Source organism: Roseateles sp. 22389 (assembly GCF_052044995.1).
In the GTDB taxonomy this organism is placed as follows: domain Bacteria; phylum Pseudomonadota; class Gammaproteobacteria; order Burkholderiales; family Burkholderiaceae_C; genus Roseateles.
This window is the reverse complement of sequence record NZ_JBQEOF010000007.1, coordinates 110935-167334: the sequence shown is the minus strand read 5'-3', so window position 1 is coordinate 167334 and position 56400 is coordinate 110935. Positions and strand designations below refer to the sequence as shown.

Sequence of the window (56400 nt, the reverse complement as noted above, 5' to 3'; positions counted from 1 at the left end):
GCAGGAGGCGGGCCGCACGATGGCCGACATCGTGGCCTCGGTGCAGCGCGTGGGCGCGCTGATCAACGACATCGCCGATGCCGCCGGCGAACAGCGCCGCGACTTCGGCCGCATCGACGCCGCGGTCACGCAGCTCGACGAGATGACGCAGCGCAACGCCGCGCTGGTGGTCGAGTCGGCCTCCGCGGCGACCACGCTCGACGACCACGCCAGCCAGCTCAACCGCGTCGTCGGCGCCTTCGACCTGGGCCGGAGTCAGGGCTATCCCGCGTGACGCCGCAACGACATCCCGGGTCGTCGCCGGCCGCACCGGAACGCACGCCAAACGCTCGACAAACGATCTCTTAACCTGAAGCTGTCCCGAAGCTGTCGGGATCCCTTCATGGACCGGTCGCTGCGCAGAAACGCGTACGACACGGACCGGCGCGACCGGAACCATGGGCACATCTCGGACCTCCCCGGTGTGCTTCATGACCCTCAATCGATCGCTCGCGAGAGGCTTGTTCCTCGCCGCGGTGGCCCTGTTCTTCGGACTGGGCGCGCTGCGTTATCCCATCGGCCGCATGGACCATGCCGGTCCCGGGCTGTTCCCACTGATGATCAGCGTCCTGCTGGGCCTGGTGGCGCTGGCCACCATCGTGCGCGGCGTCGTCGCGGGCGGCCCCGGGCTGGACTTCAAGGTCCGCAACATCGGCCTGATCCTGGCGGCGCTGTGCGCGTTCTCGCTGGTCTCGCGCTTCCTCAACATGTCGGCCGGCATCGTGGTCATGGTGTTCATCGCCACGGCCGCGGGCAGCAACTACTCGTGGAAGCGCAACGTGGTGATCTCGATCGGCCTGCTGGCGATCGCCTTCATCTTCCAGAAGTTCCTCGGCCTCAACCTGCCGCTGCTGTAAGGACCCGGCCATGGACATCCTGCACAACCTCGCCTTCGGCTTCGAGCACGCGCTGACCTGGCAGAACCTGATGTTCTGCGCGATCGGCTGCGTGGTGGGCACCCTGGTCGGCCTGCTGCCGGGCCTGGGCCCGCTGGCCACCATCAGCGTGCTGCTGCCGCTGACCTATTCGATCCCGGTCAACGGCGCGCTGATCATGCTGGCCGGCATCTACTACGGCGCGCAGTACGGCGACAGCGTCAGCGCGATCACGATGAAGATCCCGCACGCCAGCTCCATCGTGGCCTGCATCGACGGCTACCAGATGACCTTGAAGGGCAAGACCGGTCTGGCGCTCTTCACCGCGGGCATCTCGAGCTTCATCGGCGGCACCGTCGCCATCGTCGTGCTGGCCTGCCTGGCGCCGACGCTGGGCGAGGTGGCCTTCCTCTTCGGCCCGGCCGACTACTGCGCGCTGATGCTGCTGGGCTTCCTGTGCGTGAGCTTCGTGACCACGGGCAGCCTGCTCAACGGCCTGGCGATGTGCCTGATCGGCGTGCTGTTCGGCCAGATCGGCACCGACGTCAACTCCGGCATGGAGCGCTACACCTTCGACATGCCCTTCCTGGCCGAGGGCGTGGGCCTGGTCAGCATCGCGCTGGGCTGCTTCGGCATCGCGGAGATCTCCAAGAACCTGGACGCGAAGAACGAGCGCACGCCCTTCAACGGCAAGATCCACCTGATGCCGACCTGGGCCGAGTTCAAGCGCATCATCCCCAGCGCGCTGCGCGGCAGCGTGGTGGGCTCGGTGCTGGGCATCCTGCCCGGCGGCGGCCCGACGATCGCGCAGTTCGCCGCCTACGCGGTGGACAAGAAGGTCAGCAAGTACCGCCACGAGATCGGCGACGGCGCCATCGAGGGCGTGGCCGGCCAGGCCGCGGCGGACGAGTCGGCCGCGCGCACCAGCTTCATCCCGCTGATGAGCATCGGCATCCCGGAGAACCCGGTGATGGCGCTGATGATGGCCGCGTTCATCATCAAGGGCATCCAGCCGGGGCCCAACATGATCGGCGGGCACCCCGACATCTTCTGGGGCCTGGTCGCCTCGATGTGGGTGGGCAACGTGTTCCTGGTCGTGCTGAACGTGCCGCTGGTGCGCTACTGGCTGTCGGTCTTCAAGATCCCGTACAACGTGCTGTTCCCGTCGATCCTGTTCTTCTGCTGCATCGGCACCTTCAGCGTCAACAACAACCTGGACGACATCTTCGTCACCGCGGCCTTCGGCCTGGCGGGCTACATCTTCATGCGGCTGGACATGGACCCCGCACCGTTGATGCTGGGCTTCATCCTGGGCCCGATGCTGGAGGAGAACTTCCGGCGCGCGATGCTGATCAGCCGCGGCAAGTTCGACGTCTTCGTGCAGCGCCCGATCAGCGCGACGCTGCTGGGCATCATCGCGATCTTCATCGCCTGGCAGTTCATCGCCTTCCTCCTGGCCAATCGCAAGGGCGCGAAGAAGCCCGAGGGCGGCAATGACCACGACCAGGATCCGGACGCCGGCAAGGTCGCCCCGCAAGGCGCGTGACCCTCACCCCCCGCCCTCTCCCGCAGTGCGGGAGAGGGAGCCATGTGAGACCGACTCGCTCCCGCAACTCCCTCTCCCGCACTGCGGGAGAGGGTGGGGGTGAGGGCCGGGGTCTCTCGCAGGCCCATCACCCCTTCTTGATCGACACCCCACCATCCACCAGCATCGCCGTGCCCGTCATGAATGACGACGCCGGCGATGCCAGGAACAGCGCCGCGCGGGCGATCTCTTCGGGAGAGGCGATCCGCCCCAGCGCATGCAGCTGCGCCACGGCGGCCATCTGCTCCGCCGTGCCGTTCATCGCATGCGCGAGCGGCGTGTCCGTGCCGCCGGGCAGCAGCGCATTGACGCGGATGCCGTCCGCCGCCGCCTCGACCGCCAGCGCCTGCGTCAGCCCGATCAGGCCGGACTTGCTCGCCGCGTAGCAGGCGGTGCCCGGGAAACCGGCGGTGTGGCCGACGAAGGTCGAGGTGAAGATCAGCGCGCCGCCGCCGCGCTCCCGCAGCGCCGGCAGCTGATGCTTCGCGCCGACGAATGCACCGGTGAGGTTGACGTCGACGGCCTCTCGCCAGGCTTCCAGCGAGACCTCCGGCGTCGGCCCGAGCGCGCCGAGCGTGCCGGCATTGTTGAAGGCGATGTCCAGTCCGCCGAAGCGCGAGCGCGCCAGCGCGACCAACGCCTGCGCGAAGGACTCGTCGCGGACGTCGCCGGCCAGGGCGGTGGCATGGCCGCCGGCCGCCTCGATCTCGTCGACCAGCGTGTCGAGCGCCGCGGCCCGCCGGGCGCCGACAACGACGGCCGCGCCGGCGCTCGCGAACAGCAGCGCGGTCGCGCGGCCGATGCCGCTGCTGGCGCCGGTGACCAGCGCGACCTGGCCGGTCAGTTGGAAGGGATGGGGATGAGAGGCGGGATGGGCATGCATCGCGGAAGCTCCGGTCGTGGTGATGAGACCGGAGTCTTCCGCCGCGCCAGCGCGATGTCTGGCCGGATGCGGACCTGGAATTCGATGCGCTCAGCGACTGCCGAGCATCCCCTTGCGCTCGATGAACGCGACCACCTCGTCGAGCCCGCTCAGCGTCTTGAGGTTGGTCATCACGAAGGGCCGCGTCGGGCGCATGCGTTTCGTGTCCGCTTCCATGACCTCGAGGTTGGCGCCGACATGCGGCGCGAGGTCGGTCTTGTTGATCACGAACAGGTCGCTCTTCGTGATGCCGGGGCCGCCCTTGCGCGGGATCTTCTCGCCGGCGGCGACATCGATGACGTAGATCGTCAGGTCGCTCAGCTCCGGGCTGAAGGTGGCGGCGAGGTTGTCGCCGCCGGACTCGATGAAGACGACGTCCGCGTCCGGGAACTGCGCCAGCATGCGGTCGATCGCCTCGAGGTTGATCGACGCGTCCTCGCGGATCGCCGTGTGCGGGCAGCCGCCGGTCTCCACGCCCATGATCCGCTCGGCGGGCAGCGCGCCGCTGACGGTCAGCAGGCGCTGGTCCTCCTTGGTGTAGATGTCGTTGGTGATGGCGACCAGGTCCCAGCGCTCGCGCATGGCCTTGCACAGCATCTCCAGCAGCGTCGTCTTGCCGGAGCCGACCGGACCGCCGATGCCCACCCGCAGCGGCGGCAGCGTCTTGGTGCGACCGGGAACGTGATGCAGCGGCGAGGCGTGGGGCGTGGTGGTGCTCATGATCGGAACAGTCGGGAGTACTGGGTTTCGTGGCGCGCCGCGAGGATGGACAGCATCGGCGCGAAGAGCTGGCGCCGCGCGGGCGGGGTCGCGACGGCCTCGGCCACCGCGGCGGGAATCTCGGCCGCCAGGCGCGCCAGCACGCGCTGGCCGGCGGTCTGGCCCAGCGGCACGGCCTTCAGCGCGGCCTGCACCTGGTTCTCGGCCCAGCCGAAGGCCTGCGCGTGCAGCGCCTGGTCGACGGGCACGTCGATCGTCGACAGCGCGAGCGCCATGACGAAGGCATGGTGGGCGGGCCGCCCCTCGCCGCAGTCGACCAGCAGCGCCAGCTGCGCCGCCGTGGCCATCGGCTGGCCGCGCAGCCAGACGAGCAGGGACTGCCCCATCTGCTCGCTCTGCAGCCGGGCCTCGGCGCCGTCGCGCGTGGTGCGCAGCCAGCGGGCCAGCGCACGCAGCGCTGGTTCGTCGCCGGCCCGCCAGGCGACGATGCCTTCGGCGATCGCCGCCAGGTCGCCGCGCGCGAGCAACCGCAGCTGCTGGCTCAACCAGGCGCCGGCGCTCGCGTCGTCATGCACGTGGCCGTGCTCGACCGCCGCCTCCAGCCCCTCGGAGTAGGAGAACGCCCCGATCGGCAACGCCGGCGACGCGAGCCAGACCAGCCGCAACAGCGGCGGGACCGGATCAGTGCTCGTGTCCACAACCCGGGCCATGCACGTGCGGCGTCGTGGCCGACTGGATGGCGATGGTCTTCTTCGGCGCGGCCGCGGGCGCTGGGGCATGGCTGTGCTCATGCGCATGGCCGTGCTCGTGTGCATGGTCGTGCCCGTGCCCGTGCCCGTGCTCGTGCCCATGGCCGTGGTCATGTCCATGGCCGTGGGAGTGCCCGTGGCCACCGGCCGCATAGGCGCCGCCTTCAGGCTCGAAGCCCTCCTCCACCGCGTTCACGATCAGGTGCATCGCGCGCAGCATGTCGGCCAGCACATGGTCCGGCTCGATCTTGAGGTGATCGGGCTGGAGCTCGATCTGCACATGGCGGTTGCCCAGGTGATACGCCGCGCGGACCAGGTCGAACGGCGAGCCGTGCGACGCGCAGGCGGTGATGCGCAGCAGCGGCTGCGGCGCGGCGATCACGCGCACCAGCGAGCCGTCCTCGGCCACCAGCACGTCGCCGCCGCGCACCGCGGTGCCGCGCGGCAGGAAGACGCCGAGCTCGCGGCCCTGGTTGTCGGTGGCCTGGAAGCGGCTCTTCTGGCGCGTGTCCCAGTCGAGCGTCACGCTAGCCGCGCGCTTGAGCAGCACCGGCGCCAGGCCCGCGCCGCGCGCGAGCAGTTTGGAGACTTGGATCATTCAGAACAGGAAGTAGCGCTGCGCCATCGGAAGCACCGAGGCGGGCTCGCAGTGCAGCAGCAGGCCGTCGGCGCGCACCGCGTAGGTCTGGGGATCGACCTCCATCCGCGGGGCGTAGGCATTGTGGACCATGTCCTTCTTGCCCACGCCGCGGATGCCCTTCACCGCCACCGCCGTCTTGGCGAGTCCATAGCGCGCGGCCACGCCGCCCGCGATCGCGGCCTGCGACACGAAGCTCAGCGAGGCCCGCGCCAGCGAGCCGCCAAAGCTGCCGAACATCGGCCGGTAGTGCACCGGCTGCGGCGTCGGGATCGAGGCGTTGGGATCGCCCATCGCGGCCAGCGCGATCACGCCGCCCTTGAGGATCAGCGAGGGCTTGACGCCGAAGAAGGCCGGCTTCCAGATCACCAGGTCGGCCCACTTGCCGACCTCGATGCTGCCGACCTCGTGACTGATGCCGTGCGCGATCGCCGGATTGATCGCGAGCTTGGCGACATAGCGCTTCACGCGGCCGTTGTCGTGGCGCTCCGAATCGCCGGGCAGCTGCCCGCGTTGCTGCTTCATCTTGTGCGCGGTCTGCCAGCAGCGCAGGATCACCTCGCCTACGCGGCCCATCGCCTGCGAGTCGGAGCTGAACATGCTGATCGCGCCGAGGTCGTGCAGGATGTCCTCAGCCGCGATGGTCTCCTTGCGGATGCGGCTCTCGGCGAAGGCCAGGTCCTCGGCGATCGCCGGGTCCAGGTGATGGCACACCATCAGCATGTCGACGTGCTCGTCGAGCGTGTTGATCGTGTAGGGCCGCGTCGGGTTGGTGGAGCTGGGCAGCACGTTGGCCTCGCCCACCACCTTCAGGATGTCGGGCGCATGGCCGCCGCCGGCGCCTTCGGTGTGGAAGGTGTGGATGGTGCGGCCCTTGAAGGCCGCGACCGTGTCCTCGACAAAGCCGCTCTCGTTGAGCGTGTCGGTGTGGATCGCGACCTGCGTGTCGGTGGCCTCGGCCACGTCCAGGCAGTTGGAGATCGCCGCCGGCGTGGTGCCCCAGTCCTCGTGCAACTTCAGGCCGATCGCGCCGGCCTCGATCTGCTCGACCAGCGCTTCCGGCCGGCTCGCGTTGCCCTTGCCGAGGAAGCCCAGGTTCATCGGGAAGGCATCGGCCGCCTGCAGCATGCGCTCGATGTGCCACGGCCCTGGCGTGCAGGTGGTGGCGAAGGTGCCGGTCGCCGGACCGGTGCCGCCGCCCAGCATCGTCGTCACGCCGCTGGCCAGCGCCTCCTCGATCTGCTGCGGGCAGATGAAGTGGATGTGGGAGTCGATCGCGCCGGCAGTGACGATCGCTCCCTCGCAGGCGATGACCTCGGTGCCGGGACCGATGACGATGTCCACGCCCGGCTGCGTGTCCGGATTGCCGGCCTTGCCGATGGCGACGATGCGGTGGTCCTTCAGGCCGATGTCGGCTTTCACGATGCCCCAGTGGTCCAGGATCAGCGCATTGGTCAGCACCGTGTCGACGGCGCCCTGCGCGCGGGTGCGCTGCGACTGCGCCATGCCGTCGCGGATGGTCTTGCCGCCGCCGAACTTCACTTCCTCGCCGTAGCCGCCGGCGCGCAACGTCAGGTCGTCCTCGACCTCGATGACGAGCGCCGTGTCGGCGAGCCGGACGCGGTCGCCCACGGTCGGGCCGAACATCTCGGCATAGGCGCGTTTGCCGATGCGGGCCATCACAGCGCTCCCTGGATCAGGCCGCGGAATCCCCAGATCTCGCGCAGGCCGGCGATGTCGACCAGCTCGACGGTGCGTTGCTGGCCGGGCTCGAAGCGCACGGCGGTGCCGGACGCGATGTTCAGGCGCATGCCGCGCGCGGCCTCGCGGTCGAAGCTCAAGGCGGCGTTGGTCTCGGCGAAGTGGTAATGGGAGCCGACCTGGATGGGGCGGTCCGCCGCGTTGACCACGGTCAGCACCAGCGTGCGGCGGCCGGGATTGAGCTCGAGCTCGCCGGCGTCGGTCAGCAGTTCGCCGGGGATCATGCGATCACCAGCCGGGTCAGCAGGCCCAGGCCCAGCAGCGCGATCGCGCCACCGGCCGCGCGCGACCAGACCGGCGCCAGCGCGCGCAGCTTCAGGCCCAGCGCCAGGCCGCCCGCATGCAGCAGCGCCGTCGCGAGCACCATGCCCACGAGCGCCGCGCCGCCGCCGAGCTCGGCGCCATGCGCCAAGCCATGGAAGACGGCGAACGCACCGACCAGCGCGGCCGATGCCGTGGCGCCCAGCCGCCAGCGCGCCGCGGCGACCAGCCCCAGCACCAGCACCGAGGCGGCGACCATCGGCTCCACGCCCGGCACCGCGAGGCCCTGCGTCCCCAGCCCCAGGCCCGCCAGCGCGCCGACCAGCAGCAGCCCGGCGAAGGCGAACGGCGCGGCCAGCATGCGCCGGCCGGTCTGCGTGAGCGCGCTCCACAGCCCCACGGCCAGCATCGCGGCGAGGTGGTCCAGGCCGGTGAACGGGTGCATGAACCCGGCCGTCAGGCCATGGTCATGGGCGGCGTCGCCGGCATGGGCGGCGGCCACGGCGGGCAGCGCGGCAACGGCCGTCGCGACGAGGAGGCGTCGGATCATGGGAGGTCCTCAGGGAATCGGTTGGTGGACGGTGACGAGCTTGGTGCCGTCGGGGAAGGTGGCCTCGACCTGGATGTCGGGAATCATCTCGGCCACGCCGTCCATGACGTCGTCGCGGGTGAGCAGCTCGCGGCCGGCCTTCATCATCTGCGCGACGGTCCGGCCCTCGCGGGCGCCCTCCATCACGGCGGCGCTGAGGTAGGCCACGGCTTCGGGATAGTTGAGCTTCAGGCCCTTGGCCTTGCGCCGCTCGGCGAGCAAGGCGGCGGTGAAGATCAGCAGCTTGTCTTTCTCTCGGGGCGTGAGTTCCATGGCCTTCAGCGGGTGGGCGACGACGCGCCATTCTTGGATGCCGGTCCACCGCTAGCAAGCCCCATGCCGGTGCGGGCACGGTTCATGCATTTCCCGCCCTGCCCCGCCCCATGGACACGCCGCCCGCCCCCCAGGACGCCCCGCAGCACATCATCAAGCTGCGGCGGGACTACAACGCCTGGGTCGCCCGCGAGACGCTGGAGGACTACGCTCTGCGCTACACGCCGCAGCGCTTCCGGCGCTGGACGAGCTGGCGCGTGGCCAACACCGCCTTCGGCGCGGCCTCCTTCCTGATCCTGGAGGCGGTCGGCGCGACGCTGCTGCTGCAGTACGGCTGGACCAACGCGGCGCTGGCCATCCTGGCCACCGGCCTGATCATCTTCCTGGCCGGCCTGCCGATCAGCGTCTACGCGGCGCGGCATGGCGTCGACATGGACCTGCTGACGCGGGGCGCCGGCTTCGGCTACATCGGCTCGACGCTGACCTCGCTGATCTACGCGAGCTTCACCTTCATCTTCTTCGCGCTGGAGGCGGCGGTGATGGCCTACGCGCTGGAGCTGGCGCTGGACATCCCGCCGCAGTGGGGCTACCTGCTGTGCGCGCTGGCCGTGATCCCGCTGGTCACCCACGGCATCTCCGCCATCAGCCGGCTGCAGCTGTGGACGCAGCCGCTGTGGTTGGCACTGCTGGTGCTGCCCTTCGCCTGGGTGGGATGGCTTCATCCTGGTGCATTCGACGGCATCACGACCCAGATTGGGTCGCAATCGGGGACCGCGGCCTTCGACGCGCACGCCTTCGGTGCAGCGCTGACCGTCGGCGTGGCGCTGATCACGCAGATGGGCGAGCAGGCCGACTACCTGCGCTTCATGCCGCGCCAGACCGCCGCTAACCGGTTGGGCTGGTGGGCGGCGGTGCTGGCCGGCGGCCCGGGCTGGATCGTGCTGGGCGTGCTGAAGATGCTGGGCGGCGCGATGCTGGCCTACCTCGCGGTCAGCCACGCGGTGCCGGCGGAACGCGCGGTCGACCCCAACCAGATGTACCTCGCCGCCTACGAGTACGTCTTCCCCCAGTACGGCTGGGCGGTCGCGGCGACGGCGCTGTTCGTCGTCGTCTCGCAGCTCAAGATCAACGTCACCAATGCCTACGCGGGCTCGCTGGCGTGGAGCAACTTCTTCTCGCGGCTGACCCACAGCCATCCAGGACGCGTCGTCTGGGTCGTGTTCAACACGCTGATCGCGTTCATGCTGATGTCGATGAACGTCTTCGAGGCGCTGGGCCATGTGCTGGGCCTGTACGCCAACGTCGCGATCGCGTGGATCATGGCCGTCGTCGCGGACCTGGTGATCAACAAGCCGCTGGGGCTGTCGCCGCCGGGCATCGAGTTCAAGCGCGCCCATCTCTACGACGTGAACCCGGTCGGCGTGGGCGCGATGGCGCTGGCCTCGGTGCTCTCGGTGGCGGCGCACCTCGGGCTGATGGGCACGCTGGCGCAGGCCTGGTCGGCGGCGATCGCGATGGTGACGGCGCTCGCGAGCGCACCGCTGATCGCCTGGGCGACCAGGGGCCGCTACTACCTCGCCCGCCCGGCGGCGGAGATCCAGGCGGCCGGCACCGAGGCCGTGCGCCGCTGCGTGATCTGCGAGCGCGACTACGAGGGCCCCGACATGGCCCACTGCCCGGCGTACCGCGGCGCGATCTGCTCGCTGTGCTGCACGCTGGATGCCCGCTGCGGCGATCTGTGCAAGCCGCACGCCAGCCTCTCGGCGCAGTGGTCGAGCGCGCTGCGCCGGGTGCTGCCGCGCCGCGGCTGGGCCTACATCGACACCGGGCTGGGCCACTACCTGCTGCTGATGCTGGTCATCACGCCGCTGCTGGCGACGCTCTTCGGCCTGCTCTATCACCAGCAGCTGCAGCAGCTGCCACAGGTGCCGCTGATCGATGCCGCGGCGCAGGACGCCTTGCGCGCGAGCGTGCGCACTGGCCTGCTGAAGGCCTTCTTCGCGCTGCTGCTGGTGGCCGGCACGGTGGCCTGGTGGCTGGTGCTCGCGCACCAGAGCCGCGAGGTCGCGCAGGAGGAATCCAAGCGCCAGACGCAGGCGCTGATGCGCGAGATCGATTCGCACCGCCGCACCGACGAGGCGCTGCAGGGCGCGCGGCTGCAGGCCGAGCGCGCGCAGGCCGCGGCCGAGGCGGCCAACCAGGCCAAGAGCCGCTACATCAGCACCATCAGCCATGAGCTGCGCACGCCGCTGAACAGCATCCTGGGCTACGCCCAGCTGATGGCGGCGGACGCGGCCCTGCCGCCGCAGCGGCGCCAGGCGGTGCAGGTCATCAAGCGCGGCGGCGAGCACCTGATGCAGCTGATCGACGGCACGCTGGACATCGCCCGCATCGAGGCCGGCCGGCTGAGCCTGGAGCCGGGGCCGGTCCGCTTCGACGAGCTGCTGCGCGAGCTGGCCGACATGTTCGAGCCGCAGGCCGCGGCCAAGGGGCTGCGCTTCCGCTTCGAGCCGCAGGGCGCGCTGCCCGGCTGGGTGCGCGCCGACGAGCAGCGGCTGCGGCAGATCCTCATCAACCTGCTGGGCAACGCGATCAAGTTCACCGCCGCGGGCGAGGTCACGCTGCGGGTGCGGCACGGCCGCGAGATGGCGACGCTGGAGATCGCCGACACCGGCCCCGGCATGGACGCCGCGGAGCTGGCGCGCATCTTCGAGCCCTTCGCTCGCGGAACCCGCGGCACCGGTGGCGCGCCGGGCGCGGGACTGGGGCTGACCATCGCGAAGATGCTGACCGAGCTGATGGGCGGCGAGATGTCGGCCACCAGCACGCCGGGCCAGGGCTCGACCTTCCGGGTGCGGCTGTTCCTGCCGGAGCTGCACGGCCGCATCTGGGACACGCCGCGCATGCGACGCGTCGCGAAGGAACGCATCGGCCTGGACGGCGCGTCGCCACGGGTGCTGGTGGTCGACAACGAATCGGACGACCGCCAGTTGCTGATCGAACTGCTGGAGCCGCTGGGCTTCACCGTGCGCGAGGCTTGCAGCGGTCACGACGCGCTGGACCTGGTCGCCGCCGGCTGGGTGCCCGACGCGGTGCTGATGGACCTGGCGATGCCGGGCATCGACGGCTGGGAGACGATCCGGCGGCTGCGGCGCATGCTGGGCGACCTGGGCGTGCAGGCGCCCGCCGTGGCGGTGGTCTCGGCCAACGCGTTTGAACGCGGCCAGGACAACGATGCCGGCATCGCGGCGCGCGACTTCATCCTCAAGCCGGTGCGCCATGAGCTGCTGCTGGACTGGCTGACCGAACGGCTGTCGCTGGCCTGGCGGGCGGCGCCGGACCGGAGCGTGGCGCCGTCCGCGCTGGCCGGGGCCGCCGCGTCCACCGCGACATCGACGGCCACATCGACCGCCACACCGGTCGAGGTACCGCCGCCGGCCCGCCTGGCCGGGCTGCGCGAGGCGCTGCAGCTGGGCTACTACCGCGGCGTGCTGCAGCAGCTCGACGCGATCGAGGCGGCCGATCCGGCCTGGCGTGGCTTCTGCGACGCGCAGCGGACGCTGGCGCGCCAATTCCAGTTCGAGGCGATGCTGCGCGGCCTGCCGCGCGGCGAGGACCTCCCGAGACCGACCGAGTTGGGTGACCCGAGATGAACTCCGTGCTTCCTTCCGCCGTCACGACGTTGCTCGACCAGCAGCAGGGCGATCGCGTCCTGATGGTCGACGACGTGCCCGACAACCTGTCGCTGCTGCATGACGCGCTGGACGAGCACGGCTACACGGTGCTGGCGGCGACGAACGGCGAGGCGGCGCTCGCCTGCGCCCGGCAGGGGCGGCCGGACATCGTGCTGCTGGACGCGATGATGCCGGGCATGGACGGTTTCGAGGTGGCGCGGCGGCTGAAGGCCGATCCGTCGACGGCGCACATCCCGATCGTCTTCATGACGGGGCTGACGGAGACCGAGCACCTCGTCGCCGCGTTGCAGGCGGGCGGCGTCGACTACGTGACCAAGCCGCTGGATCCGCGCGCGGTGCTGGCGCGCATGCAGGTGCACCTGCAGGGCGCGCGCCAGGCCCGTCAGACGCGCCAGGCGCTGGACGCCTTCGGCTACGCGAGCATCGCGGTGCGGGCGTCGTCGGGCCGGCTGCTGTGGCAGACGCCGCTGGCCCGCGAGCTGCTGCAGCTCTACTTCGGCACGGTGGCGCCGCAGACGCCCGCGCCGGTGCTGGCGTGGCTGCGCAAGACGCTCGACGAGATGGCGCGCCAATCACCGGGCGACGGTGCGCCGCCGCAGGAGCCGCCGCGCCTGTGCGCCGAGCTCGGCGCGCGGCGGCTGAGCTTCCGGCTGCACCACTGCATCGGCGGCGAGGAGCCGAACGGCGCGGGTCCGGAAACCGCGGCCGGCATCAGCGCCGCTTCAGGCACTGCGGGCGGCGACTGGCTGATCGTCATGCGCGAGGTCTCGGACGCCGCGGTGATCCGCTCGCTGGGCCTGGCCTTCAGCCTCACCGCGCGCGAAGCCGAGGTGCTGTACTGGGTCGTCAAGGGCAAGATCAACCGCGACATCGGTGAGATCCTCGGCGCCAGCCCGGCGACGGTGAAGAAGCACCTGGAGCGCATCCACGCCAAGCTCGGCGTGGAGACCCGCACCGCGGCGGCCGCGATGGCGCTGACACGGGTCAGGGAGATGCATCCGCAGTGGGAGGTGTGAGGCGCCCGCGGCGCTCACGCGCGGCCGGTCGCCCGCTCCTCCTGAAGCCGCCGGACCGGGTCCAGCTGGACCGCGCAGGCGGGCACCATGGCTTCGAGCAGGTCGGCATCGATGGCCTCGAGGATGTCGATGCCGTACTGGCGATGGGCCCGGCGTCCCGCAGAGCTCTTGGAGAGTTGGAAGATGCGTTGAATCGCCGCCCCGAGGCGGGCCGCGAACTCGGCGTTTCCGCACGCCTGCGAGAACAGCGCCGCCTTGGCAACCTGCACGGCCCAGCGCGCCTGGGTTTCGACGTGCGATCCCTTGCTGTCCCGGAGCCCCGCGAGGTTGTGGATGCGCGACTCCAGCACGTCGAAAGGGCTCATCACCCGCAGGAGCTGTCCCTCGGCGATCTCAAAGCTCAGACATCCGGCAATGACCCGCCGAGTGAAAACACCGCATTTCTCCAATCCGCCCGTGGCGAACAGCAGATGGAGGATGTCGACATTGCCTTCCTTCCTGGCAGGGGCCGGGATCCTGACCTGGGCGACCAGAGAGGTCCGTGCCGTCTTTCGGGGCAACTCCACGCGGGCACCCAGCCGCCTGGCCAGTTCGTGGGCATCCGAGACATCCCCGATCACGTCAGCGTCAGCGGTGATCGCCGCGCCGTGCGTCGATATCCCGTAGCGCTTCATCCAGAAGCCCAGCGCCTGACCTCCCACCAGGATGACGCCAGCCGGCAGGCTGGTGAGCACCCGATCGAGCAAGCGCCCCTCGAGAGCAGCTTCTTCGTCGGGCAGTCGCGGTTGCGTCGTCATGGTCAGTAGGGTGAGTCCAGGGCCCTCGCATTCTTGGCCCGCTCCTCGGTGAACCAGATCGACTCCGAGGGCTGGGACGCTCCGGACTTGATCGCCTCGATGTCCCGTGCCTGCTCGATCCGTTTGGCGGCCCGCAGGTCGTCCTCGATACGCGCCATGGCCTGCGTGCCGTGATCGCCCCGCAACAGCTCCAGCAGCAATTGCGAGCGGACGCCGGAGTTCTCCAGCGCCTGGCCGATGCGCGCCCAGAACTCGACCTGCTGCGCGGCGGAACGGGCCACGTACTCGCCGGTCTCCTGGGCATCTCGGAACAGCTGATTGCTGATCCGGATCGAATTCGAACTCATCGCACCTCCGTAGCAGTTTGCACTCAGAAGATGCACTCTGCCACACTTTGGGAGTCCACGGAGCAAAAGCAACGAAGGCCCCGGAAGGGGCCTTCGTCCTTCATCGATCAGGCGATCCTGGATCGCCTCTGTCTTCAGGGCAGGCGTAGGCGGTCGCCCTCGCGGATCACGGCCGTCTGCTCGCGACCGCGGCCGATCACGTAGTACACGGTCAGGACCTTGGACTCGCCGTAGGCCGGGTCGCCGCCCGCCAGGTCGTTGCCGGCCTGCACGTCGAGGCGGCCGCCGCGGCTGATGTTGCGCAGGCGCTCGGTCACGTCGACATAGCGGCCGCCGCTGCCGTAGGTGGCCCGCACGATCGTCAGGCGCTGGCTCGGCGGACCGTAGTCGCCACCACCGGCGTCCGGCCGGCCGTCCCAGCCGCCGTTCCAGCCGCCCTGGCCCCAGTCGCCACGGCCCCAGCCGGTGAACTGGGCGCCGTCGATCCAGGCGCCCTCGCGGTAGTCGAAGGTGCGCACCTGGCCGCTGCGGTCGCGGGCATAGATGCGCAGCATCTTCGTGCGGCCGACCGCCGGGTCATCGCGGAACAGGTCGTTGGTCACCCGCACCTTCGCGTCGCGGCGCGCCAGTTCGCGCAGGCGGCTGGTGACGTCGATGCTGGCTTCGGGCACGCCGTAGCGCGCGCCCAGGATGGCGTAGGCACCGTCGTCATGGCCGCCGGGACCGTCCCAGCCGCCGCTGCCGCCGCCCTGGCCCCATTCGCCGCCGCGCCAGCCGGTGAAGTCGTTGCCGTCGATGACGTTGCCCTCTCGGAACTCGAACACGCGGGTGCCGCCATCGCGGTTGCGCGCGTAGATGCGCAGCACCTTCGAGCGCCCCACGTCCGGGTCGTCGCCGAAGAGCCCGTTGGTCACCCGCACGCGGTCATCGCTGCGGGCCAGTTCCTTCAGCCGGCCGGTGACGTCGATGTTGTGCTGGGGCGTCCCGTAGCGCGCATTCAGGATCTGCCAATCGCCGTCGTCGCGCGCCCAGGCGGAGCCGCCCGTCAGCATCGTCGCCAGCAGCATCAGCGCCGCCAGCAGCCATCGCGCCATCGCGCGGTCCGGCCGCCGGGCCGGCAGGGGGGTCGAACTCATCGCCATCGCATTCATCGTTCTGCTCCTGTTTCTTTCCTGTTGTCCGGAGTCGGGGACCGACCCCTGCTCCTGCGGCCCTCGGCCGCGCTCCGGGGAGGGGCCGGATGTTGCCTCAACGGCAGGGCTTTCCCGGTGGTGCACGCACGTTTCTTCGAGGTGTTACGAGCGGTCACCGCCCCGCGCCGCGTCGCGCATACGCCCCGCTTACGCCCCGCATACGCCATGTGCCGTATATGCCCCGCGCGCGCGCCTTCCTAGCATCCGGTCACTTCCCGAAGTCCTGTGAAGTCCGCCGACGTCCTCTTCATCCACCGGAGCTCCCCATGTCCTCGCATCCGAAAGCCCCCCGCCGCTTCACGCTCAAGACCCTGGCCGTCGCCGGCGCGCTGGCCGGCCTGAACCTCGCTGCCCTGCCCGCCTTCGCCGCCGACACCATCAAGGTCGGCGTGCTGCACAGCCTGTCCGGCACGATGGCGATCTCCGAGACCGTGCTCAAGGACACCGTCCTGATGGCCATCGACGAGATCAACGCCAAGGGCGGCGTGCTCGGCAAGAAGCTCGAGCCGGTGGTCGTCGACCCCGCGTCCAACTGGCCGCTCTTCGCCGAGAAGACCCGCCAGCTGCTCACGCAGGACAAGGTCGCGGTGATCTTCGGCTGCTGGACCTCGGTGTCGCGCAAGTCGGTGCTGCCGGTGGTCGAGGAGCTCAACGGCCTGCTCTTCTACCCGGTGCAGTACGAGGGCGAGGAGCTCAGCAAGAACGTCTTCTACACCGGCGCCGCGCCCAATCAGCAGGCGATCCCGGCGGTCGACTACCTGATGTCCAAGGACGGCGGCGGCGCCAAGCGCTGGGTGCTGCTGGGCACCGACTACGTCTACCCGCGCACCACCAACAAGATCCTGCGCGCCTATCTGAAGAGCAAGGGCGTCAAGGACAGCGACATCGACGAGAAGTACACGCCCTTCGGCCACAGCGACTACCAGACCATCGTGGCCGACATCAAGAAGTTCTCGGCCGGCGGGAAGACGGCGGTGGTGTCGACGATCAACGGCGACTCCAACGTGCCCTTCTACAAGGAGCTCGGCAACGCGGGGCTGAAGGCCAAGGACGTGCCGGTGGTGGCCTTCTCGGTGGGCGAGGAGGAACTGCGCGGCGTGGACACCAAGCCGCTGGTGGGACATCTGGCGGCGTGGAACTACTTCATGTCGATCAAGAACCCGACCAACGATGCCTTCATCAAGAAGTGGGCGGCGTATGCGAAGGCGAAGAACATCCCCGGCCACAAGGACAAGCCGCTGACCAACGATCCGATGGAGGCGACCTACATCGGCATCAACATGTGGAAGCAGGCGGTGGAGAAGGCCAAGTCGACCGACGTCGACAAGGTGATCGCCGCGATGGGCGGGCAGACCTTCACGGCGCCGTCGGGTATCACGTCCAAGATGGATGAGAAGAACCACCATCTGCACAAGTCGGTGTTCATCGGCGAGATCCGCGCGGATGGCCAGTTCAACGTGGTGTGGAAGACGCCCGCGCCGGTCAAGGCCAAGCCGTGGAGCCCGTACATCGCGGGGAACGAAGGCAAGCCGGATGAGCCGGTGAAGAAGTGAACGAAAAGACCCTCACCCCGGCCCTCTCCCGCGAGCGGGAGAGGGAGTAGGAAGGCCGCGGTACTTCCGCGGCCGCTGGCCCTCACCCCCGCCCTCTCCCGCAAGCGGGAGAGGGAGTTCCTTGCGAGAGATCGCGAGGAGGGCGCCGGCCGGTATTGCCCCCTCTCCCGCTTGCGGGAGAGGGAGGGGTGAGGGCCAGCGTCCTTTGCAGTCCACGGATCGGAGCGCCCGATGAACCTGTTCCTTCGCTGGCTGGCCGCATGCCTGCCAGCGGCCTTCCTGGCGTTCGCCCCGGCGGCCCATGCGCTGACGCAACCCCAGGCGCTGGCCGTCGCGCAGGGCGAGACCGACGACCGCATCGCCGCGATCGCCCGTCTGGTCGCGACGCCGGACGACCGCACCGCCCCGCTGCTGCAGGCGCTGGCGGATGAACGCCTCAAGCTCGGACCCGACCAGCGCGTGCTGATCGCCTCCGAGGCCGGCGTCGTCGATGCCACGACCGGCGCGGCGGTGACATTGGCCGCCGAGGCCGCGTCCTCCCTCGAGGACGTGATGCTCAACAACCGCCTGCGCGGCGCGCTCGACGGCGCGCTGGCTGCGCTGCGGCTGTCGAGCGCGGACCGCTCCGAGCGCCTCGCCGCCGCGAAGGCCCTGCTCGACGCTGGCGGCGATGAATCACGCGTCGCCCTGCTCGACGTCGCGATCGCCAAGGAACGCGACGACGCCGTCCGCGACGCGCTGACACTGGCCCGTGCCGCCGCGCTCGCCGCCAGCCCCGACGACGGCAAGCGCCTGGACGCCGCGAAGCAGCTCGGCGAATCCCGCAGCCCCGAAACCCGCCTGCTGCTGAACCAGCGGCTCGCCGAGGAGCAGCATCCCGAGGTGAAGCGGGCGCTGCAGCGCTCGCTGCGCGCCGTCGAGGACCGGCTGGCCTGGGGCGAGCGCCTGGGCGCCCTGTTCACCGGCATCAGCCTGGCCAGCATCCTGCTGCTGGTCGCGCTCGGCCTGGCCATCACCTACGGCCTGATGGGCGTGATCAACATGGCGCATGGGGAGCTGATGATGATCGGCGCCTACGCGACCTACCTGGTGCAGGTGGCCTTCCGCCAATGGGCACCGGCCTGGTTCGACGCCTACCTGCTCGTCGCGATGCCCGCCGCCTTCCTCGCCTCGGCGCTGGTCGGCGCCGCGCTGGAACGCACCGTGATCCGCTGGCTCTACGGCCGCCCCCTCGAGACGCTGTTGGCCACCTGGGGCCTGAGCCTGGTGTTGATGCAGGCGGTGCGCTCGCTCTTCGGCGCGCAGAACGTCGCGGTCGAAAGCCCGTCCTGGATGGGCGGCTCGCTCGCGCTGATGCCCGGCCTGGCCCTGCCGACCAACCGGCTCGTGATCATCGGCTTCGCGCTGGTGGTGCTGGGCGGCATGTCGCTGCTGATCGCGCGCACGCGGCTCGGGCTCTTCGTCCGCGCCGTCACCCAGAACCGGCCGATCGCCTCCTGCATGGGCGTGCCCACCGCGCGCGTGGACACCTATGCCTTCGCGCTCGGCTCGGGCCTGGCGGGCCTGGCCGGCTGCGCGCTGAGCCAGGTCGGCAACGTGGGCCCGGACCTGGGCCAGAGCTACATCGTCGACGCCTTCATGGTGGTCGTGCTCGGCGGCGTCGGCCAGCTGGCGGGCACCGTGCTCGCGGCGCTCGGACTGGGCCTGGCCAACAAGGCGCTCGAAGGTGTCGTCGGCGCGGTGCTGGCCAAGATCGCCGTGCTGCTCTTCATCATCGTCTTCATCCAGAAGCGCCCCCAAGGCCTGTTCGCGGTCAAGGGCCGCGCCCAGGAGACCTGAATGCGCGCCGATCCCGCCGCCCTCGCCATGAGCCTGCCCTCCTCCACCAACCCCGCCGCGCACGACCCGGCGACGGCCCTGCCCGTCGCCGAGGCGCCCCCGGTCGCGGCATCAGGCGCCACGCCCGGGGCCATTCCGCCCTCGGGTGCATCGACCGGACCCGCGTCGCCCTTGCAGCTGCCGCAGCGCCCCGCGCTGCTCGGCCGCGCCGGCTGGCTGGCCGTGCTGGCCGCCATGACCGTGGCCTGCGCGCTGCTGCCGGCGCTCAACCTGCTGGTCCCCACCGACCATCCGCTGCATGTGGACGGCTACTGGATCAGCCTGCTCGGCAAGTTCTGCTGCTATGCGATGTGCGCGCTGGCGATGGACCTGATCTGGGGCTTCGCCGGCATCCTGTCGCTGGGACACGGCCTGTACTTCGCGCTGGGCGGCTATGCGATGGGCATGTACCTGATGCGCCAGATCGGCACCGAAGGCCAGTACCGCAGCGCGCTGCCCGACTTCATGGTCTTCCTCGACTGGAAGGAGCTGCCCTGGCACTGGGCGCTCAGCGACAGCTTCCTCGCGACGATGCTGCTGGTCCTGCTGGTGCCGGGCGGCATCGCCTTCGTCTTCGGCTTCTTCGCCTTCCGCTCGCGCATCAAGGGCGTGTACTTCTCGATCATCACGCAGGCGATGACCTACGCGGCGATGCTGCTCTTCTTCCGCAACGAGACCGGCTTCGGCGGCAACAACGGCTTCACCGACTTCAAGCGGTTGCTCGGCCTGTCCATCACGACGCCAGGCATGCGGATGACGCTGTTCGTGCTGAGCGCCGTCGCGCTGATCGGCTGCTACCTCGGCCTGCGCTGGCTGACGCGCGCCAAGTTCGGCCGCGTGCTCAGCGCGGTGCGCGACGCCGAGTCGCGGCTGATGTTCTGCGGCTACTCGCCGCTGCCCTACAAGCTGGCCGCCTGGGTGCTGTCGGCGCTGATCTGCGGCCTGGCCGGCGCGCTGTACGTGCCGCAGGTCGGCATCATCAATCCCGGCGAGATGAGCGTCGCCAACTCGATCGAGATCGCCGTGTGGGCGGCGGTCGGCGGCCGCGGCACGCTCGCCGGCCCGATCGCCGGCGCCTTCGCGGTCAATGGCGCGAAGAGCTGGCTGACGCAGTTCGCGCCGGAGTACTGGCTCTACCTGCTGGGCGCGCTCTTCGTCGCGGTCACGCTCTTCATGCCCGATGGCATCGCGGGTCTGCTCAAGCGCAAGTTCGGCGCGACGTCCGCCGCCAAGACCGGGGAGGCCACCGCATGAGCCCCGACCTGCTCGAGCAAGGCGGCGAGCGCCTGCGCGCCGCCAGCGGCCCCGGCTACGGCCGCGTGGTGCGGCCCGGCGAACTGGACCTGGCGCATGGCCGCATCCTGTACCTGGAGGACGTGCACGTCAGCTTCGACGGCTTCCGCGCGATCAACGGCCTGTCGCTGGACATCGCCCCCGGCGAGCTGCGCTGCATCATCGGCCCCAACGGCGCGGGCAAGACCACGATGATGGACATCATCACCGGCAAGACGCGGCCGGACCGCGGCACCGTCTTCTTCGGCGGCACCATCGACCTGCTGCGCCACAGCGAGGCCGAGATCGCGCAACTGGGCATCGGTCGCAAGTTCCAGCGGCCGACGGTCTTCGAGGCGCTCAGCGTGTACGAGAACCTGGAGCTCGCGCTGCAGGGATCGCGGGCGCTGCGCGCCTCGCTGTGGGGCGTGCTCAGCGGCGCGCAGAAGGACCGGCTCGCCGAGGTGCTGACGCTGATCCGCCTGCAGGACCAGATGACGCGCGCCGCCGGGCTGCTGAGCCACGGCCAGAAGCAATGGCTGGAGATCGGCATGCTGCTGGTGCAGGACCCCAAGCTGCTGCTGCTGGACGAGCCGGTGGCCGGCATGACCGACCAGGAAACCGAGCGCACCGCCGAGCTGATCCTGACGCTGAAGGGGCGGCACAGCCTCATCGTCGTGGAGCACGACATGGGCTTCGTCGACCGCATCGCGGAGAAGGTGACGGTGCTGGCGGAGGGGTCGGTGCTCGCCGAGGGCACGCTGGCGCAGGTGCAGGCGGATGAACGCGTGATCGAGGTGTACCTTGGACGTTGAGCTTCAAGACCGGACCGCGGCGGTGGCCGCCAGCGACGCGGCGCCCGCGCCGATGCTCGAGGCGCGCGGCCTCCACCAGTACTACGGCGGCTCGCACATCCTGCGCGATGTGTCGGTGAGCGCGACACCGGGGCGCATCACGGTGCTGCTCGGCCGCAACGGCGTGGGCAAGACCAGCCTGCTCAAGAGCTTGATGGGCCTGGTGCCGATCCGTGCCGGCAGCGTGTCGCTGGCCGGCCGGGACATCTCGCACGCCACGCCCTACCAGCGCGCCCGCGCGGGCATCGGCTACGTGCCGCAGGGGCGGGAGATCTTCGCCCGGCTGACCGTCGAGGAGAACCTGCGCATGGGCCTGGCGAGCAAGCCCGGCGGCACGCCGGTGCCGGAACACCTGTACGCGCTGTTCCCGGTGCTCAAGCAGATGCTCAAGCGCCGCGGCGGCGACCTGTCGGGCGGTCAGCAGCAGCAGCTCGCGATCGCGCGGGCGCTGGCGGCATCGCCGCGGCTGCTGATCCTGGACGAGCCCACCGAGGGCATCCAGCCGAGCATCATCAAGGACATCGGGCGGGTGATCCGGCGGCTCGCCGACGAAGGCCTGGACGGCCATCCGGTCGCGATCCTGCTGTGCGAGCAGTACTACGACTTCGCCGCCGAACTGGCCGACGAGTTCCTTGTGCTGGAGCGCGGCAGCGTGATCGCGCGCGGGAGCAACGCGGACATGCACACGCCGGAGATCCGGGGGCTGGTGGCGATCTGACGCTGGCCCGGTGGACGCGGGCCGCGTGGCGCGACGCTCAGTCGATCTGGGCGTCGAAAGTCAGCGTGAAGACGTCGGCGTACTTGCTGCCCGGGCGCCTGGCCATGTCGGCGACGCTCTGCTCTCCCGCTTCCACGTGGATCTTCGACTTCGCATTCACCGCGTACCCGAGGACCGGCCTCAAGGCGCGTGGCTGGTCGGTGGTGATCTCCAACCGGGACACCGGCTGGCCGCTGTCGGTGACGATCCCCGGCATGCTCAGCGCCACCGAGTACGGCGCGCGGTTGCCCGCGCCATCGTCCAACCGGCACCGCTGGCCGTCGGTGGAGGCGCAGCTCAGGCTGAGCTTCACCGGCGCGCTGAGGCTGATCACGAAGGGCAGGTCGCGGCTGAGCCTGGGCGGGGTCGCGCCGCCCGCCAACCATTCCGTCCAGCCGCGCGGCGGCTCCAGCACGGCCCGTTTCGCGGCATCGGGCATGGTGAGCTGGAACTCATGCTCGACGGTCAGCTCGAACGTCAGGTTGACGTAGACCTCATTGATGATGGCCTGCGCGCCGAAATCGAAGTGCCCGCCCCGGCCATTCACCAGCGTCAGCTTTCCCCGGTAGACGCCGTTGCGCATGCCCAGTGGATTGGGCGTGACCAGCGCGTAGCTCACCGAGTGACGACCGCCCTCCAGCCAGAAGTCACCGGTCGGAATGGTCCGGGTCGGCTTCTTCACGCAGGGCTGGGTCGCGGCCGCGGGCGGCGTCCACCACCTGAAGTAGAACTGGTAGGTGCTGAAGTAGGCCATGCCCGTGGAACTGCAGGGCCCGGCGCCGTTCACCCACGAGCCGCCCGCCCAGAGGTTGCTGTGGTCGTTGGGCGCGATGTTCCGGATGTTGTATCGCCCGGCGTAAGACACGATCCGGAACTTGACCTCGGCGACATGACCCGTCGCTTGATGGGTCACAGGCACCGTGATGAAGTCGCTGGGGAAGCGGAAATGCACCGAATCGACGTCGGCCGCATTGGGCTGGAGCGGCCGGAAACTCACGTCGCCCAGCGGGAGGTCGATGCTGAAGTCGCCAGGTCCGCATTGCGACGGGACGATCACGCAGAACCCGCTCTGGGGCGTGGTGTTGACGAAGGTCGACCGCGTCGGATCGAGGATCGAGGGCTTGAACGCGGCGGTGATCTTCACGTCCGCCGCGTGGGAGCACGGCAAGACCAGGAGCGCCAGGACGGCGGCGATGGCGGACAGGAATCTGTTCATGGTCGGTCAGTCCGTCTGTGCGTCGAAGGTCAGTGTGAAGACGTCGGCGTACTTGCTGCCGGGGTGCTTGATCATTTCGGCGACGCTCTGCTCCCCGGCCTCCACGTGGATCCTGGATTTGGCGTTGGCGGTGAATCCCTGGGCGGGGCTCAGGGACCGTATCTGGTCGGTGGTCATCTCCAGCCTCGACACGGGCTGCGCCGCGTTGGTGACGATCCCCGGAATGCTCAGCGCCACCGAATAGGGCACGCGACTGCCCTGTCCGTTGTCCAGTCGGCACCGGCGACCATCGGTCGACGCGCACCCCAAACTGACCGTCACCGGAGCGCTGAGGCTGAGGACGAAGCCCAGGTCACGCCCCAGCTTGGTCGGCGCCGCGGCGCCCGCCAGCCATTCGCCCCAACCCCGCGGTGGCTCCAGTACCGCCCGCCTGGCGGCGTCGGACATGTCGAGCTGGAAGTGATGGGCGACGGTCAGCTCGAACTCGAGCTCAATGCTGGAACGGGACGGGATCGCCTTGTCTCCGAAGTCGAAGTCGCCGTGCGGCGACACGCTGAAGACCTGGCTACCTCGATAGACACCGTTCTTCATCCCGAAGGGATTGGGCGTCACCAACTCATACGCGACGGAGTGGTTGGTGAGCCGGAAGCGCTCCCTGGTAGGAATGGCCCGTGACGGCTTCTTGACGCAAGGCGTGGTGTGGGTCACAGGCGGCGTCCCCCACGCGAAGTGGTAGAAGTCCCAGCCGATCCCGGCGACGCCCGAATAGGTGCATGGCGCCGCGGGATAGACCCACCGGACGCCGTCCTGCCAGAGGGCCGCATGGGCCCCATAGGCATCGCTGGCGCCGCTGGCCAGGCCATCGATCTGGTACATCGCGGAGAAGACGCTGACCCGGAACCGCACGATGGCCGGTTCTCCGGACACCGCATGCCGGACCGTCACATCGACGAACTCGCTGGGGACCCGGAAGTGGATGGACTCACGATTCGGCGCACCGGGCAGCAATTCGCCAAAGTGGACCGTTCCCAGCGGAAGGGCAATCGTGAACTTGCCGTTCGGACACTCCCCGGGATAGTTGACGCAGTAACCGGAGATCGGCGTCGTGTTGATGAACGCGGTCTTGCCGGGATTGAAGACGGAGGGCTTGAACTCCGCCGTGATGCGCACGTCCGCGGCAAGGGCCAAGCCACTCGCGACCAGCAGCCACGCGCATGTCGCCATTCGACCCGCGGCGCAGCGCGCGAGCGCGCGCTTCAACCGGCAGCGGATGCATCCGCGGCTCATAGCGGGCTCCGGCCGCGGAGCGCGGCGGCGCGCGTCGGCGCCAGCTCCTCGGGGGGACGCTCCGCCTCGACCAGACACGAGACATCGCCCAGCAGCAGGACATCGCCCTCGCGCTGGGCGCGGTCGGGCACCAACTCCGCGAGGCATTCGCCCAGGTCGGCATGCTTGACGACGAGCTGCGGATTGCGCTCGCTCATCTCGAGCGCGAAGAGGCCGTCGGCCTCGGTCACCGCATGGCCGGCATGGTTGGTGACGCGCCCGCCACGGATCGGCTGCTGTTGATGGTCGACCAGGCGGCCGATGACCGTCACGGTCTTCAGCACCCGCACGGTCTGATGACCAACGCCGCCCTTGTTCAGGTGATACGGCAGCAGCGAGGGCTGCACGACCGCGGAGGGCGCCGCGACCGCGTCGAACTCCAGGTGCAGCTTGCCGGCCCGATAGGCCGTCACCGGGACGAAGTTCCGTCCGGCGTGGAGCTGCAGGCCGGCACCGTGCACGTCCTGCGCCCACAGGCTGGCTTCCGGCAGGTCGGTGTCGACGTCGATGATCATGCCGGCGTCGGCCCAGGCGGCCTGCTGGTCGCCGGAGACCGCCACGCCGCCAGCGCCGATGGCCACCGCGCTGTTCAGGTTGGCGCCGCCGCTCCACGCTCCGTTCAAGGAGGAGCGCTGCGCGAAGAGGTCGCCCTCGACGAGCTCGTGACGCAACAGCGCCGTGCCGTTCAAGCCGAGGCCATGGCGGTCCATCGAGGCGGTGAGGCCGACCTGCCTCAGCGCGGGATGGTCCAGGCTCTGGCGGACGCCGAGGCTGGCATGGTGATCCCGTCCGCCCTGCGCGTCGCTGCGGGTGCCGGCGCTCATGCTGTAGCTGCGCCGGCTATCGCCCAGGGCCATGGTCAAGGTGAGGTTCAGGCCGCGGTCCCGCCGGCCGAGGCTGCCCAGCGGTCGATCGAAGGCCGAGAACCGGAGGTGGGCGTCCGAACCGAAGAGCTTGCGCTGATGGGTCAGCCCCAGGTCGATGCCGGTGCCCCGCGTCCGGCCCTGGGTGTGTGTCAGGTAGCCGCTGAGCTGGGTGCGGGTCGACCACTGGTGGGACCAGGCGATCGAGCTGCTGGCCAGCCGCTCTCGCGAGTTCGCCGCGAGGAGACGGGACGACGCCTCGCGCGCCTCGTTGTGGCTGACGGCCAGGCTGCCGCCGCGGTACAGGAGCATCGATTGAAGGTCGAAGCCGAAGCCACGCTCGCTGGAGTGGAATCCGCTGATGAACAGCTTGGCGGCGTCGGTGACCGCCCAGTCCGCCGAGGCGCCCGCCGTCCGGCGATCGCCCGTCTGCTGGATCGACGCACCCAGCACCAGTTGCGGATGCGCCAGGTAATTCACCGCCCCGCCGGCGGTCAGATCGTCGGCGTGCCGGCCGGACTTGCCGAACACGGCGCGCTCCTGCCCGCCGAACAGCGCATAGCGCCAGCGTCGTCCCGTGTCGCCCCAGGTGGTCGGCTTGTAGATCAGCTCGGTGCGCGTCGAGGACAGCTGGCCGTCCTCGACCAGCCGCACTTCCACTTCGTAGACCCCGGCGGGCAGCGAGGTCGTGTTGATCGTCTGCAGGCCCGCCTCCACCGGCTGGGTGTAGAGCAGCAGTCCGTCGCGGAAGACTTCGACCACGCCCTGGCGGTTGGCGGTGACATGCAGCGGCGTCATGCTCGGCGAGGCCTGCGCGATCTCCAGCGCTTCCGAAGTGCCGACCATCACGCCGGCGGTCGTGTCGGGGAAGGCGTCAGGCGCGCGCGGCGCGCGCAGGCGGCCCTGGTAGTCCGGGACGAAGAACCCGGCCCGGATGAAATGACCGTGCGTTTCCCGCTGCAGGTACAGCCGCGAGACCAGGTGACGGCGCTCGCCGTCCGCCAGGGCGCTCTGCGAGCCCAGCACGGTGCCGATGCCGGTCCATTGACCGACGCTGCCGATCGCATCGACGGTGTAGCGCGCCGCGAGGCTCTGGCGTTCGCCGCCGGCCACGTTCAACGCATTGCGCAGCAGCAGACCGCGACTGCCGCCGTCGGGCAGGCGGTGGTATCGATCGACCGTCCCGGCACGCTCGGCCTGGGCGGTCACGATCGACAAGGTGGAGGTCTGCAGGTTGTAGTGGAGCGCGACGACATCGCCGCAATCGCCGCCACAGGCGCCCAGCGCGCGCGGTTCCCGCAGGAACTGGAGCCATCGCGCCGCGTCCTGGGGGCTGTCGCCGGACTCCCGCATCCATTCGATCAACTGGACCCGTCCGGCCTCCGTCAGCACGCCCATGGCGTCCGACAGGAACTGGCCGTCGATTTCCACCCGCATCGCCAGCGGCACATCGAAGAAGTGGTCCTTGAAGTCGCTGGGCAGGCTCCTGCTCTGGGCGGTCAGCGGCAGCTCCTGGAAGTTCGGGGCTGCCGCCGGACCTTCCCCGGCCAGGGCCATGGACACCGCGAACGGCCAGATCAGTCTTTTGGATTGCTTCATGACAAGGCGGGGAAAGAAAAGGGCGCCGGAGCGCCCTCGTGCCATCAGATGACGGAGTCGAACACCATGGCCACCTGGCCGGTGTAGATGCCCGGTGCGGGGGTGGCGGTGGTCGGGGTCAGGACCAGCGGGACGCGTTGGCCGGTGGCGGCGGGCGCCTTGGCCAGCACCTCGATCGACTGGCCCGCGCCGACGGCCAGCTTCTGGCCGTTCACGGTCACGTCGAGCGCCACCTTGTTGGCGCCGGTGCCCGTCATCTCGGCCGTGTTCAGCAGGAAGGCCCTGATCGCGCCGATCGTGCTCTTCATCTCCAGCGAGCGGCTCATGGACTGCAGGCCGCCGTTGCTGTAGCCGAAGTTCTGGACTTCCGACGCGTTCCAGCCCGCGGACGGGGTGACGTAGAAGGCCGCGGTCGGGATCTCGGCGACGACCGAGATCGTCAGGTCCTTGGTTTCCGCCATCGCGGCGGTGGAAGCTGCGGCGAAAACGCCGGCGGCGATGGCGGTCTTGAGGAATCGAATGGACTTGAACATATTGAATTGGAAAGGATTGGATATCGGTTGATTCAAATGACTACTTGATCGTGATCGCGCTCTGTTTGTTTCCCTCCACCAAGTTGAAAATGACGACGGGTCCGGCCTGCTTGTCGAACTCGATGTCGCCTCCGGGCCGGACATGCCGCACCATCGGCGCGGCGCATTCCTTTTGAACGGCATCGCATTGCATCAATCCGTCCAGCACGATGGTGCTGTTGCCGAAATTGCGCACGGAGAATCGCTCGGCGGTCTGTTCGATGCGGGTATCGAAGCGGCTTTCAGCGGGCCGCACGATCGTGATCGCGCCATATCCGGTCAGCACGCTGACACCGGCCCGCAAACCCTCCTGGTATTTCTGGCGCTCGCCCTCCTCCAGCGCGAACTCGTCGCCGGCATCGGGCAGCACCGGAATGAAGCGCACGCGGTAGTGACGCTCGACATCGCGTTCCCCTCGGAACAGCAGTCGTGTCGCCTGCACGCCGCCCGCAGGGACGATCAACCGCATCGGGCTGGCGATCAGCCCCACGCCCCCGCCGGCGCTGAGGCCCTGGGTATCGAGGGGCCGCTCTTCGGTTTCACCGGATTCGCCGTAAACGATCTCGCTGACGGAAACCTTGACGAATGCGGTCGAATCCCCGGTGTTTCGAATCTGCTTCAGTATCGTGCTGCGGTCCGAGCCGAGATAGTCGAACATCGATCCGATATTGATCACCGGCGCCGCGGCGGCATGAATCACCACGAATGCGCCCGCCATGGCGACGCATCTGAGAAAGCCTCGGAGAAAGGGCATGTGAAACTCCATACGGGGAATGCAGGGGCGCCACGCAAGGGCGCGGAATCTTGTTTTCTGCCAACGGGCGCATCAGTTCCGGTCACGCGAAATGCAGTTCCCGCCCGATGCCCGGGGAATATCGATTCGGTCAATTCGCGGCCCACCCGGCGCTCCCGCGCGGGGGTGGACGGCGATCAGGCGCCAGGGATTCGCGGAACCCCACAAGCGCGAAGCCGGCCCATCCCTCCCGGGATGGCCGGCTGTCGAAGGTCCAGGGCCCGCCTGGACGTTCCGGGGCGGTCGATGGACCGGGCCCGGGGGGCGTGGCTCAGTCCGCCTGGATCTTGGCCGAGCCGATCACCTTGCCCCAGCGCTGGAATTCGGCGTCGCTGTGCGCCTGCAACTGCTGCGGATTCATGTAGTCCGCCGTCGCGCCCAGCTCGGCGGCCTTCTTCTTGAACTCGGGCGTGGCCATGATCTTCTGGATCTCCGCAGTCAGCTTGTCGACGACCGCCTGCGGCGTCTTCGCCGGCGCGAACACGGCGAACCACGAACCGGCGTCCAGCTGGGGCAGCCCGGCCTGCGTCGCGGTCGGCACGTCGGGCAGCGAGCTCAGGCGCTCCTTGCCGGTCACGGCCACCGCGCGCAGCTTGCCCGACGCGATGAAGGGCATGAACGGCGGCGGCGTGCCGAAGGTGAGGTCGACCTGGCCGCCCAGCAGGTCCTGCAGCGCCGGGCCGGTGCCCTTGTAGGGGACGTGGATCATCTGGATGCCGGCCTGCTGTTCCAGCATCACGCCGGTCACGTGCTGCAGCGAGCCATTGCCCGACGAGGCGAAGGACAGCTTGCCGGGGTTCTTCTTCGCGTGGGCGATCAGCTCGGCCACGTTCTTCACCGGCACGCCCTCGCGCACGACGATCAACTGCGGCGCGGTCAGCACGTTGGCCACGGGACGCAGGTCCTTCAGGTCCCAGGCGGCCTTCTGGATGTGCGGCGTGATCACGTGATAGCCGGAGTACTGCATCAGGATCGTGTAGCCGTCCGGCTCCGCGCGCTTGGTCGCGACGGCCGCGAGCGCGCCGCTCGCACCCGAGCGGTTGTCGACGACCACCGTCTGGCCCAGCGCCTTGCCCAGCGGCTCGGCGAGCATGCGCGCGGCGATGTCGGTCGTGCCGCCCGGCGCGGCGCCGACCAGCATCGTGATCGGCTTGTTGGGATACGGCGCCTGGGCCTGCGCGGCTTGCATCGGTGCGAGCAGCGCGGCCGCGCTGGCCGCAGAGGCGGCGGCGATGGCAACCGCGGTGACGCGGCGGCGGGTCGGGTTCATGGCTTGTCTCCAGAAAGGGCCGCTCGTGGCGGCGTTGTCGTTGGGATCGAAAGAAGCTCGGGAACGCGCGGGCGGGCGCCCGGGGGCCGCCGTGTCGTCAGGCGTCGCGGGCCAGCGCGCGCTCGCGGATCGCCTCGAAGTCGCGCGGCCGCGGATGCAGGTCGAGCCGGCGCCCGGCGCTGACGATCTGGCTCGGCACCGCGTGGCCGATCAGCGCCGGCAGGCGCCTGGCCGCGGCGATCAGGCGCGGCAGGTCCACGCCGGTGTCGCAGCCCATGCACTGCAGCGCATGCACGATCTCCTCGGTGCAGACGTTGCCCGTCGCCCCCGGCGCGTAGGGACAGCCGCCCAGCCCGCCCAGCGACGCGTCGAAGCGGTCCGCGCCCGCGTCCATCGCGGCGATCACGTTGGCCAGGCCCATGCCGCGCGTGTTGTGGAAGTGCAGCGTCAACTCGGTGGCGGGCCAGCGCTCGCGGAAGGCCCGCACCAGCGCGACGACCTGCGTCGGGTAGGCCATGCCGGTGGTGTCGCACAGCGTCACGCCGCGCGCGCCGAGCTGCTCGATGAAATGACCGCACCAGCCCAGCACCGTCTGGACCGGCACGTCGCCCTCCATCGGGCAACCGAAGGCGCAGGACAGCGACACGTTCACCGCCGTCCCGGCCCGATGCGCCATCGCGGCGACCTCGGCCAGCCCGGCGAAGGACTGCGCGCGCGTCATGCGCAGGTTGGCCAGGTTGTGGCTCTCGCTGGCGGACATCACCAGGTTGAGCTCGTCGGCGCGCGCCTCGATCGCGCGCTCGGCGCCGCGGACGTTGGGCACCAGCACCGTGTAGACCACGCCCGGCCGCCGGGTGATGCCGCGCATCACCTCGGACGCGTCGGCGAGCACCGGGATGGCCTTGGGCGAGACGAAGGCGGTGACCTCGATCTTGGCCAGGCCCGCCTCGGACAGCGCGTCCACCAGCGCGATCTTGTCGGCCGTGGGCACGAAGACGGTCTCGGCCTGCAGGCCGTCGCGGGTGCCGACGTCCTGCATGAAGACGCGGCGCCCGGCGCCGGTCCAGACATCGGACGGTGAGCGCGACACCCCCATGCCGGTGGAGGCGGAAGCGTTGGAAGCGGTCATGGGGGCGCCCTCAGGAAACGATCTTGCGCTCGCGCAACGCGGCGATCTGCTCGGCGGTGAGGCCGATCTCGCGCAGCACCTCGTCGGTGTCGCCGCCCAGGCGCGGCGCGGCGCGGCGCACCGCGCCGGGCGTGCCCATCAGCTTGGGCACGATGCCCGGCACGTCGATCTCATGGCCGTCGCGGGTGGGCTGGCGCAGGATCATCTCGCGGGCCCGGAAGTGCGGGTCCTCGACGATGTCCTTGGCGGTATAGACGCGGCCGGCGGGCACGCTGGCCTCGGCCAGCGGCGCCAGCACCTGCTCGACGGTGCGCGTCGCCGCCCAGGCGCCGATCGCGGCGTCGATCTCCTCGACGCGCGCGACGCGGCCGGCGTTGTTGGCCAGCGTCTCGTCCCGGCCCAGGTCCTCGCGGCCGATCACCTGCATCAGCCGCTTGAAGATCGAATCGCCATTGCCGGCGATCAGCACGACGCCATCGGCGCAGGCATAGGCATTGGACGGCGCGATGCCCGGCAGCGCCGAGCCCGCCGGACCGCGCACGGCGCCGAAGGCGCTGTACTCGGGGATCAGGCTCTCCATCACGTTGAGGACCGCCTCGGTCAGGGCCACGTCGATGACCTGGCCGCGGCCGCCATTGACCTTGCGGTGGTAGAGCGCCGTCAGCACCCCGATCGTGCCGTGCAGCGCGGCCAGCGTGTCGCCGATCGAGATGCCGCAGCGCACCGGCACGCGGCCGGGTTCGCCGGTCAGGTGGCGCAGGCCGCCCATCGCCTCGCCGATCATCCCGAAGCCGGGCAGGTCGCGGTACGGGCCGGTCTGGCCGTAGCCGCTGATGCGCAACATGATCAGGCCCGGGTTGGTCTTCGCGAGGTCCTCGTAGGACATGCCCCAGCCCTCGAGCGTGCCGGGGCGGAAGTTTTCGATCAGCACGTCGGCCTCGGCGATCAGCTGCCGGGCGATGTCCTGGCCGTCCGCCTGGCGCAGGTCGAGCGCGATCGAGCGCTTGTTGCGCGACTGGACCTGCCACCACACCGAGGTGCCGTCCTGGATCATTCGCCAGTTGCGCAGCGGGTCGCCGCTGCCGGGGGCCTCGATCTTCACCACGTCGGCGCCGAAATCGCCCAGCGTCTTGCCGGCGAACGGGCCGGCGATCAACTGGCCCATCTCGACGACGCGCAATCCTTGCAGCGCCTGCAGTCCTTCCATGGCTCTTGCCCTCCTGGTCCTGGTGATGGAGGCGCATTCTGGGAAAACGCGCCGCGCAGCGGAAGGCGGGAGTCGCGGCGGCTGCTTTCGCGGGTCGCGAAAGCGGATCGGGGTTCCCCCTCAGGGCGAGGGCCTCAGGAACAGAGATGGTCGATGAACACGCGCACATGGCGCGGCAAGCCGTCGAGGTCGCGCACGCCGATCAGCAGCCGGCGATCGGACCAGGGCTCGTCGAGCGCGACGCGGCGCAGGTCCAGCGGCTTGAGCAGCGGCTCGACCGCCACGTCCGGCAGCACCGCGATGCCCATGCCCGCCGCCACCATCCGGCACATCGCGTCGAAGCTGCGGACCTGGATGCGGTTCTTCAGGCGTCGGCCCAGGGTCTCGGTCTCCATCTCCAGCCGCTTGTGCAGCGAGGTGGCCTTGGCCAGCGTCACGAAGTCGTACTCGACCGCCTGCGCCCAGCGCACCGCCTTGCGGCGGGCCAGCGGATGGCCGGCCGGCGCCACCAGCACCAGCCGGTCCTGGCGGTAGTTCAGGACATGCAGCCCGAGCGCCGGCGTGCGGTCCGCGAAGATGCCCAGGTCGGCGCGGCCATCGAGCACGGCCACCACGATCTCGTTGCTGTCCGCCTCCTCCAGCTCGATCCGGATGCGCGGGTTGTCGCGCACGAAACCCGAGACCTGCGCCGGCAGGAACTGCGTCACCGCCGAGGTGTTGGCCCACAGCCGCACCACGCCGGTCAGGCCCGACGCGTAGTCCGACAGGTCGGCCGTCATCTGGTCCACGTCGCTGAGGATGCGCTGCGCATGGCGCTGCAGCGCCAGCCCGGCCTCGGTCAGGGAGACGCCGCGCGAGTGCCGCTCCAGCAGCGTCGTGCCCAGCGCGTGTTCCAGGTCGCTCAAGCGCTTGCTCGCCGCGCCGACCGCCAGCGCGGCCAGCGCCGCGCCCCGGCTGATGCTGCCGGTGCGCGCCACCAGGGCGAAGAGCGACAGCGAGACGAGATCGACGCGATGCAGGTTCATGGCCGCCGGAGTATCCATCCGTATCCGCCGCCCCGGCTGGCGCGGGGAGCGCGGGGCCGCCGCTAACATGCCGGCCGATGTTCAGCCTCCACCGCATGTCCTTCCGCCAGATGCTGCTGATCGGCTTCCTGTCGATCGCGGGCCTGCTCGCCGCCGCGTCGCTGGGCGGGCTGCTGACGCTGGAGCGGCTGACCATGCAGAGTCGCGAGGCCGTCGTGCGCGCCGCCCGCATGAGCGGCCAGGTGCAGCAGCTCGGCGATCGCGGCGTCAGCATGGAGCGAGCCGCGCGCCAGTACGCGGTGCTGGAGGACCAGGCGCTGCGCAGGCGCTTCGAGGAGGATGCCGACGATGCCGAGCACGTGCTGGGCCTGCTGCGCGCGCAGGGGCTGACCCCGGCGCCGCTGGAGGCGTGGAAGACCAAGCTCGACGAGATCCGCGCGCTGATGGACAGCCCGCGCGCCCTCCCCGCCAACGCGCGCAAGCGCGAGACCGAGCTGATGACGCGTTTCCGCGAGCTCGGCGGCCTGACCGGCGGCCTGGCCGAGGACGTCCGCCGCCATGCCGAGACCAGCAACCGCGTGCTGCAGGACAAGCTCGAGAACGGCCGCGTGCTGCTCGGCCAGCAGGTCCTGGGCGCGATCGCCGTGGCGGCGCTGCTGTCCCTGGTGTTCGGCATCTTCCTGACCCGCCCGCTGCGCCGCCTGGAGCGCGCCATCGCCGGCCTGGGCGAGAACCGCCTGGACGACCGCATCGAGATCCCCGGCCCGGCCGACCTGCGCTCGCTGGGCCAGCGGCTGGACTGGCTGCGCCTGCGGCTGGCCGAGCTCGATGCCGACAAGGCGCGTTTCCTGCGGCATGTCTCGCATGAGCTCAAGACGCCGCTGGCCGCGCTGCGCGAGGGCACCGCGCTGCTGGAGGACGAGGTCGCCGGGCCGCTGAACGACAAGCAGAAGGAGGTCGCCCGCATCCTGCGCGACAACACCGCCGTGCTGCAGCGCCAGATCGAGGACCTGCTGCGCTTCAATGCCGCGGCCTTCGAGGCCCGCGACCTCAAGCCGCAGCGCACCGAGCTGGTGTCCCTGATCCAGGGCACGATCGACCACCAGCGCCTGCAGTGGCAGGCACGCGGATTGCAAGTGCGCCTGTCCGGCGGCCCGCTCGAAGCGGAGGTCGACCCGGCCAAGATCGCGGCCGCGGTCGGCAACCTGCTCTCCAATGCGATACGCTTCGCCCCGCCCGGCGGCCACGTCGACATCGACCTCGCGCGCCAGGGCGGCCAGCTCACCATCGACTTGCGCGACGACGGCCCGGGCGTCGCGCCGGCGGACCAGGCCCGCATCTTCGAGCCCTTCTATCGCGGCGAGCGCCAGCCCGATGATGCCCTCAAGGGCACCGGCATCGGCCTGTCCATCGTCACCGAATACATCGCCGCCCATGGCGGTCACATCGACCTGCTGCCCGCCGACCAGGGCGCACATTTCAGAATCACGCTGCCATGCGCCCACACGCCACGGTCCCTGAAGTCCCTCACCGCCTGACCGCGCGGCCACCGGTCCCGCTTGCCGCCGTCGCCGCGGTGGCGGTGGCCCTGTTCGCGGCGGGCTGCGCGCAGCAGCCGCCCCGCACCATCGTCAAGGAGGTCCGCGTCGAGGTGCCGGTGCAGGTGCCCGTCGTGGCGCCCACCGACAACGCGGCGCGCATTGTGCTCAATGCCAACGACCGCCTGCGCCAGCTCAGCCCGCTCGAGCTGGGCCAGGAAGTCGCGCCGCGCGACGATGCCGCGCTGCCGCCCGGCAACGCGGTGCAGCTGGCGCTGGCGCTGATGTTCAGCCACAACAACGGCGAGACCTTCCGCGCCCAGACCCTGCTCGACCAGGTGCTGCGCGATGCCCGGCCCGAGGCCAACGAGTGGCGCCCCATCGCCCAGTTCCTCGCCGACCGCGTCGCGGAGCAGCGGCGCATGGAAGGCGAGCTCGAGAAAACCAAACAGGTCCGCGACGACCTGCAACGGCGGCTCGACGAAGCCAACCGCAAGCTCGAGGCGCTCAAGGCGATCGAACGCAGCCTCGGCGGGCCGCGTTCGGCGCTCGACAAGCCATGAGCGCAGCGCTGGGCCGCTCCCGAGCAAGCTCGCGTCCCCTCGGGGGACCGGTCGCGGCTTGCCGCGGACGAGGGGCGCATTCGATCGCAGCGCTGGGCAGTTCCTCGGAGGCAAGCGCATGAGCGCAGGCGCGAGACTCCTCATCGTCGACGACGACGCCGACCTGCTGAAGCTGCTGTCGATGCGGCTGGAGGCGGCCGGCTACGACGTCACCGCCGTGGCCAGCGCCGAGGCCGCGCTGGCGCAGATGGACGTGCAACGCCCCGCGCTGGTGCTCAGCGACGTGCAGCTGCCCGGCATGGACGGCCTGGCGCTGTTCAACACCATCCGCGAGCGCCACCCCGCGCTGCCGGTGATCCTGCTGACCGCGCACGGCACCATCCCGGACGCGGTCGCCGCCACCGCGCAGGGCGTCTACACCTACCTGACCAAGCCCTTCGACGGCCGGGCGCTGCTGGACACCATCGCGCAAGCCCTGACCCTCACCGCGGTCCACCAGGACGACAGCCCCGACCAGGCCTGGCGCGAGTCCATCGTCAGCCGCTCCAACGTGATGGCCGAGGTGCTGGCCGAGGCGCGCCTGGTCGCGGCCTCGCAGGCCCCGGTGCTGATCCGCGGCGAGAGCGGCTCCGGCAAGGAGCTGCTGGCCCGCGCGATCCATGCCGCCAGCCCGCGCGCCAAGCGGCCCTTCGTCGCCGTCAACTGCGGCGCGATCCCGGAGCCGCTGCTCGAATCGGAACTGTTCGGCCACGTCAAGGGCGCCTTCACCGGCGCGCTGGCCAACCACCGCGGCCTCTTCCAGGCCGCCGACGGCGGCACGCTGCTGCTCGACGAGATCGGCGACATGCCGCTGCCGCTGCAGGTCAAGCTGCTGCGCGTGCTGCAGGAACACCAGGTGCGCCCGGTCGGCGCCAGCGCATCGGTGCCGATCGATGTGCGCATCCTGTCGGCCACCCACCGCGACCTGGAGGCCGCGCTGGCCGAGGGCCAGTTCCGCGAGGACCTCTATTACCGGCTCAACGTCGTCAGCCTGACGCTGCCCAGCCTGGCCGAGCGCCGCGAGGACATCCCGCTGCTCGCCCAGCACTTCCTGCAGAAGCTCGCGCTGAAGTACGACAAGCGCCTCAACGGCTTCGCGCCCGACGCGCTCAAGGCGCTCACGATGGCCTCCTGGCCGGGCAACGTGCGCCAGCTCCACAACGTCGTCGAGCAGGTGAGCGCGCTGGCGACCTCGCCGCTGATCCCGCTCTCGCTGGTGCAGCGCGCGCTGCGCTCGCCCAGCGTCGAAGTACTTCCTTACGCGGAGGCGCGACAGCGTTTCGAGCGGGAGTACCTGGTCGGCCTGCTCAAGCTCACCGACGGCAACGTCGCCGATGCCGCGCGGCTCGCCGACCGCAACCGGACCGAGTTCTACCGCTTGCTGCAGCGCAACGGACTGGAGCCCTCGATGTTCCGGTCCGATGGACCTGTCGCCGAATAGCGACAAGAAAATTCATTCAAAATCAACAACTTGCAGAAAAACCCACCGTCAGCGTCGCCGCCCGGCGACAGGAAAAGCACGGTGCGGCAGCGCACAAAACGCGTAAGTTGTTGATCTGAAAGAGAAATCGCCGGTGGCACGGGCCTTGCAGAAAGGCCCGCCACATGCGAACTATTCACGCCCTCACCCCTCAGGCCCGCATCCCGGCGACCAGCGCTCGCCGCCAGGCTGACCAACGTCGGTGGATCGGATCGTTCATCGGGCTGGCCGTCGGCGCCGCCCTGCTGGCCGCGGCCTCCGCCGCCCAGGCCTTCGGCTTCGACGAGATCGCCGAACGCGCCAAGGGGCTGGCGGCCAAGCCCTACGTCGCGCCGCCGGACAACTTGCCGGCCGAGCTCAAGCAGCTCAACTACGACCAGATGCGCGACATCCGCTTCAAGCCGGATCGCGCGCTGTGGCGCCAGGAGCGGCTGCCCTTCGAGCTGATGTTCTTCCACCTGGGCCACTACCAGACCCAGGCCGTGCGCATCAACGAGATCGTCGGCGGCCAGGCCCGGCCGGTCCCGTTCAAGCGCGAGGACTTCGACTACGGCAAGAACAGCCAGCTCTCGCCGGGCAAGTGGGGCGATGTCGGTTACGCCGGCTTCCGCGCGCATTACCACCTCAACAACGACAAGTACAAGGACGAACTCGCCGTCTTCCTGGGCGCGAGCTACTTCCGCGTGCTGGGCGCCAACCAGCATTACGGGCTGTCGGCCCGGGGCCTGGCGATCGACACGGTCGGCGGCAAGGGCGAGGAATTCCCGCGCTTCAGCGAGTTCTGGATCGAGCGCCCCGACCCCAAGGCCACCACGCTGACCGTGCATGCGCTGATGGACTCGCAGCGCGCGTCCGGCGCCTACACCTTCGTCATCAAGCCCGGCGCCGAGACCGTCGTCGAGACCCGCGTGCGCCTGTTCATGCGCGCCCCGGTGGCGACGCTGGCGCTGGCGCCGCTGACCTCGATGTACCTGTTCGGCGAGAACCAGCCGCAGAAGGGCGACTTCCGGCCCGAGGTCCATGACAGCGACGGCCTGATGGTCGCCAGCAGCAGCGGCGAGTGGATCTGGCGGCCGCTGATCAATCCGAATGGCACGCTGACCACCTCGTTCACGCTGCCGGGCGTGAAGGGCTTCGGCCTGATGCAGCGCGACCGCCGCTTCGCCAGCTACGAGGACACCGAGGCGCGCTACGAGATGCGGCCCTCCGCCTGGGTCGAGCCCACCAGCGACTGGGGGCCGGGCCGCGTCGAGCTGATGTCGCTGCACACGCCCGATGAGACCCACGACAACATCGTCGCCTACTGGGTCCCGGCGAAGCAGCCGGCCCCGGGCCAGCCGTTGGACTACTCGTACCGCCTGCACCTGCAGGGCGAGCAGCAGCAGCGTCCGCCCGGCGCCTGGGCGGTGCAGACCCGCACCGGCTACAGCTACGCCAAGCTCGACAAGAACGAGCAGCAGTTCATCGTCGACTTCGAAGGCCCGTCGCTCGCCGCGCTGCAGCCCGGCGCCGAGGTCAAGGCCATCGCCAGCACCAACGCCAACGGCGAGGTGACCGAGGTCAACGCCTATCCGAATCCGGTCACCGGCGGCTGGCGCATGGCCGTCCGCATCAAGCAGTTGCGCCCCGGTCAGTCGACCGAGCTGCGCGGCTTCCTCCAGACGAAGCAGCAGGTCCTCACCGAGACCTGGAGCCTGATTCTTCCTCCCCAGTGAAGGAGCCCGACATGACGCATTCCGCCCTGCATCCCGCCGCCTCGGCCCCCGGTCCGGTCGGCCCGAGCGCGCCGGCCATCAAGCGCGGCGCGATGGTGCCGCGGCCCTGGGGCCAGCGCACGCCGCCGGTCGAATCGCTGCCGGCCTCCGAGCCGCCCCAGGCCTGGGAAACCGCGGCCCGGAACCGGCGCAACGCGCTCAAGCTGTCCATCGCCGGCGCCACCGCGCTGGCCACCGGCGTGCTCTGGCAGACCCACAACGGCTGGGCCAGCGATCCCTGGGCCTTCGCGCTGCAGTGCGTGCACCTGGCGCTGTTCGCCCTGCTCTTCGCCTGGGTCAGCGCCGGCTGCGTCACCGCGGTGATGGGCTTCTGGGTGATGCTGCGCGGTGACCGTCACGCCATCTCGATCAAGGACGCCGGCAACGAGCCGCTGGGTGCCGACGCCCGCACCGCGCTGGTCATGCCGATCTGCAACGAGGACGTCACCACCGTCTTCGCCGGCCTGCGCGCCAGCTGCGAGTCGCTCGCGGCGGCCGGCGCGCTGCGGCTGTTCGACGTCTACATCCTGTCCGACAGCTCCGATCCGGAATGCCGCACGCAGGAGCTGGCCGCCTGGGCCGAGCTGCGCGCGCAGTTCGCCGGCCGCGGCCGCATCCATTACCGCTGGCGCCAGCGCCGGGTGAAGAAGAAGGCGGGCAACGTGGCCGACTTCTGCCGCCGCTGGGGCCGCAACTACCGCTACATGGTGGTGCTGGACGCCGACAGCGTCATGAGCGGCGACTGCCTGCTGGGCCTGGTGCGCCTGATGGAAAAGAACCCGCGCGCCGGCATCCTGCAGGCCGCCAACCAGGTCTGCGGCCACGATACGCCGCATGCCCGCGCGCAGCAGTTCGCGAGCCGCGTGACGGGGCGCCTGTTCGCCGCCGGCATGCAGTTCTGGCAGTTGGGCGAGGCGCACTACTGGGGCCACAACGCGATCATTCGCGTCGAGCCCTTCATGAAGCACTGCGCGCTGGCGCCGCTGCGCGGCAAGGAGATCATGTCGCACGACTTCGTCGAGGCCGCGCTGATGCGCCGCGCCGGCTACCAGGTGTGGCTGGTGGCGGACCTGCCGGGCTCGTATGAACAGCAGCCGCCGCACCTGCTGGCCGAGCTGCAGCGCGACCGCCGCTGGTGCCAGGGCAACATCCAGAACGCCGGCCTGATCGCCGAGCCCGGCCTGCACGGCGTGCACCGCGCGATGCTGGTGACCGGCGCGCTGTCCTACCTGGCCGCGCCGCTGTGGCTGCTGTACGTGGGCCTGGGCGTGCTGCTGTGGAACGTCGGCGGCAACGAGGCCTTCCAGCCCTTCATGGAAGACGGTTCGCTGGCGCCGGGCGTGGCCGCGCTGTGGCTGGGCACGATCGGCATGCTAGTGCTGCCGCGCCTGCTGTCGGTGGCCGCGCTGATCCTGCGCGGAGAGCAGTCGCAGTACGGCGGCACGCTGAAGCTGCTGGCCTCCTGCGCCACCGAGGCCGGCATGTCCCTGCTGCAGGCCCCGCTGCGCATGGTGGCCCATTCGATCTTCTGCGTGGTCGCATTGACCGGCATCTCGCTGGACTGGAAGTCGCCGCCGCGGGCCGCCGAGGACGTGTCCTGGCGCGAGGCCTTCGCCGCCTACGGTCGCATCAGCGTGATCACCGGCGTGATCGCCGCGGCGATCGGCGCGCTGAGCCCGTCGACGCTGATCTGGATCGCGCCGATCGCGCTGCCGCTGCTGCTGGCCGCGCCGATCACCGTGCTGTCCAGCCGCGCCCGCCTGGGCGAGCGCATGCGCCGCGCCGGCCTGCTGCTGATCCCCGAAGAGAGCCAGACCCCGACCGTGCTGCGCAACGCCTGGGCCTATGGCCGCCAGGAGCGCCACCTTCCCGGCTTCGCCGACCTGCTCGCCAGCCGCCGCCTGACCGCGCTGGCGGCCGAGGCGATGGGCCGCCGCGACGTGGGCCAGGGCATGCGCGCGCAGGTGCGTCGCCAGCGCCTGGACCAGTTGATCGCGCAGCCTGGCGCCCTCGACGCGATGAGCAACGCCGAGCGCATGCGCTTCCTGAGCGAACCGGGCCACCTGCTGCGACTGGCGCAACCGCTGCGCCCCGTGGCGGAGGCGGCACGTGTCGTCCGTCCCGACCTGCGCCTGGCCGCCTGAAGCCGCCGGAAGCCGCTACCTGCCGTTGAGTCCCGCCCCATCGGCCCGGGCGCCTCGCCGAAGAGTCATGGCGGAGGCGTGGTGCCCGGGATCGATGCGGTCAACGCCGCGGCGCTACATCGGATCGCGGTCGTAGGCCCGGACGTCCTGCGGCAGCCGGACCCAGCCATGCATGCGGCAGGTGTAGACCGAGTCCTGCGGCGGCGGGAAATCCGGATCCCCGAATCCCCCCACCGCCACGCCGACCGATCCCTCGACCCCCTCCTCCGTATGGAAGACGGTGCTGCCGCACACCGGGCAGAAATGGAATCGGAATCGGGCGCCCTGATCACCGGCACGCACGAATTCGGTCGCGATGCCGATGACCTCATAAGGTTCGGCAAAGGCCGCCAGCGCCGCGAAGACACTACCCGTGCGGCGCTGGCACGCCAGGCAGTGGCAGAGGCCGGTTCCCAACGGCTCTCCCTGCACCACGATCTTCAATTGGCCGCAACTGCACGAAGCGGTACGTGAAGCCATGCGATCACCTCCCTGGAGACCGGACGTGGAGCGGCCATGCTAAGCGCAGCGCCGGGGCGCTGGCTACCTGTCTGAGACATCGTTGCCACACCGACATGAATCGCCGTCCCCTCTCCGAGGGATGCGGCCCGCGCCGCGAGGGCCCGCCTACATCGCCCACAAGCGGGGCGTGGTGCCGTCCAGGCTCCACAAGGCGTGACGCCAGGCGGCCCAGCAACGCCGCAGCAGCAGCGCGACCGGCTCGACCACCGGTCCCAGCACCCGGACCACCAGCACGCCGTCCTGCGCGGCGGTCGCGCCGGCGCTCGCGCGCAGCGGATCGGCGTCGATCAACGCGCGCACCGCGTCCAGCGCGCGTTCACGGCGATCGCGATCCAGCGCGGCGCCGCTGGCGAAAACCAGCGTCCCCAGGCAGCGCTGCCCGGCCAGGCCGAGCTCGCCGTCCATCAGCAGCGCGTCGACCGCATCCAGCCGGCCGCGCTCCAGCCAGACGCCGGGGATCTCCAGGTGCTGCAGGAAGCGGCCACTCGAGAACGGCTGCCCCGCGCCGGGCAGCCCGAGCGCGGTGATGTCCCAGGCCAGCAATTCGGCCGTCGGCGCCAGCGTGAAGCGCGCCTCGTTGACCGCTTCGCAGCCGGGGTAGGCGATCGCCTCGAGCGGCAGCCATTCCAGGCGCGCGCCCACGCCCAGCGTCGCCCGCACACGCTGCGTGGCAGGCGCGCCGTCCGGGCTGCGGTAGAAGCGCGTGGCGCCGGGCGTGGTCACCAGCGCATGGGCGCCCTCGCCGACCGTCACCGCGATGTCCAGGGTGTCGCCGCCGACCAGCCCGCTGGGCGGATGGACGAGCACGCTGTGGCAGATCGCGTCGCCTTCCGGGTAGAGGCTCTTGAGCAGGCGCAGCGGCCCATCGTGCTCATGGCTGACGACGCAACGTCCTCGCTCGAGGCGGTAGTCGGCGCCCAGGCGGGCCAGCCACTGCCGCTCGGCCGGGGCGGCCGTCGTCGGGGGCGAGGCCGGGCTGGCCGGGCTGGCCGGGCTGGTCGGGCTCAGCGAAGAGGAGGTCGACGGGAATGAGGGATCGAAGGTCGCGGTCATGACAGCGCAGGAGGCAGGCGGCGGATGTTAGGCGCATCCGCGCCACCGACGCCGCGCCGCTGGGCAAGGCTCACTTCGGCACCGTGATCCAGGCGTAGTCCAGCCAGTTGTCGGCGCGATGCACGGCCTTCACGCCCTGGCGCAGCGCCCAGGGCGCGGCCTGGCGATGCAGCGGCAGCACGTGCAGCTGCTCGCGGTACTCCTGCAGCGCCGCCTTGATGAGCGCCTCGCGCTTGACCGGATCGGCCTCGGCCGAGGATGCGGCCGCAAGCTGGTCGAACTTCGGGTTCCGCGAGCGGCCGTAGTTGTAGAAGCCGGCGCCGGACGCCTTGTCGTCACTGCGGTAGACCGGCGTCAGGATGGTCTCGGCATCGGTGATCGCGCCGCCCCAGCCCATCAGGTAGAGGCTGGTCTCGTAGCGCTCCAGCTTGGGGAAATAGAGCACCCGCGGCATCGCGTTGACCTTCACCTTGAGCTTGATCTGCGCCCACATCGACGCGAGCGCCAGGCAGATGCCCTCGTCGTTGACGTAGCGGTTGTTGGGGCAGTCCAGCGTGACCTCGAAACCGTCGGGATAGCCGGCATCGGCCATGCCCTTGCGGGCGGCGGCGAGGTCGAACGGCAGGCGCGTCTCGAGTGCCGGATCGTCATAGGCGCCGAGCGGTGACGGCGTGAGGCCGCCGGTGGGTTGCGACAGCCCGTTCATCAGGCGCTTGTGGATGGCTTCGATGTCGATGGCCTGGTACATCGCGCGGCGCACGCGCAGGTCCTGGAACGGGTTTCTGCCGCCCGGCGCGCGGCCGTACACCAGCGTGTCGCGCGCCTGGTCCATGCCGATGAAGACGAGGCGGTTCTCGAGCCCCTCCAGCACCTGCACGCCGGGCGTGGCGCGCAGCCGCGGGACATCGCGCGGCGCGGGGTCCAGCAGCAGATCGATCTCGCCCGACACCAGTGCGGCCAGCCGCGTCGCGTCGTTGGAGATCGGCGTGAACTGGACCTCCTGCACGTTGCCCTCGAAGCGGCCCCACCAGTTCGGGTTGCGCTTGTAGACGGTGCGGATGCCGGGCTGACGGCGCACCAGCATGAAGGGGCCGGTGCCGTTGGCGTTGAAGCTGGCGTGGCTTTCCTCGTTGTCCTTGAAGCTGAGCGGGCGCGTGACCTTGTGCTGCTCGCTCCAGGACTTGCTCATGATGAACAGCAGGTCCAGGTGCTGCAGGAAGATCGGATTGAAGCGCGGCTGGGTGATCTCGACGGTGAGCTCATCGATCTTGCGGGCGGTGCCCACGGCGTTGGCGTAGACCGCGAGCTGGGAGGTCGGCGCCTTGGCGCGCTGCAGCGAGAAGACGACGTCGTCCGCGGTGAAGGCCGAGCCATCGTGGAACCGGACGTTGGGCCGCAGCTTGAAGCGCCAGACGAGCGGGCCGATCTGCGTCCATTCGGTGGCAAGACCCGGCACGATGTTGAGCTGCCGGTCACGGGCGGTGAGGCGCTCGTAGACCTGCGAGTTCATGCCGTTGGTCAGGCTCTCGTTCTGCGAGTGCGGGTCCATGGTCTGGGCGTCGCCCTGGCTGGCCCATCGCAGCGTCTGCGCCGCGGCGGTCGACGCCGCGCCGACCGCCCCACCGACCACGCCGGCGCACAGCGCCAGCAGCATGAGCATGCGCGTCATCCCGGTCTCCCGACGACTCTGTGAATGTCGGCCGAGTGTAGGCAGGCCGGGGTCAGCGGGTGGTCGGGGTCTTTCCGGACGGTTTATCGATTGCTGGCGAGATCGTCCGCAACCCAGTCAGTAACCACCGGTCCAGGGCCCAGAGAGCCCATTGCCTCCTGCCTGGCCTCCTCCGCCATCCGCTCCGCCGCCGACTTCTGATCCATGTCGAACAGGCCGGGATACATCCTCTGAATGGCTTGATCCAGCAGTTCCCTGCCGAGTCCGAAATCGGGAATCAATGATGTCATGTCCATGCGTCAACTCCTCAAGAGTGAAAGAAAACGGATTGATCTCGATGGTGGGCTTTCGCCCCTTCGCGATCGATGGCGACCAGTCCCGACAATGCCGAGCCACCGTGGCCACCGCGCCCTCAGGCACCCGGACGTCGCGAAACAGCAGTCGAGCTTCCTTCCGGTCGATCGCAAATCCGTGGGAGGGATACCTGCGCGCGAGCACTCGCACGCCCTTGGGATCGATATTGCCGCCTCGCAAGGCGAGCCGGTCGCCGTAGGCCTCGGCAATGGCCATGGCCCGGGTCATTTCCACGAGGCGGTGCGGCTCGACCTGCGCGACGATCGGATGGAACATGTGTCCGACCAGAAGGGATGCTGCATGGGCGGCAAGGTCGGCGGACAAACCCTGCGCAGTCAGCTCCTGCATCGATGCTTCCAAAGTCCGCAGTTGATAGGGCAGCAGCACATCCAGCACGCCGCTGAACTCGAGTGCCGACCCGCGATTGGAGAACTCATGAGCCCGAGGGACTTGCATGTCCAGCGGGCCGAGTTCCCCGCGATCGTCCATGTGCAGCACCGAGGCTCCAAGCACGATCAGCGTCCCCGCGCTCTTGCAGCAACGCGGTACCAGCGCCTCCACCTGCTCATAGTGAAAACCCAGGGCGCGCGAAATCCTGAACGCCGCATGCGGGTCGCCGCCGGACGTTTCCAGGACGATGAGCACCCGGTCGCTTGCTCGATGCCCGTCGAGCAGGCCGCTCAGTCGCTCATACCCCTCCATCGTGACGGGTCCCGCATAGGTCACCACGTCGAACGGCGGGGCCAGCGGTCGCTCGTCCTGCGGCCCTGCCGGCGCATCGGCGGACGGCTCCGCCTCTTTCAACATCACTGCCATCGGATGCCCTCCAGCGCCAGACATCGGCGCGAGGTCCGCATCTTCGAGCGGCGGCCGCGCGGACGCCATGACCCCGACTAGGAGACCTTCGCCTCGAAACTCGGAGCCCGCCACTCAATCGAGTCTGGCCCGCCTACTGAGACATGCCGTTGGCGCCTGCGCGGCCGCTCACCCTGCCGGCGTCTGCCAGAGTTCATCGAGCTTCTGGAAGCCCCAGGTGGCCGGATCCTCGCGGCCGATGATGCGGTCCGTTGCCCCGGGCGAGGACAGGTCCAGGACCTGCGTCGGGATCGGCATCTGCGACTTGGTCGAATAGAACGCCCGCACCCGCGGCGCCGTCAGCGCGGTCGCGTTCTGCTCCAGCACCACGGCCAGCTTGCCCGACTGCAGCTTCACCAGCGTGCCGACGGGGTAGATGCCCACGCACTTGACGAAGGCCTGGAACACGCGCGGATCGAAGTGGCCGGTCCACTGCGCCATCCGCGCCAGCGAGGACGCCGGATCCCAGGCGTTCTTGTAGGGCCGGTTCGAGGTGATCGCGTCGTAGACATCGCACACCGCGCCCATGCGCGAGAACAGGCTGATCTGCTCGCCCGCGAGCTTGCCGGGGTAGCCGCTGCCGTCCATCTTCTCGTGGTGGCGCAGCGCCACGTCCAGCGCCGCCTCGGGCACCGAGGTGCCCTCCTTGAGCATCTCGTGGCCGCGCGTCGGGTGGTCGCGCATGATCGCGAACTCGGCGTCGGTCAGCGCGCCCGGCTTGTTCAGCACGTTCAGCGGCATCGCCATCTTGCCGACGTCGTGCAGCAGCCCGGCCAGGCCGGCCTCGCGGGTCTGCGCCTCGTCCAGGCCCATCTGGCGGGACAGCGACACCATCAGCGCGCACACCGCCACCGAATGCATGTAGGTGTAGTCGTCCTTGGTCTTGAGCCGCGCCAGGCTGATCAGCGCCGACGGATTGCGCTCCACCGAGCTGGTCACCTCGGCCACCAGGGGCAGGCATTGCTCGGCGTCGATCGCCTTGCCCAGCCGGGCCTCGCCGAACAGATTCATCACCGCGCGCTTGGAGCGCTGCATGACCTGCGACGCGCGCTCGAGCTCCTCGCCCATCGATGCCGGCGCGGTCCCGAGCGCCAGCCGCGGCGCGGCCCGCACCACCGCCGGGGCCTCGGGCGCGGCCGGCGCCGCGCCTTGGGCCGCCGCCTGGGGCGCCACGTCCAGCCCCTTGGAGGCGTCGATCCAGCAGAAAGGCACGCCGCTCGCCTTCAGGGCCTGGAGGTCCTCGGGGTCCGTCAGGACGAACTTGGTCTTCCAGAATGGATGGGACAACCACGAGCCCTCCATCCCCTGCAGGAACATGCCCAGCTTGACATCCGACGTCGGAATCTTCTTCAGCATGACTGGCGTTTTCGTCCAGGACAACACAGTATGGCGCCCTCCCCGGCGCTCGCACAGTCAGACGACCATGAAAAAAACCGCCCCTCGGGGCGGTTCGTGATTGTCTTCGCGCCGCGGCCGGGGAGCCCGGCTTCAGCGTGCCACGGTTCAGCGGAACCGGGACTGCGGGACTGTACGGAGTTCGGACGGCAAGCTGGCCAGGTACTGGGACAGCGTCTTCAGTTCCGCATGGGTGAACTGCTTGACCTGGCCCGCCATCACCGCGTTGCTGCGGCCGTGATAGGGCTTGCCCTGGACCTGGTAGGACTTCAGCGCGACGTACAGGTAGTCGGCGTGCTGGCCGGCGATCTTCGGATAGGTGCCGTCGATGGGCTTGCTGAAGTTGGCGCCATGACAGCTGGCGCAGGCGCCCTTGTCGAGCAGCTTCTTCACGTCGGCGGGCGCCTCGACCGTCGCCGGCACCGGCACCGCCTCGACCTGGGCCAGGCCGGCGTAGTACTCGGAGATCTCGGCGATGTCCTTGTCGCCCAGCGGCAGCGCGATGCCGCGCATCGTCGGATGCTTGCGGTCGCCCTTGGCGTAGGCGGTCAGCGCGGAGGCGATGTACTTGGCGTTCTGGCCCGCGATCATCGGGACCTTGTGGACCTCGGGGAAGGTGGCCTGGTAGCCCGGGATGCCGTGGCAGCCGATGCACATGGCCACCTTGGCCTGCACCGGCGCCTGGGGGCCAGGTGTTGCCGTGGCGGGTGGGGTCGCGGCCGGCGCTTGTCCCGGCGCGGGCGACGAAGGGGCGTTGGACTGAGCGGATACAACAAACGCACTTCCGGCCAGCATCAACGCGAGGGAGATCTGCAGTTGTCTTCTCATGGTCCCGATCTTCGAGGATTTGGGGCGGCGCGATTATAGGGGGGGCCCTATATACTGGTTTTCACCGCTGCGCTAGAGAAACCCCTCATGAAATTCAAAGGTTCCCAGGACTACGTCGCCACGCCGGATCTGATGCTGGCGGTCAACGCGGCCATCACCTTGAAGCGGCCGCTGCTGGTCAAGGGCGAACCGGGCACCGGCAAGACGCTGCTGGCCGAGGAGGTCGCCAAGTCCCTGGGACTGCCGCTGCTGCAGTGGCATGTGAAGAGCACCACCAAGGCCCAGCAGGGCCTGTACGAGTACGACGCCGTCTCCCGCCTGCGCGACAGCCAGCTCGGCGACGACAAGGTGCGCGACATCGCGAACTACATCGTCCAGGGCACGCTGTGGCAGGCCTTCGCCTCGGACACGCCGGTGGCACTGCTGATCGACGAGATCGACAAGGCCGACATCGAGTTCCCCAACGACCTGCTGCGCGAACTCGACCGGATGGAGTTCTACGTCTACGAGACCCGCGAGTGGGTGCGCGCCAAGCACCGGCCGCTGGTGTTCATCACCTCCAACAACGAGAAGGAACTGCCGGACGCCTTCCTGCGCCGCTGCTTCTTCCACTACATCAAGTTCCCCGAGGCCGACACGATGCAGGCCATCGTCGACGTCCACTTCCCCGGCCTCAAGAAGGAGCTGCTGGCGGCGGCGCTGAAGACCTTCTACGACGTGCGCAAGCTGCCGGGGCTGAAGAAGAAGCCCTCGACCTCGGAGCTGATCGACTGGCTCAAGCTGCTGCTGGCCGAGGACATCCCGGCCGAGGCGCTGCAGACGCAGGACGACAAGGTCGCGATCCCTCCGCTGGTGGGCGCGCTGCTGAAGAACGAGCAGGACCTGACCCTGTTCGAGAAGCTCGTCTACATGCAGAGCCGCAACCGCTGAGGCCGCCGCGATGAGCCAGGACTTCAATGCCGCCTGGCGCGCCGCGCTGGCGGACGCGCTGGGCTTCGTGGGCGGTGGCGTGATCGGCCTGCTGGTCGGCCGCGCGCTGGGCTGGGAATTCATCGGCGCGCCCGGCTGGGGCATGACGCAGATCCTGGGCCTGCTCACCATCCTCGCCGGCATGGGCGGCTGCCGCTGGCTGCTGCGCCGGCTGCTGCTCGGCGGCAAGGGCTGAGCGCCCCACTCCTTCCCTCCACCGCCGGCCGCGGGGTCGGCCCGATCGCATGACCGCATCCACTCCCTTCACCGCGCCGGTCACCCTGGCCGGCCCGCACGCGCGGCTCGATCCGCTGTCGCCCACGCACCGCGAGGCGCTCGCCGAGGCCGCCGACGACGGCGCGCTGTGGAAGCTCTGGTACACAACCGTGCCGGCGCCCGAGCGCATGGCCGCCGAGATCGAGCGCCGGCTGGGCCTGCGCGAGGCCGGCACGATGAATCCCTTCGCCGTCTTCGACGCGCAGGGCCGGGCCGCCGGCATGACGACCTACATGAACATCGACGCGGCCAACCGCCGCGTCGAGATCGGCTCCACCTGGACGCGCGCCTCCTGCCAGCGCAGCGCGCTGAACACGCAGTGCAAGCTGCTGCTGCTCCAGCATGCGTTCGAGCAGCTGGACTGCATCGCAGTGGAGTTCCGCACCCATCGCCTGAACACGCAGAGCCGCCGCGCGATCGAGCGGCTGGGCGCGCAGCTCGACGGCATCCTGCGCTCGCACCTGCGCATGCCCGACGGCACGCTGCGCGACACCTGCGTCTACAGCATCACCGCGGCCGAATGGCCGACGGTGCGCAACCACCTGCAGTGGCAACTCGACAAGCCCCGGAGCGCCTGATGGCCACGTCCAGGAAAAACACCGCCAAGCGGGACATCGCCAAGCGGGCCACCACGAAGCGCGCCCGCGCGACGACGGCGCTCAAGACCTTGGACGTCGACGCGCTGTGGTCGCTGGCGCGACTGGGCACGCCCAGCCTGTCGCCGGACGGCGCCCAGGCCGTGGTACCGGTGACGCGCTTCGACATGGAGAAGAACCAGGGCGCGACCTCGCTGTGGCTGCTGTCCACGCTGGGTGGCGATGCGCGCCCGCTGACCTTCGCCGGCGAGAAGGACGGCCAGCCGCGCTGGAGCCCGCAGGGCGACCTCGTCGCCTTCGTCGCGCGCCGCGACCAGCAGGGCGACAAGGACGATTCCCCGCAGCTGTACGTGATCCCGCCCGACGGCGGCGAGGCGCGCCGCGTGACGAAGATGCCGTTCGGCGTCGAGGCCTTCAAGTGGTTCCCGGACGGCAGGCGCCTGGCCTTCGTGTCCTGGGTCGATCCCTCGCTCAAGGGCCAGGCCGCGCAGGCCCAACGCCGCCAGGCCGAGAAGGATCGCAAGGACTCGGCCTATGTCACCGAGGAAGGCTTCTACCGCTTCTGGGACCATGCGCTGCCGATGGGCCGCGTGCCGCACCTGCATGTCGTCGACCTCGACAGCGGCCAGGTGCGCGACCTCTTCGAGGGCACCGACTACGAACTGAGCCGCGCCGAGCCCGATGCCGACAGCTTCGACATCTCGCCCGACGGCCGCCGCATCGTCTTCAGCTTCGACCCCAACACGCCCAAGACGCTGGAGCACCGCAACGCGCTGGCCGAGGTCGAGGTGCGCTCCGGCCGGGTCCAGGTGCTGCTGCATGAACCGGCCTGGGACCTGGTCGCGCCGGTGTACAGCCATGCGGGGCACCACATCGCGTTCGTCGCCTGTCACCAGGGGCTGAAGCACACGATGCCGCAGCAGCTGGCGGTGCTGGACACCCATGGCCACTGGGCGGTGCTGTCCGAGGACTGGGACCAGGAGGTCGCCGCGCCGCTGCGCTGGGACGAGGACGACCTGGGCGTGCTCTTCTGCGCCGAGGAGCGCGGCCGCCGCCACCTCTACCGCTTCGACGTCAAGACGCTGCACGCCTTCCCGCTGTGCGAGGGCGGCCATGTCGGCGCCTTCGCGCTGGAGGCCGGCACGCTGGTCGTCCTGCATGACAGCGCGAGCTTCCCGCCGCGGCTGTCCGTCGTCGACCGGGAAGGCGATGCCGCGGAACAGGTGCTGCACCGGATCGAGTCCTTCAACGACGAGGCCTTGTCGACGCTGGCCTTCGGCGCGGTCGAGGAGCGCTGGTACGAGGGCGCGCTCGGCGAGCCGGTGCAGATGTGGCTCTACTACCCGCCCGGATTCGACCCGCGCCGCAAGACCAAGGCGCCGCTGATGCACCTGATCCACGGCGGCCCGCACACCGCGATGGGCGACAGCTGGCACTGGCGCTGGAACCACCAGGCGATGGCGGCGGCGGGCTACGTGGTCGCCTGCGTGAACTACCACGGCTCGTCGAGCTTCGGCAATCGCTTCGCCGACTCGATCACCGGCCGCTGGGGCGAGCTCGAGCTGGAGGACGTCGAGCGCGCGACCGACCTGCTGCTCCAGCAGCCCTGGGCCGACCCGAAGCGGGTCTTCGCCACGGGCGGCAGCTACGGCGGCTACATGGTCGCGTGGATGAACGGCCATGTGCCGGCCGGCCGCTACCAGGCCTACGTCTGCCATGCCGGCTGCTACGACTGGACGGCGATGTTCGCCAACGACGCCTACCTGTGGCATGCGAAGGAGCTGGGCACGGCCTACTGGAAGGATCCGGCCAAGGTCGCGTCGCAGAGTCCCATCGGCTACGCGCAGCACTTCAACACGCCGACGCTGGTCATCCACGGCCAGCTCGACTACCGCGTGCCCGACGCGCAGGGCCTGGCCTACTACAACACGCTGAAGGCGCAGGGCATCGCCGCCCGGCTGGTGTGGTTCCCGGACGAGAACCACTGGGTCATGAAGCCGCGCAATTCGAAGCTCTGGTATGGGGAGTTCTTCGATTGGCTGCGCCGGCACGATCCCGCTGGCGCGAAGCCGGCGGCCCCGAAGACCACCAGGTCGGCCAGGTCGACCAAGTCCAGGAAGTCGATGACGTCGGCGACGTCGGCCCGCGAGTCCTGAAGCGCCGGCGGGCGGGGCCGTCCCGATGCCGGCGACGGCTCAGCCCTCATTCCAGTCCAGGTCCCCGCACAGCACCCGCAATCGTCCGTCCTGCCGGTACGCGACCGAGACCGTCACGCACATCCGGGCGCCGTGCAGGCTCAGGTAGGGGCGGGTGACCTGGATCTCGCCGACCGCCTCGGCCGCGCGGCGGAAATAGGGCCGGCGCGCCCAGCGCGCGTCGCCGGCGCGCGCCATCGGCAGGAAGCGCGGATCGATCCCGGCCGGCCCGGAGGCCGGCACCGCGCGCGGGCCGAGCTCGCGCCCTTCCTCGTCGAGCAGGTAGCACATCTGCGCACCTTCGAGCCGCAGGAAGGCCTGGCACGCCTCGGCCAGCGACCGGCCCTGCTGCAGCGGTCCCAGCGCCAGCGCGAGCGCGCTGCGGAACGGCGTCAGCCGGTCCTGGTGTTCCCGCTGCCGCCGCGCCTGGCGCTCGTTGAACAGGCCCCAGACGTCCTCGAGCGCGGACACGCCCTCCTCGTCGCGCAGGAACGGTGCCGGATGCCCGAAGGCGAAGCCCTGCACCAGATCCACATCCGCATCCATCGCGATCTGCGCGTCCTCGGTCGTCTCGATGCCCTCCAGCAGCACCAGCGAGCCGCAGTCATGCAGCAGCGCCGCCATCTGCGACAGCGCCCGCGCCATGCGCCGCGACCCGCGCGCGCGCACCAGCAGCGAACGGTCCAGCTTGACGATCTCCGGCCGGATGCGCCAGATGCGGTCGAAGTTGGAATGGCCGACGCCGAAGTCGTCCAGCGCCAGCAGGCAGCCGGTCGCGCGCGCCGCCTCGACCGCGTCCTCGAAGGAGTCGTCGCGCGCCATCACGTCCTCGGTCACCTCGAACACCAGCCGATGCGTGGGCAGTCCCAGTTGATGCACCACCTCCACCGCCCGCGCCAGCATCCGCACCTGCAGCGCGGCATGGTTGAAGACGGCCGGGTGGATGTTCAGGAACAGCCAGCAGTCCGGCTGCCGCTGCGCGACGAAGTTGTGGACGTGCAGCAGCCGGCACAGGCGGTCCAGCCAGACCTGCTGGTCGAAATTGCCGACGCCCTCGAAGGCGGTGACCGGCGTGATGGGCCGGCCGCGGTCGTCCTCGACGCGGATCAGGCCTTCATAACCGACCGGCCGGCGGTGCGGATAGCCGTAGACCGGCTGGAACGCGCTGGTCAGCCGGTAGTTCTCGTAGCTGCCGACCCAGCGGCCGCGCTCCTCGCGCACCGCGCCGTACAGCGCCTGCAGCATCGCCTCGACTTCGGCGTTGTCGTCGCCGTGGCCTTGACCGTGATCCATGCACCCGATCCCAACGTTGGAAGCTCCGCGGTCCCGCGGCCGCGGACCCGTGCGTGCCGCCGATGCTACGCCCGCGGAGCGGTCAACCGGCATGGATAATGCCCGGATGCCCCGGAGTTCAGGGGGAGGCCCATGCTGATCCAGTTCTTCTACACGCTGCGCGCCGCCAAGCTGCCCGTCTCCGTCAAGGAGTACCTGACCCTGCTCGAGGCCATGAAGGCCGGCGTGCTCGACGACCGCGCCGAGGGCGGCAGCGGCCCCACGGTCGACAAGTTCTACGCGCTCGCCCGCACCGCGCTGGTCAAGGACGAGGCCCTGTTCGACAAGTTCGACCGCGCCTTCGCCGCCTACTTCAAGGGCGTGGAACTGATGGGCGACCTGTTCAAGGCGCTGCCCCAGGAATGGCTCACGAAGCAGCTCGAACGCGAGCTCACGCCCGAGCAGCTCGCCCAGCTCAAGGCCCTGGACTGGGACGAGCTGATGGACACGCTGCGCCAGCGCCTGGAGGAACAGCAGGAGCGCCATGAAGGCGGCATCCGCTGGATCGGCACCGGCGGCACCAGCCCCTTCGGCAACGGCGGCGTGAACCCGCGCGGGGTCCGCATCGGCGGCCCGGGCGGCCAGCGCAGCGCGGTCAAGGTCTGGGAACAGCGCGCCTACAAGGACTACGACGACGGCATCGAGCTGGGCACCCGCAACATCAAGGTCGCGCTGCGGCGGCTGCGCCGCTTCGCGCGCGAGGGCTCGGAGCTGGAGCTCGACCTGGACGACACCATCCACAAGACCGCCGCCAACGCCGGCATGCTGGACATCCGCATGATCCCGGAGCGCCACAACAAGGTGAAGCTGCTGCTGATGGACGTCGGCGGCACGATGGACGAGCACGTGCATCGCGTCGAGGAACTCTTCTCCGCGGTCAAGAGCGAGTTCAAGCACCTGGAGTTCTTCTACTTCCACAACTGCGTCTACGACTTCGTCTGGAAGAACAACCGGCGCCGCTTCAGCGAGAAGACCTCCACCTGGGACCTGATCCACAAATACAACCGCGACTACAAGCTGATCTTCGTCGGCGACGCCACGATGAGCCCTTACGAGATCCTGCAGCCCGGCGGCAGCGTCGAATACAACAACGAGGAAGCCGGCGCCGAATGGCTGCAGCGGCTGACCAGCCACTTCACCAGGCACGTCTGGATCAACCCCGAGCCGGCCGGGGTCTGGCAGTACCGCCAGAGCATCTCGCTGATCCAGCAGCTGATGCAGCAACGCATGATGCCGCTCACGATGGGCGGCCTCGAACAGGCGATGCGCGTGCTCAACCGATGACGGCGACGCTACCGACGCCCTCGTTCCTCCGGCTTCTGCGGCGCCTGCTGCCGATCGTGGCGATCGGCGCGGCGGGCGCGATGCTGGGCGGCTGCTCGCTGCTGCCCACCGACCGCAAGGCCGAACTCAAGGTCGCCGCCACCGAGGAGCCGGACGAGGCCAATCCCAACGTCACGCGGCGCCGGATCTCCGCCTACGAGCTGACCGTGGAGGCGCCGCCGGAGCTGCGCGCGCTGCTGATGCAGCACCTGGACCTGGCGCGCTTCCGCGACACGCCCGAGGACATGCGCCTGACCGCCGCCGAGTTGCGCCGGCTCGCCGCCGTCGCGCCCGAGCAGGCGACCAAGCTGCTGGAGACCGCCGGCTACTTCAACGCCAAGGTCAGGACCGAGGAAGTGGGCGACCTGAACGACGGCGTGCGCAACCTGCGCCTGATCGTCGACACCGGCCCGCGCGCGCTGGTGCGCCAGATGGACCTGCGCATCGAGGGGCCGCTCAAGGTCGCCGCCGAGCGCGGCGACAAGCTCGCCGCCGCGCTCGAACGCACGCTGACCCAGAGCTGGCTGCTGCAGCCGCAGACCGGCTTCAGCCAGGGCGACTGGGCGGCCGCCAAGAACGCGCTGCTGACCCGCGCCCGCGCGCAGGGGTATCCGCTGGCGCGGATGACGCACAGCGAGGCCGTCGTGCAGGCCGACGACAACCAGGTCGACATCGCCGTGACGCTGGAGACCGGGCCGCTGTTCACGCTGGGCGAGCTGACGGTCGAGGGCCTGAAGCACCAGCCCGAGGACAGCGTGCGTCGCCTGGCCGGCTACAAGCTGCATCAGCCCTACAACGAGAAGCTGCTGCTCGACTTCCAGGAGCGGCTGCTGGGCACGCAGCTGTTCGACAGCGCCAGCGTCGAGATCCAGCCCGAGAGCGTCACGCCGCCGCCCGGCGCGGAGACGGTGGAGGTGCCGGTCACCGTCAAGATCCGCGAGGCGGCGCGCCAGCAGGTGACGCTGGGCGTCGGTTACCGGACCGTCGACGGCCCCAGCACCAGCATCGAATACACGCACCGCAAGCCCTTCGGCCTGAACATCCGCGAGCGCAGCAAGCTCGAGCTCTCGCGCGTGCGCCAGGCGCTGGACACCGAGATCAGCTCGCACCCGCAGCCCAACATGCAGCGCAGCCTGGCGCTGGTGAAGGTCGAGCGCATCGACGACAACAACCAGGTCAACCTCAACCTGAGCACCCGGCTCGGCTACGCCAAGGAGACCGAGCCCGAGGACCGGCTGACCTACATCGAGGTGCTGCGCGCCTGGGAGCACAAGCCCGACATCCCGACGACGGTGGCTGGCGCGGTCTCGCTGAACCAGCAGATGACCTGGCGCCGGCTGGACTCGCGGGTGCTGCCGACCAAGGGCTGGAGCGCGACGATGACGGTGGGCGGCGGCTGGGCCGACAGCTCGTCGGAGAAGAACGGGCCGTTCGCGCGCGCCACCGGGAAGGTGTTCTGGTACACGCCGCTGTCGGGCCGCTGGCTGTTCTCGACCCGGCTGGAAGGCGGCCAGATCCTGGCCAAGGGCAAGCTGGGCCTGCCCGAGGCGCTGCGCTTCCGCACCGGCGGCGACGACAGCGTGCGCGGCTACGGCTACAACGACCTGGGCCCGGTCAACTCCACCGGCGCGCAGACCGGCGGCCGCGTGCTGCTCAACGGCAGCGTCGAGGTCTCGCACCCCCTCACGCCGCGCATCCCGCAGCTGATGGGCGCGTTGTTCCTCGACGCCGGTCAGGCCGCGCAGAACTGGGGCGACTACCACCCCGCCTGGGCCTACGGCACCGGCCTGCGCTACCGCAGCCCGGTCGGCGTGCTGCGCTTCGACTTCGCCAAGGGCAACCTGGTGGACAAGTGGCGCCTGCACTTCAGCGTGGCGATCAGCCTGTAATCCGATGAGCGATCCCCGCGACGACCTCCCGCCGCCCGCGCCCTCCGGCGCGACGCCCGCCGCCGCGCCTGCTGGCGCTGGCTCCGGCTCCGGCCTCGGCGCCGACGCATCGGCCGCGGACGCCGCCACGGTGTCGCCGGGCGGCGGCCCTCCCGGCCCGACCGACAACGGCGACGCGGCCCGACGGACACGCCGTCGGCGCCGCGGCCGCGGCCTGCTGTGGGTGCTGCTGACCGTGCCGGTGCTGGTCGGCCTGCTGCTGCTGGCGCTGGTCTGGGCGCTGAAGACCGAAGGCGGCACGGCCTACGTGCTCGCGAAGGTGCCGGGGCTGACGCTGCAGCAGGCGCGCGGTCGCCTGCTGGGCGACTTCGACGTCGACCGCGCCGAGCTGGTGTTGCCCGGCACCGAGGACCGCATCGTCCTGGAGCAGCTGCAGTGGCGCAATGTGCGTCTGGCCTGGAACCGGTCGCCGCTGCTGTGGGGCGAGGTCCGGGCGGACCGGCTGGCCGTCGCGCGGCTGCGGGTGCAGATGGCGCCCAGCGCGTCGACCGAGCCGGCGAAGCCGCCGCTGAGCCTGCTGTCGCCGGTGGCCATCACGATCGCCGACCTCGAGATCGGCGAGCTCTTCGCGCCCGGTTTGGACCAGCCCCTGCGCGGCCTGCGCGGCAGTGCGGCGCTGGGCAGCGACGGCGGCCAGCAGCACGCGCTGACGGTCAGGTCGCTGGCCTGGCAAGGACTGACCCTCGCTGGCGAGGCCCGCATCGCGACGCGCGACGACTTGAAGCTCGCCAGCCGCTGGACGCTGAGCCAGCCC

General features: G+C 70.0%; 49 protein-coding genes (2 of these 49 cut by a window edge). 22 read left to right on the top strand and 27 right to left on the bottom strand.

Going from position 1 to position 56400, the window contains the following annotated elements; all coding sequences use genetic code 11:
- The 3 genes from ACTJKJ_RS12355 to ACTJKJ_RS12345 all read left to right on the top strand — a co-directional run.
- Nucleotides 1-274: the end of a methyl-accepting chemotaxis protein gene (locus ACTJKJ_RS12355; RefSeq protein ID WP_440820613.1), read on the top strand. Its footprint begins 1169 nt before the window's first position; only the last 274 of its 1443 coding nucleotides appear in the window; its start codon lies off the left edge, out of view; the stop codon is at nucleotides 272-274.
- Nucleotides 275-470: 196 nt separating this feature from the next.
- Complete coding sequence (locus ACTJKJ_RS12350; RefSeq protein ID WP_091725600.1) at nucleotides 471-896, top strand: tripartite tricarboxylate transporter TctB family protein; 426 nt, start codon at nucleotides 471-473, stop codon at nucleotides 894-896.
- Between the two features lie 10 nt (nucleotides 897-906).
- Nucleotides 907-2460, top strand: a complete 1554-nt coding sequence (locus ACTJKJ_RS12345; protein WP_147240837.1) for a tripartite tricarboxylate transporter permease — start codon at nucleotides 907-909, stop codon at nucleotides 2458-2460.
- Between the two features lie 127 nt (nucleotides 2461-2587).
- Here ACTJKJ_RS12345 and ACTJKJ_RS12340 read toward each other — a convergent pair whose 3' ends face one another.
- The 8 genes from ACTJKJ_RS12340 to ureA form a co-directional block, all read right to left on the bottom strand.
- Nucleotides 2588-3382 (bottom strand): SDR family oxidoreductase, encoded by a 795-nt coding sequence (locus ACTJKJ_RS12340; protein WP_440820612.1) that lies wholly within the window; start codon nucleotides 3380-3382, stop codon nucleotides 2588-2590.
- Between the two features lie 90 nt (nucleotides 3383-3472).
- Entirely contained in the window at nucleotides 3473-4141 is a 669-nt protein-coding gene (gene ureG / locus ACTJKJ_RS12335) for an urease accessory protein UreG (protein WP_183492567.1), read from the bottom strand.
- Nucleotides 4138-4851 carry an urease accessory protein UreF gene (locus ACTJKJ_RS12330; RefSeq protein ID WP_440820611.1) on the bottom strand — a complete coding sequence of 238 codons (714 nt, stop codon included), beginning with the start codon at nucleotides 4849-4851 and terminating at the stop codon, nucleotides 4138-4140. The genes ureG and ACTJKJ_RS12330 overlap by 4 nt, the downstream gene beginning before the upstream one ends.
- Nucleotides 4823-5488 carry an urease accessory protein UreE gene (gene ureE / locus ACTJKJ_RS12325; protein WP_440820610.1) on the bottom strand — a complete coding sequence of 222 codons (666 nt, stop codon included), beginning with the start codon at nucleotides 5486-5488 and terminating at the stop codon, nucleotides 4823-4825. The genes ACTJKJ_RS12330 and ureE overlap by 29 nt, the downstream gene beginning before the upstream one ends.
- Nucleotides 5489-7207 (bottom strand): urease subunit alpha, encoded by a 1719-nt coding sequence (ureC, locus tag ACTJKJ_RS12320; RefSeq protein ID WP_147241785.1) that lies wholly within the window; start codon nucleotides 7205-7207, stop codon nucleotides 5489-5491.
- A complete protein-coding gene (locus ACTJKJ_RS12315; RefSeq protein ID WP_091725620.1) occupies nucleotides 7207-7512 on the bottom strand; it encodes an urease subunit beta in 306 nt (101 codons plus the stop codon). Before ACTJKJ_RS12315 ends, ureC begins: the two co-directional genes overlap by 1 nt.
- The gene (locus ACTJKJ_RS12310) at nucleotides 7509-8099 is read right to left on the bottom strand and encodes a HupE/UreJ family protein (protein ID WP_440820609.1); all 591 of its coding nucleotides are present in this window, start codon (nucleotides 8097-8099) and stop codon (nucleotides 7509-7511) included. Before ACTJKJ_RS12310 ends, ACTJKJ_RS12315 begins: the two co-directional genes overlap by 4 nt.
- 9 nt (nucleotides 8100-8108) lie before the next feature.
- Complete coding sequence (gene ureA / locus ACTJKJ_RS12305) at nucleotides 8109-8411, bottom strand: urease subunit gamma (RefSeq protein WP_091725629.1); 303 nt, start codon at nucleotides 8409-8411, stop codon at nucleotides 8109-8111.
- A 110-nt stretch (nucleotides 8412-8521) separates the two neighbouring features.
- Between ureA and ACTJKJ_RS12300 the strand changes: the two genes are divergently transcribed.
- Both ACTJKJ_RS12300 and ACTJKJ_RS12295 read left to right on the top strand, forming a co-directional pair.
- Nucleotides 8522-12064 (top strand): hybrid sensor histidine kinase/response regulator, encoded by a 3543-nt coding sequence (locus ACTJKJ_RS12300; protein WP_440820608.1) that lies wholly within the window; start codon nucleotides 8522-8524, stop codon nucleotides 12062-12064.
- On the top strand, nucleotides 12061-13122 hold the full coding sequence (locus ACTJKJ_RS12295; RefSeq protein WP_440820607.1) for a response regulator: 1062 nt from the start codon (nucleotides 12061-12063) through the stop codon (nucleotides 13120-13122). The genes ACTJKJ_RS12300 and ACTJKJ_RS12295 overlap by 4 nt, the downstream gene beginning before the upstream one ends.
- Nucleotides 13123-13136: 14 nt before the next feature.
- Here ACTJKJ_RS12295 and ACTJKJ_RS12290 read toward each other — a convergent pair whose 3' ends face one another.
- The 3 genes from ACTJKJ_RS12290 to ACTJKJ_RS12280 form a co-directional block, all read right to left on the bottom strand.
- Nucleotides 13137-13919, bottom strand: a complete 783-nt coding sequence (locus ACTJKJ_RS12290; protein WP_440820606.1) for a hypothetical protein — start codon at nucleotides 13917-13919, stop codon at nucleotides 13137-13139.
- Between the two features lie 2 nt (nucleotides 13920-13921).
- The gene (locus tag ACTJKJ_RS12285) at nucleotides 13922-14266 is read right to left on the bottom strand and encodes a TA system antitoxin ParD family protein (protein WP_091725648.1); all 345 of its coding nucleotides are present in this window, start codon (nucleotides 14264-14266) and stop codon (nucleotides 13922-13924) included.
- 134 nt (nucleotides 14267-14400) lie between these two features.
- Nucleotides 14401-15402: a hypothetical protein gene (locus tag ACTJKJ_RS12280; RefSeq protein ID WP_440820605.1), complete on the bottom strand. Its 1002-nt coding sequence runs from the start codon at nucleotides 15400-15402 to the stop codon at nucleotides 14401-14403.
- Nucleotides 15403-15725: 323 nt separating this feature from the next.
- On the opposite strand from ACTJKJ_RS12280, the gene urtA reads away from it, so the two are divergent.
- From urtA to urtE, 5 genes are all read left to right on the top strand, one after another.
- Nucleotides 15726-17012 (top strand): urea ABC transporter substrate-binding protein, encoded by a 1287-nt coding sequence (gene urtA / locus ACTJKJ_RS12275; protein ID WP_297387096.1) that lies wholly within the window; start codon nucleotides 15726-15728, stop codon nucleotides 17010-17012.
- A 231-nt stretch (nucleotides 17013-17243) separates the two neighbouring features.
- The gene (gene urtB, locus ACTJKJ_RS12270) at nucleotides 17244-18851 is read left to right on the top strand and encodes an urea ABC transporter permease subunit UrtB (protein WP_440820604.1); all 1608 of its coding nucleotides are present in this window, start codon (nucleotides 17244-17246) and stop codon (nucleotides 18849-18851) included.
- Nucleotides 18852-20144 (top strand): urea ABC transporter permease subunit UrtC, encoded by a 1293-nt coding sequence (gene urtC, locus ACTJKJ_RS12265; protein ID WP_440820603.1) that lies wholly within the window; start codon nucleotides 18852-18854, stop codon nucleotides 20142-20144. It begins immediately after the preceding gene.
- Nucleotides 20141-20977 (top strand): urea ABC transporter ATP-binding protein UrtD, encoded by an 837-nt coding sequence (gene urtD / locus ACTJKJ_RS12260; protein ID WP_147241720.1) that lies wholly within the window; start codon nucleotides 20141-20143, stop codon nucleotides 20975-20977. Before urtC ends, urtD begins: the two co-directional genes overlap by 4 nt.
- Before the next feature lie 52 nt (nucleotides 20978-21029).
- On the top strand, nucleotides 21030-21734 hold the full coding sequence (gene urtE / locus ACTJKJ_RS12255; protein ID WP_440820682.1) for an urea ABC transporter ATP-binding subunit UrtE: 705 nt from the start codon (nucleotides 21030-21032) through the stop codon (nucleotides 21732-21734).
- Nucleotides 21735-21771: 37 nt separating this feature from the next.
- On the opposite strand, the gene ACTJKJ_RS12250 is transcribed toward urtE, so the two are convergent.
- The 9 genes from ACTJKJ_RS12250 to ACTJKJ_RS12210 form a co-directional block, all read right to left on the bottom strand.
- Complete coding sequence (locus ACTJKJ_RS12250) at nucleotides 21772-22989, bottom strand: hypothetical protein (protein ID WP_440820602.1); 1218 nt, start codon at nucleotides 22987-22989, stop codon at nucleotides 21772-21774.
- Between the two features lie 6 nt (nucleotides 22990-22995).
- Nucleotides 22996-24276, bottom strand: coding sequence for a hypothetical protein (locus tag ACTJKJ_RS12245; RefSeq protein WP_440820601.1), 1281 nt, complete (start codon nucleotides 24274-24276; stop codon nucleotides 22996-22998).
- Nucleotides 24273-26777 (bottom strand): CS1-pili formation C-terminal domain-containing protein, encoded by a 2505-nt coding sequence (locus ACTJKJ_RS12240; RefSeq protein WP_440820600.1) that lies wholly within the window; start codon nucleotides 26775-26777, stop codon nucleotides 24273-24275. The genes ACTJKJ_RS12245 and ACTJKJ_RS12240 overlap by 4 nt, the downstream gene beginning before the upstream one ends.
- 44 nt (nucleotides 26778-26821) lie before the next feature.
- Nucleotides 26822-27310: a CS1 type fimbrial major subunit gene (locus ACTJKJ_RS12235; protein WP_440820599.1), complete on the bottom strand. Its 489-nt coding sequence runs from the start codon at nucleotides 27308-27310 to the stop codon at nucleotides 26822-26824.
- A gap of 40 nt (nucleotides 27311-27350) precedes the next feature.
- Nucleotides 27351-28067: a hypothetical protein gene (locus ACTJKJ_RS12230; RefSeq protein WP_440820598.1), complete on the bottom strand. Its 717-nt coding sequence runs from the start codon at nucleotides 28065-28067 to the stop codon at nucleotides 27351-27353.
- A 346-nt stretch (nucleotides 28068-28413) separates the two neighbouring features.
- On the bottom strand, nucleotides 28414-29412 hold the full coding sequence (locus ACTJKJ_RS12225; protein WP_440820597.1) for a Bug family tripartite tricarboxylate transporter substrate binding protein: 999 nt from the start codon (nucleotides 29410-29412) through the stop codon (nucleotides 28414-28416).
- Between the two features lie 97 nt (nucleotides 29413-29509).
- Entirely contained in the window at nucleotides 29510-30541 is a 1032-nt protein-coding gene (locus ACTJKJ_RS12220) for a hydroxymethylglutaryl-CoA lyase (RefSeq protein WP_440820596.1), read from the bottom strand.
- A 10-nt stretch (nucleotides 30542-30551) separates the two neighbouring features.
- Complete coding sequence (locus ACTJKJ_RS12215) at nucleotides 30552-31748, bottom strand: CaiB/BaiF CoA transferase family protein (protein WP_440820595.1); 1197 nt, start codon at nucleotides 31746-31748, stop codon at nucleotides 30552-30554.
- 134 nt (nucleotides 31749-31882) lie between these two features.
- Nucleotides 31883-32773, bottom strand: a complete 891-nt coding sequence (locus tag ACTJKJ_RS12210) for a LysR substrate-binding domain-containing protein (protein ID WP_440820594.1) — start codon at nucleotides 32771-32773, stop codon at nucleotides 31883-31885.
- A 77-nt stretch (nucleotides 32774-32850) separates the two neighbouring features.
- Here ACTJKJ_RS12210 and ACTJKJ_RS12205 point away from each other — a divergent pair, with 77 nt between their 5' ends.
- The 5 genes from ACTJKJ_RS12205 to mdoH all read left to right on the top strand — a co-directional run bounded on the left by ACTJKJ_RS12205 (nucleotide 32851) and on the right by mdoH (nucleotide 40291).
- Nucleotides 32851-34311 (top strand): HAMP domain-containing sensor histidine kinase, encoded by a 1461-nt coding sequence (locus ACTJKJ_RS12205; protein WP_440820593.1) that lies wholly within the window; start codon nucleotides 32851-32853, stop codon nucleotides 34309-34311.
- Nucleotides 34269-34874: a hypothetical protein gene (locus ACTJKJ_RS12200; protein WP_440820592.1), complete on the top strand. Its 606-nt coding sequence runs from the start codon at nucleotides 34269-34271 to the stop codon at nucleotides 34872-34874. Before ACTJKJ_RS12205 ends, ACTJKJ_RS12200 begins: the two co-directional genes overlap by 43 nt.
- Nucleotides 34875-34992: 118 nt before the next feature.
- Nucleotides 34993-36354, top strand: a complete 1362-nt coding sequence (locus tag ACTJKJ_RS12195) for a sigma 54-interacting transcriptional regulator (RefSeq protein ID WP_440820591.1) — start codon at nucleotides 34993-34995, stop codon at nucleotides 36352-36354.
- A gap of 164 nt (nucleotides 36355-36518) precedes the next feature.
- The gene (locus ACTJKJ_RS12190) at nucleotides 36519-38108 is read left to right on the top strand and encodes a glucan biosynthesis protein G (protein WP_440820590.1); all 1590 of its coding nucleotides are present in this window, start codon (nucleotides 36519-36521) and stop codon (nucleotides 38106-38108) included.
- A gap of 11 nt (nucleotides 38109-38119) precedes the next feature.
- Nucleotides 38120-40291, top strand: coding sequence for a glucans biosynthesis glucosyltransferase MdoH (gene mdoH, locus ACTJKJ_RS12185; RefSeq protein ID WP_440820589.1), 2172 nt, complete (start codon nucleotides 38120-38122; stop codon nucleotides 40289-40291).
- 114 nt (nucleotides 40292-40405) lie between these two features.
- On the opposite strand, the gene ACTJKJ_RS12180 is transcribed toward mdoH, so the two are convergent.
- The 6 genes from ACTJKJ_RS12180 to ACTJKJ_RS12155 form a co-directional block, all read right to left on the bottom strand.
- Nucleotides 40406-40810, bottom strand: coding sequence for a GFA family protein (locus tag ACTJKJ_RS12180; protein ID WP_183492584.1), 405 nt, complete (start codon nucleotides 40808-40810; stop codon nucleotides 40406-40408).
- A gap of 147 nt (nucleotides 40811-40957) precedes the next feature.
- Complete coding sequence (locus tag ACTJKJ_RS12175) at nucleotides 40958-41905, bottom strand: urease accessory protein UreD (protein WP_440820588.1); 948 nt, start codon at nucleotides 41903-41905, stop codon at nucleotides 40958-40960.
- 70 nt (nucleotides 41906-41975) lie between these two features.
- Nucleotides 41976-43574 (bottom strand): ABC transporter substrate-binding protein, encoded by a 1599-nt coding sequence (locus tag ACTJKJ_RS12170; RefSeq protein ID WP_255488832.1) that lies wholly within the window; start codon nucleotides 43572-43574, stop codon nucleotides 41976-41978.
- A 117-nt stretch (nucleotides 43575-43691) separates the two neighbouring features.
- Nucleotides 43692-44744 carry a hypothetical protein gene (locus ACTJKJ_RS12165; protein WP_440820587.1) on the bottom strand — a complete coding sequence of 351 codons (1053 nt, stop codon included), beginning with the start codon at nucleotides 44742-44744 and terminating at the stop codon, nucleotides 43692-43694.
- A gap of 168 nt (nucleotides 44745-44912) precedes the next feature.
- Entirely contained in the window at nucleotides 44913-46139 is a 1227-nt protein-coding gene (locus tag ACTJKJ_RS12160; protein WP_440820586.1) for an HD-GYP domain-containing protein, read from the bottom strand.
- A 147-nt stretch (nucleotides 46140-46286) separates the two neighbouring features.
- The gene (locus tag ACTJKJ_RS12155) at nucleotides 46287-47006 is read right to left on the bottom strand and encodes a c-type cytochrome (protein ID WP_440820585.1); all 720 of its coding nucleotides are present in this window, start codon (nucleotides 47004-47006) and stop codon (nucleotides 46287-46289) included.
- 87 nt (nucleotides 47007-47093) lie between these two features.
- On the opposite strand from ACTJKJ_RS12155, the gene ACTJKJ_RS12150 reads away from it, so the two are divergent.
- From ACTJKJ_RS12150 to ACTJKJ_RS12135, 4 genes are read left to right on the top strand one after another with little or no spacing between them, the layout of a single operon-like run.
- Complete coding sequence (locus ACTJKJ_RS12150) at nucleotides 47094-47936, top strand: AAA family ATPase (RefSeq protein ID WP_440820584.1); 843 nt, start codon at nucleotides 47094-47096, stop codon at nucleotides 47934-47936.
- 10 nt (nucleotides 47937-47946) lie between these two features.
- Complete coding sequence (locus ACTJKJ_RS12145; RefSeq protein ID WP_440820583.1) at nucleotides 47947-48171, top strand: hypothetical protein; 225 nt, start codon at nucleotides 47947-47949, stop codon at nucleotides 48169-48171.
- A 49-nt stretch (nucleotides 48172-48220) separates the two neighbouring features.
- Nucleotides 48221-48829 (top strand): GNAT family N-acetyltransferase, encoded by a 609-nt coding sequence (locus ACTJKJ_RS12140; RefSeq protein ID WP_440820582.1) that lies wholly within the window; start codon nucleotides 48221-48223, stop codon nucleotides 48827-48829.
- Complete coding sequence (locus ACTJKJ_RS12135; protein ID WP_440820581.1) at nucleotides 48829-51003, top strand: S9 family peptidase; 2175 nt, start codon at nucleotides 48829-48831, stop codon at nucleotides 51001-51003. Before ACTJKJ_RS12140 ends, ACTJKJ_RS12135 begins: the two co-directional genes overlap by 1 nt.
- Before the next feature lie 39 nt (nucleotides 51004-51042).
- Here the strand turns inward: ACTJKJ_RS12135 and ACTJKJ_RS12130 are convergent, their stop codons facing one another.
- Nucleotides 51043-52335 (bottom strand): EAL domain-containing protein, encoded by a 1293-nt coding sequence (locus tag ACTJKJ_RS12130; protein WP_440820580.1) that lies wholly within the window; start codon nucleotides 52333-52335, stop codon nucleotides 51043-51045.
- A 132-nt stretch (nucleotides 52336-52467) separates the two neighbouring features.
- Between ACTJKJ_RS12130 and ACTJKJ_RS12125 the strand changes: the two genes are divergently transcribed.
- The 3 genes in view from ACTJKJ_RS12125 to ACTJKJ_RS12115 are tightly spaced (at most 4 nt apart) and all read left to right on the top strand, a layout consistent with a single transcriptional unit that may run on beyond the window.
- Entirely contained in the window at nucleotides 52468-53658 is a 1191-nt protein-coding gene (locus tag ACTJKJ_RS12125; protein ID WP_440820579.1) for a vWA domain-containing protein, read from the top strand.
- Entirely contained in the window at nucleotides 53655-55586 is a 1932-nt protein-coding gene (locus ACTJKJ_RS12120) for an autotransporter assembly complex protein TamA (protein WP_440820578.1), read from the top strand. The genes ACTJKJ_RS12125 and ACTJKJ_RS12120 overlap by 4 nt, the downstream gene beginning before the upstream one ends.
- 4 nt (nucleotides 55587-55590) lie before the next feature.
- On the top strand, nucleotides 55591-56400 hold the 5' end (the start) of the coding sequence (locus ACTJKJ_RS12115) for a translocation/assembly module TamB domain-containing protein (RefSeq protein WP_440820577.1). Its footprint extends 3555 nt past the window's final position; the window shows 810 of its 4365 coding nt (coding positions 1-810); it begins with the start codon at nucleotides 55591-55593; its stop codon lies off the right edge, out of view.

Coding starts and splice junctions, on each gene's coding strand:
- ACTJKJ_RS12295 (WP_440820607.1), top strand. CDS start 12,061: ATGAACTCCGTGCTTCCTTCCGCCGTCACGACGTTGCTCGACCAGCAG.
- urtA (WP_297387096.1), top strand. CDS start 15,726: ATGTCCTCGCATCCGAAAGCCCCCCGCCGCTTCACGCTCAAGACCCTG.
- ACTJKJ_RS12170 (WP_255488832.1), bottom strand. CDS start 43,574: ATGACGCGCATGCTCATGCTGCTGGCGCTGTGCGCCGGCGTGGTCGGT.
- ureG (WP_183492567.1), bottom strand. CDS start 4,141: ATGAGCACCACCACGCCCCACGCCTCGCCGCTGCATCACGTTCCCGGT.
- ACTJKJ_RS12220 (WP_440820596.1), bottom strand. CDS start 30,541: ATGACCGCTTCCAACGCTTCCGCCTCCACCGGCATGGGGGTGTCGCGC.
- ACTJKJ_RS12180 (WP_183492584.1), bottom strand. CDS start 40,810: ATGGCTTCACGTACCGCTTCGTGCAGTTGCGGCCAATTGAAGATCGTG.
- ACTJKJ_RS12350 (WP_091725600.1), top strand. CDS start 471: ATGACCCTCAATCGATCGCTCGCGAGAGGCTTGTTCCTCGCCGCGGTG.
- ACTJKJ_RS12330 (WP_440820611.1), bottom strand. CDS start 4,851: ATGGCCCGGGTTGTGGACACGAGCACTGATCCGGTCCCGCCGCTGTTG.
- mdoH (WP_440820589.1), top strand. CDS start 38,120: ATGACGCATTCCGCCCTGCATCCCGCCGCCTCGGCCCCCGGTCCGGTC.
- ACTJKJ_RS12345 (WP_147240837.1), top strand. CDS start 907: ATGGACATCCTGCACAACCTCGCCTTCGGCTTCGAGCACGCGCTGACC.
- ACTJKJ_RS12230 (WP_440820598.1), bottom strand. CDS start 28,067: ATGGCGGGCGCATTCGTGGTGATTCATGCCGCCGCGGCGCCGGTGATC.
- ACTJKJ_RS12300 (WP_440820608.1), top strand. CDS start 8,522: ATGGACACGCCGCCCGCCCCCCAGGACGCCCCGCAGCACATCATCAAG.
- urtE (WP_440820682.1), top strand. CDS start 21,030: ATGCTCGAGGCGCGCGGCCTCCACCAGTACTACGGCGGCTCGCACATC.
- ACTJKJ_RS12310 (WP_440820609.1), bottom strand. CDS start 8,099: ATGATCCGACGCCTCCTCGTCGCGACGGCCGTTGCCGCGCTGCCCGCC.
- ACTJKJ_RS12145 (WP_440820583.1), top strand. CDS start 47,947: ATGAGCCAGGACTTCAATGCCGCCTGGCGCGCCGCGCTGGCGGACGCG.
- ACTJKJ_RS12195 (WP_440820591.1), top strand. CDS start 34,993: ATGAGCGCAGGCGCGAGACTCCTCATCGTCGACGACGACGCCGACCTG.
- ACTJKJ_RS12245 (WP_440820601.1), bottom strand. CDS start 24,276: ATGAGCCGCGGATGCATCCGCTGCCGGTTGAAGCGCGCGCTCGCGCGC.
- urtD (WP_147241720.1), top strand. CDS start 20,141: ATGAGCCCCGACCTGCTCGAGCAAGGCGGCGAGCGCCTGCGCGCCGCC.
- ACTJKJ_RS12175 (WP_440820588.1), bottom strand. CDS start 41,905: ATGACCGCGACCTTCGATCCCTCATTCCCGTCGACCTCCTCTTCGCTG.
- ACTJKJ_RS12225 (WP_440820597.1), bottom strand. CDS start 29,412: ATGAACCCGACCCGCCGCCGCGTCACCGCGGTTGCCATCGCCGCCGCC.
- ACTJKJ_RS12140 (WP_440820582.1), top strand. CDS start 48,221: ATGACCGCATCCACTCCCTTCACCGCGCCGGTCACCCTGGCCGGCCCG.
- ACTJKJ_RS12160 (WP_440820586.1), bottom strand. CDS start 46,139: ATGCTGAAGAAGATTCCGACGTCGGATGTCAAGCTGGGCATGTTCCTG.
- ureE (WP_440820610.1), bottom strand. CDS start 5,488: ATGATCCAAGTCTCCAAACTGCTCGCGCGCGGCGCGGGCCTGGCGCCG.
- ureA (WP_091725629.1), bottom strand. CDS start 8,411: ATGGAACTCACGCCCCGAGAGAAAGACAAGCTGCTGATCTTCACCGCC.
- ACTJKJ_RS12290 (WP_440820606.1), bottom strand. CDS start 13,919: ATGACGACGCAACCGCGACTGCCCGACGAAGAAGCTGCTCTCGAGGGG.
- ACTJKJ_RS12130 (WP_440820580.1), bottom strand. CDS start 52,335: ATGGATCACGGTCAAGGCCACGGCGACGACAACGCCGAAGTCGAGGCG.
- ACTJKJ_RS12235 (WP_440820599.1), bottom strand. CDS start 27,310: ATGTTCAAGTCCATTCGATTCCTCAAGACCGCCATCGCCGCCGGCGTT.
- ACTJKJ_RS12240 (WP_440820600.1), bottom strand. CDS start 26,777: ATGAAGCAATCCAAAAGACTGATCTGGCCGTTCGCGGTGTCCATGGCC.
- urtC (WP_440820603.1), top strand. CDS start 18,852: ATGCGCGCCGATCCCGCCGCCCTCGCCATGAGCCTGCCCTCCTCCACC.
- ACTJKJ_RS12250 (WP_440820602.1), bottom strand. CDS start 22,989: ATGAACAGATTCCTGTCCGCCATCGCCGCCGTCCTGGCGCTCCTGGTC.
- ACTJKJ_RS12340 (WP_440820612.1), bottom strand. CDS start 3,382: ATGCATGCCCATCCCGCCTCTCATCCCCATCCCTTCCAACTGACCGGC.
- ureC (WP_147241785.1), bottom strand. CDS start 7,207: ATGGCCCGCATCGGCAAACGCGCCTATGCCGAGATGTTCGGCCCGACC.
- ACTJKJ_RS12190 (WP_440820590.1), top strand. CDS start 36,519: ATGCGAACTATTCACGCCCTCACCCCTCAGGCCCGCATCCCGGCGACC.
- ACTJKJ_RS12280 (WP_440820605.1), bottom strand. CDS start 15,402: ATGAGTTCGACCCCCCTGCCGGCCCGGCGGCCGGACCGCGCGATGGCG.
- ACTJKJ_RS12315 (WP_091725620.1), bottom strand. CDS start 7,512: ATGATCCCCGGCGAACTGCTGACCGACGCCGGCGAGCTCGAGCTCAAT.
- ACTJKJ_RS12125 (WP_440820579.1), top strand. CDS start 52,468: ATGCTGATCCAGTTCTTCTACACGCTGCGCGCCGCCAAGCTGCCCGTC.
- ACTJKJ_RS12205 (WP_440820593.1), top strand. CDS start 32,851: ATGTTCAGCCTCCACCGCATGTCCTTCCGCCAGATGCTGCTGATCGGC.
- ACTJKJ_RS12210 (WP_440820594.1), bottom strand. CDS start 32,773: ATGAACCTGCATCGCGTCGATCTCGTCTCGCTGTCGCTCTTCGCCCTG.
- ACTJKJ_RS12120 (WP_440820578.1), top strand. CDS start 53,655: ATGACGGCGACGCTACCGACGCCCTCGTTCCTCCGGCTTCTGCGGCGC.
- ACTJKJ_RS12215 (WP_440820595.1), bottom strand. CDS start 31,748: ATGGAAGGACTGCAGGCGCTGCAAGGATTGCGCGTCGTCGAGATGGGC.
- ACTJKJ_RS12135 (WP_440820581.1), top strand. CDS start 48,829: ATGGCCACGTCCAGGAAAAACACCGCCAAGCGGGACATCGCCAAGCGG.
- ACTJKJ_RS12155 (WP_440820585.1), bottom strand. CDS start 47,006: ATGAGAAGACAACTGCAGATCTCCCTCGCGTTGATGCTGGCCGGAAGT.
- urtB (WP_440820604.1), top strand. CDS start 17,244: ATGAACCTGTTCCTTCGCTGGCTGGCCGCATGCCTGCCAGCGGCCTTC.
- ACTJKJ_RS12285 (WP_091725648.1), bottom strand. CDS start 14,266: ATGAGTTCGAATTCGATCCGGATCAGCAATCAGCTGTTCCGAGATGCC.
- ACTJKJ_RS12165 (WP_440820587.1), bottom strand. CDS start 44,744: ATGGCAGTGATGTTGAAAGAGGCGGAGCCGTCCGCCGATGCGCCGGCA.
- ACTJKJ_RS12200 (WP_440820592.1), top strand. CDS start 34,269: ATGCGCCCACACGCCACGGTCCCTGAAGTCCCTCACCGCCTGACCGCG.
- ACTJKJ_RS12150 (WP_440820584.1), top strand. CDS start 47,094: ATGAAATTCAAAGGTTCCCAGGACTACGTCGCCACGCCGGATCTGATG.